Below are 57,671 nucleotides of genomic sequence, written 5' to 3'. Positions count from 1 at the left end.
TGGGCTTGCGTTCCGGCTTTTTGTCCTGGAGTTTTGCTTCTACCAAACCCTTCCAACAACTGGGGATCATATTAAGGACAATCATCTCACCCGCGATCGCCGAAGAATTAGTCTTCCGTGTCTTACTGTTACCCCATCCCATAGAAGTAATTAACTTGTATCGATGGGCATTGTGGGCAGGATTTATCTTACTCCTGTTTATCCTCTATCATCCCCTCAATGCCAAAACCTTCTACAGAGTTGGATTCCCAACATTTTTTCATCCCATGTTTCTTACCTTAACCGGACTTTTAGGATTATGTTGTACAATCGCCTATGCCATCACAGGTTCTCTATGGGCGATCGTCTTCATCCATTGGATTGTAGTATTAGTCTGGCTGCTGGGATTAGGAGGTAGAAAAAAGTTGTCAATTAGTCATTAGTCGTTCTCCACCCGCACCGTACTTTTTTAAGACATATTTTGTAGGTTTTACTTTTTAAGTTTTTTCGTGTCTCTTTGATATTTTTTTGCTAAAAAAGGGCATTTTCTGGTAAGAGAGTATGCTAGTTTTTTGGGTTTTGATCAAGCATTGACATAAGTATATTAGTTTGTGCTTATCACTGGATAACTGGGAACTTATTAAATAATATTCATGTCAGCTTATGTGGCCTATGTGACATTTTATTTGATACCTCATACTCTAAAATCAGTTGTCCGTATAGTGTAACCCTTGGGAAATATGGCTATAGCATCAGCAAACTGAACTTTTTTTAGTAAAAGTGCATCTTAGGGTACTGTGTAGTTTCAGAACTGGAGATTTAAATTTGATATATGGGATTGCTATCTGCAATATCAGCAATTAATAAGTTAAAGAAATCCCATTTTTATATTTTCTTTGTTATTTTGTATTTAACGGGACATTTCTTACTCTTCTCGTAAGTTTAAATAATAATTAGTCCCCCTATTTACCTACAAAATTCCTGAAAATTAACCATTTTGTGCCTGTATTATCAATTTTCACAAATTCCCCATAAATTCAGGTTATAAATTGTATGGTAAGTTGCAAAATGCTCAATACTTAATTTTCTCAAAGGAGATTAAATATGATGACTGTGCTAAAGGCTAAAACCCAACATATTGTCTTGTCTGCTGTTATTAATCCTATTGGTAATCAGCAAAAAAATACTCAATCTAAAATTGATCTACTGCAACCTTTACGTCAGTGGATTGATGCTATCGAAATTCATAATCCTAAACTAGCTCACCTTATAGCAAAATCGATTCCCGCCCAGTGTCCTTTCGAGCGTGACATCGTGGTATTTGGTCGCATAATTGCCCACATCCCCCCTATGTGTAAGCTCAATCCCCTGTATGATCAATTTATTGGTTTGCGTTTTCGCGCTTTGTGTTATTTAGTAGATAAATGTGGAGAAGACATCCAGTCTTACTGCTAAAAGCAAAGCGAGAACAAACTACATGGAAATCACAATTGAGCATCAACCTAGCCAAGAAACACTCCAAAAGTTGGATGTTTTTAAATGGGGGATTTGGCAAAAAGAAGTCTCCAAATTTCCTTGGACTTATGATACTCAAGAAACTTGTTACTTTTTAGAAGGTGATGTCATTGTTACGCCTGATGGCGGACAACCAGTAAAAATGGGTAAAGGAGATTTAGTGACCTTCCCGGCTGGAATGTCTTGTACATGGGAAATCAAAAGCGACGTGAAAAAACATTTCTCATTTGAGTAGCCAAGAGTCAAGCATCAAAAATGAGTAATGAGTAATGAGTAATGAGTAATAACTCATTAGTTATCGCTAGAATTGGAAGACGTAAATTCTAGTTTTGAGTCTTCTGGAAAAATGTTATTACAGGAATCGCTTAAATCAAAAACTAACTCTGATAAATACTCTTTAATTCGAGCAATACATACGGCTGTTAAGGGTAGAGCAAGATTTAAGGTGAATGGGCTTCATCGTTCAGAAGCCCTCAAAAGATATATTGAATTACGCCTATCAAAGTCAGAAATTGTTACCCAAGCGATCGCTAATCATTTAACGGGTAATGTATTGGTGATCTTTGACCCATATTTCAGCTTAGACGCGATGGTCTACGACCGACCGGAGGTCATCGCCTCTCTCCTACAAGAGATTATCTTAGATTATAGAAAAGTCTCCCTGAATCTCAGCCCAATTGCAGATTCATCCCCAAAGCCTGTAATAACGCCACAATTAAAGCATTTCAACAGCCAAGTTATCCTGGGAGCAGCAGCAGCTACTACCTTTGCCTTTAGCGCCGGACTGCTGTTTAAATATGGTCTAGACGAAAGTATTTTACTAGGACTGCAAAACCTGCACAATCCCCTCTTTGATCAGATTATGCAGTCCATCACATTCTTAGGTGAACCATTACCCTTGTTGTTAATTTCTTCAGGCTTAAGTGTCTATTTTTGGCGTGGCGATCGCCGTCGGGAAGCAACGGGCTTAAGCATAGCTACAATAGGTGCAGTAGGCTTAAATTACTTGTTGAAAGAACTGTTTGCTAGAGCGCGTCCAGCATTATGGGATCACATTGTGAATGTGGTTCACTACAGTTTTCCCAGTGGTCATGCAATGGTTTCTACCGCAGTTTATGGTTACATTGGCTATGTTTTAGCCAAAGAATTTCCCCAATGGCGCAGACCGATTTTAGCCTCGACAGTGGCTTTAATTTTGGCAATAGGTTTTAGTCGCCTTTATCTAGGTGTACATTGGCCTACCGATGTGTTAGCTGGCTACACCGCAGGTTTATTGTGGTTAATTGTCAGCATTCTTTATTTAGAATCTACAACTCCCAACTTAACACCTAACCTGTTCAGCCAAAGTTGGGAGGGTGCGTCAGGATGAATAATTTCTTGGTACAGCTAAGTTTCCTCGCACTGACGCACCCTACTACTTAACTTAAACCCTAGCGCGTCCAGATAAGGAAGCAACTAAAGCTACTAACTGTGTGGGTTCGATGGGTTTAGAGATGTGGGTTTGAAAACCTGCTGCTAGGGCCTCTGTGTACTCTGTATAGCCAGCATAAGCGGTCAGGGCGGCGGCGGGAATTTGTCCACCCTCCTCAGCACTCAGCGCTCTCACCTGACGAATTAATACATAACCATCTTCCTCTGGTAGACCGATGTCAGATAGGAGTACGTCGTAACTGCCAGGATTTTCTCTGAGTTTTGATAACGCCTCCCTTGTAGAAGCTGCTTCTGTCACTTTAACCCCGTATTCCTCAAGTACTAATTTGAATAGTAGGCGGATGTCTGGTTCATCATCTACTATCAGCACCCACACACCTTCTAGGGAGGGGATATTATCTGTAAGTAATTTTGGCTCGTTTGTGGAAATAACTGGCTCTTGAGTAGTGGCTTCAAGACGTTCTTCTAGTTTGGCTTGCAGAGGTAGCTTGACTGTAAAGGTTGACCCTTGACCCTCACCTTGGCTTTCTACCTCCACTGTACCGCCGTGGAGTTCTACTAAGTGGCGCACAATCGAAAGTCCTAATCCCAAGCCCTGATTTGAGCGGGTTCTGCTACCATCAGCTTGGCGGAAGCGTTCAAAAACGTAGGGGAGAAAGTCAGCTTTGATACCAGCACCCGTGTCTTTAACTTGAATTTGCGCTTGGAAATCAGTGTACTCTAGTGTGACATCAATTCTTCCTCTGGCTGGAGTGAACTTAATGGCATTAGATAGTAAATTCCAGATGACCTGCTGTAAGCGAATGGGATCGCCTAACATTGGTATGTGTGTGGGATCTAACCTAGTTTCAATTTGAATATTTTTGGCTTCGGCTGCTAGACGGACGACAGCGATCGCTGCTTCAATTACAGGAATCATCTCTATTTGTTGGGCATCCATCTGGAGCCTGCCTGAGCTAATGCGGGAAATGTCTAACAAATCACTGATGAGATGGTTTTGAGCCTGGGCGCTGCGCTCGATAGACTCTAAACCCTGGTTAACTGTATCTTCTTCTAGTTTGCGCGTTCGCAGCAAATTTGCCCAACCGAGCATGGAATTGAGTGGGTTCCGCAGTTCGTGGGAGAGAATTGATAAAAACTCATCTTTGGCATGGTTGGCTGCTTCAGCCGCATTGCGAGCTGATTGTTCTTGAGCCAAAAGATGAGTGCGTTCGGCCTCTAGCTGCTTCTGCTGAGTAATATCTTCAATTACCAGGAGAATCATTGGCCTATTGTCTAATAGCGTCATTTTCCGGGCATTGAGCCGCATGATCTTCTGCCCAATTCGCTCGAAGTTATGCTCAACTTCTAGGTTTTGAAATTGGGTTTGTTGGGGGAGAATGTTTTCTAAGAGCGATCGCAACTGAGGAATATTCCACTGTCCATCCCCAATTTCATAGATGAGGTGGTGTTCTGTTTCTTCTGGTGTCACCTGGAATTTTTCGTAGAAAAACTGATTGGCGGTAATCACCTGTAAATCTATATCTAGCACCACTAAAGATTCCCGGATGGTTGCCACAATCGCTTCCGCGTAATCTTTAGATGCTCTGAGTTCTTCGGTGCTGCGTTTAAGGGCATCAATATCAACTAACACAACTACAGCACCGTCAATTTTATGGTCTATTGTCCGATAAGGTCTGATTCGCAGGTCATACCAATGCCCATCATTGTCTTGGACTTCCTGGGTTTTCAGGTTGAGTGTACCTACTACCTCGAGAATTTGTGTCTCTAAGTCAGGAATATTCAACTTGTGGTTAATATCACTCAGTGGTCTGCCTATATCCGTAACAATCAGGTTAAAGATTCTCCCTGCTGTGGGAGTGAAGCGCCGAATCCGCATATCTCCTCCCAGCATGAGGATGGGAATATTGATACTACTAAGTAAATTCTGTAAATCGTTGCTGACCTGATTTGATTCGACATTTCGCCGTTGCAGTTCTTCGTTAATTGTGTTTAATTCTTCGTTAGTTGCCTGAATTTCTTCTTTAGCAGTTTCCAGTTCCTCATTGGTACTTTGCAGCTCTTCGTTGCTGGAAAGAATCTCTTCGTTGGCTGCTCTCAGGTCTTGATTGGTGGCTTGCTGTTCTTCAATAATTGATTGCAGATACTCTTTTGTAGTTGCTAGTTCCTGTTCAAGTCGGTTCATTTCCTGCTCATCATTCGTTTTTTGACGCTTGGTAGAAGTAGTATGTTTACTGCTTACTTCTAGCGCAGGTGTCACCGATGACGGCATATCCTCAAACAGAACTAAAAAGTAGCGTTCTTGCCCAGCAGTTAGTTGGAAGGGAATAGCATCAATCCTCACCTGCCTAATTTGCTCACCATCACTGAGTTGTATGCCTTCTTTCCTCACCGAAATTTCCTGCTTTTTCGCTTGGTGAATGGCGGTACGTAGTTCTAGCCGCAATTCTTCCTTTGCCATCTTCAGCAAATTAAAGCTTGGTCTACCAGGTGCAGGTTGCAGATATGAACTAGTTTGTCCCCGAAACTGCAAAATCTCCAGATCGTCGTTAACAATAACACCGACGGGAGCATATCGGTTCAATATAATCCGGTCAGCTTCTTTTTGCATTTCCTGATTATTCAAAACATCCTCGTTGATTTTTGGCTGGGGGTTCAAAGTTTCTAAAGGATAGTTTTGTGAGATAAAATCTATACCCAACCGCGCCGGAGCCATTTTCCGGGAATAAATTTTGTTCTTTCTATCTACCAAGTTAAACAAGTCTGAAAATTCACCCACTGTTTCCGATGTGCCTAACATCAGAAAGCCAGTTGACTTGATGCCATAGTGGAATATTGGCAGGAGCTTCTTCTGCACAGTAGCTCCCAAATAAATTAAGACATTGCGACAGGTAATTAAATCCAGCCGAGAAAATGGGGGATCACTGATCAGGTTTTGTCTGGCAAAAATACACAGTTCCCGCACTGGCTTACTAATTTGGTAGCCACCTTCTACCTGCACAAAGAAGCGCTGTAGACGCTCTGGAGAGACATCTGCTATCTCGCTGGGTTTGTAAACGCCGATTCTAGCTTTTTCAATCGCCACTTCATTGACATCAGTGGCAAAAATATTAATTGGTGTATTGCCGACTTTATCTGTCAAAAATTCTAGTAAGCATATAGCAATAGAGTAGGCTTCTTCACCTGTGGAACATCCTGCTACCCAGATACGGATGGGTGAATCTGGCCTTCGCTCCTTGGTAATAATGGGAAAGATATTAGTCTTTAAAGCTTCAAAGGCTTCGGGGTCTCGGAAAAACCCTGTCACCTTGATTAATACATCTTGATATAATGCCAGCACTTCCGCCTGGTTAGTTTGCAGATACTGGGCGTAATCTTCCAGCTTTTCCAGTTTGTACAACATCATCCGCCGCAGGATGCGCCGCTTGAGGGTAGTCTGCTTGTAATGGGTAAAGTCAACCCCAGTAGCAGCCCGTAGCAGACTAAAGATTATGGAGAGTGAATCAGTACCTTCCGGCATGATCTCAACCTGTTTGCTGGGTATTGGATGATTAATATAGGGATGAGAACTGATATTTGCCAGTTCCTCGGCAATTTTTTGGGGAGTAAGAATGAAGTCTACATGACCAGAAGCTATGGCTGTATTTGGCATACTACTGACTCTGGCCGATTCCTCACACTGGGCAAAGGTAATACCACCCGCCGCCTTGATTGTTTCTAGTCCCCGTGCGCCATCGGAATCGCCCCCCGATAAAATCACACCAATGGCTTTGTTTCCCCGATCCTCCGCTAAGGAAATCAAGAAACTATCGACTGTCATTGATACACCCCGGATCTTTTCCAGAGGTATCAGTTTCAGCAACCCTTGAGCAATGGTCATTCTGGTATTGGGAGGAATGACGTAAACATGATTCGGTTCCACCGCCATCCCCTCCTGTACTTCCGCTACAGGCATTTGGGTTGTTCGGGAAAGAATCTCCGTCAATAAGCTTTTTTGATGGGGGCTTAGGTGTTGAACTAAGACAAATCCCATACCAGTATCAGTTGGCAAATGTCTCAGTAATTCTGTGAAAGCCTCTAATCCCCCCGCCGAGGCTCCTATACCAACAATGGGAAACAATTCGTTCTGGTTGCCCTTTTGCTCTTCGGAGGCTTTAGCGGTTGAGTTATTGGGTTGAGATTTCTTGGAAGACCGCCTAGAGTTCATTAGTTTAGCCGAAATAATTCGACGTGTTTAGTGATGAGTGGGGAAATTTGCTGTGTCTATGTTTACTGTATGGAAATGTTAACGCGATACAGTGAATTTGGCTATTCGATTTTGTAATGAATAACCAAATTTTTACTTTAGAGGATGTTTGAAAAGTATTATTGCTAACATCAAAATCTTAAAAACCTAACCCCCTAGCCCCCTTCCCTACAAGGGAATGGGGGTTTCAAAGCCTCTCTCCGTTTGCCTAACGGCAGGCTAACGCCAACGGGGAGAGATTTGGAAAGGGGTTCTTAGTATAATTTTCGACTTTTAAAACATCCTCTTAGGAAGAGGAAAAATTTTAATTTAGTTTATTTGGTTGATGTAAATCCAATATCTACAGTTAAATGCTTAAAATATCGTTAGTCTTCTAAAATTTCTAAAAACTGTGTTTCAGTTAACTGGGCAATCCCCAATGCCTGTGCTTTTTCTAATTTGGAGCCTGCATCTTCACCTACAACCAAATAATCGGTTTTTTTACTGACGGAATCAGTTACTTTCCCCCCAGCTTTTTCAATTAAAGCTTTAGCTTCATCACGTTTTAAGGTTGGCAAAGTACCTGTAACTACAAAGATTTTTCCCTTTAACTTTAGGATACCATTATCCATGACTGGTATTTCTTCTGTTTTTGCAAATTGTAACCCTGCCGCTTGTAAGCGTTCAATTAAAGTTTGATTAGCATCAATCCGAAACCATTGGTAAACAGATTGGGCAATTTCTGCACCTATTCCATAAATCCCGGCAATATCTGACTGTTTAGCTGATGCTAACTCTACTACTGCGCGATATTTTTCACTCAATAATTGGGCATTGACGCTACCTACATGACGGATGCCTAAACCATATAATACTCGTGACCAAGGCTGATTTTTTGATTGAGCGATCGCCTCAATTAATTTCTGGGCTGATTTTTCCCCCATTCTTTCTAATACAAATAATCGCTCTGCTGTCAAGTCATATAAATCGGCGACGGAATGCACCAAGCCTTTATCTACGAGTTGATGCACCAATTTTTCTCCCACACCTTTAATATCTAAAGCATCACGACTCACCCAATGTTCAATTGAGCCTTTGAGAATTGCTTGACAGGAAGCATTTACACAGCGAGTCACAGCTTCCCCTGTCTCTCTCACTACAGGCTGTCCACAAACAGGACAATCTGTAGGCATAATAAAGGCTTGGGTATCAGCCGGACGCAGTTCTTTGAGTACCCTGACGACTTCGGGGATAATTTCCCCAGCCTTGCGGACAATCACAGTATCACCGATGCGAATGTCTAATTGCGCGATGCGATCGCTATTATGTAAGGTAGCTCTAGAAACAGTAGTTCCCGCCAACTGTACCGGACGCATTTGAGCCAACGGAGTTAACGCTCCCGTCCTCCCCACATTCACCGCAATATTTTCGACACGGGTTGGTGCTTCTTCGGCGGGATACTTCAACGCCACCGCCCACCGGGGGAATTTTTGGGTAAATCCTAACTGTTCTTGGAGTTTAAAAGAATTGAGTTTTAATACTACCCCATCAGTCATGTAGGGTAAATTTAATCTTTCCGTATCCCAATATTTATAATAATCGGTAACTTCTGCTAAAGATTGACAAAGCTGATGCTGGGAATTTACCCGAAAACCCATTTTTTGCAATAATTCCAAAGCTTCCCATTGAGTATTAGCAATACTCGCATCATCCATCCCGGAAATGTGCAGTGTGTAGGCGAAGAAATCTAACCGTCGTCGCGCCACAATCCTTGAATCTAGTTGTCTGAGTGTACCAGCCGCCGCATTGCGCGGATTAGCAAACAACTGTTCCCCGGCTTTATGTCTTTCTTCGTTGATTTGTTTAAACACTTCCAGAGGTAAGAAAGCCTCCCCCCTAACTTCCACCTTGGCAATATTTTCCATACCGTCAAAATTCAACCGCAGGGGAATTGAGCGAATTGTCCGCACATTTTGGGTGATATCCTCACCAGTCACCCCATCACCCCTAGTTGCACCCCTGACTAAAATACCATCTTCATAAGTGAGAGCGATCGCTGAACCATCAATTTTCAGTTCCGCCACATATTCCGCCTCTGTTGGCGCTACTTGTCTACGCCAACGTTGATCCCAAGCTTGCAACTCATCTATATTGAAAGCATTCTCTAAACTATATAAGGGAATATTGTGGCGCACAGAGAGAAACTGTGTTGCTGGTCTTTCCCCGATACGCTGTGTCGGACTATCTGGTGTAACTAATTCTGGATGCTGAATTTCCAGTTGTTGCAGTTCCCGATACAGTTGGTCATACACTGCATCCTCCATGATGGGTGCATCCAAGACATAATAGGCATAGCTGGCTTGTTGCAACAACTGGCGCAGTTCTTCTACGCGCTTGACTTCAGAATGAGTTTGTACCATTAGACTTTTGCAAAATACCTAGCGGATAGAACTTTCAAGATAACCTGCTGCTGACAGGCTTTTGCTCCTAAACCCTAGATTAAAAGTTGACGGGTTGAGCGTTTAAATAAAAAACACCTACATTTCTAGGTTACTTAGTTTAATACAAAAAATTCCACGTACATTTGTTAATTGGGTTAAGAAGAGTCATGATTGCAGATATATTAATCCGATTTGATTCCTGACTTCACTTCGGTTATATGTCGAAAGTTGAAGCTCTATCACCAATGATTCCCACCAATGGGACATGAAGGTAACTAAATTAGTTGGCTAAATTGAGAACAAATCATATAAAGATTTTCACTGGCTGAAAAGTCAACAAATCTGCTTAGTTACAAGGAGCAAGATGATGGCAGATACAAGTAAACGCGGCTTTGCTTCTATGGATGAAGACAAGCAACGGGAAATCGCCAGCAAAGGTGGACAGGCTGCTCATGAAAAAGGCACTGCTCACGAATTCACCTCAGAAGAAGCTCGTGAAGCTGGACGCAAAGGGGGCGAAACCGTCAGCCAAGACAGAGAACACATGGCTGAAATCGGTCGTGAAGGTGGTAAACATTCTCACGGCGGTGGACGCAAAAAACAAGAAAGCGAAGACACTGAAGACACTGAAGAAATTGAAGATAGCGGTGAAGAAAAACAGACTCGTGGTGGTACAAGAGAACAACACTCTGAAGCCGGAAAGCAGAGTCATAAGAATTCAAACAAGAAAAAATAGTTCTTGTTTGATTTGTGAACCTTGAAAGGCTCAGATACCCGACTTCTTTAAGAAGTCGGGTATCTTTTAGTTGGATTTGTGATTTAAAGATTTTTAATTGCGAATTACATTCCCTGTTTTCTAATCAAATAAATCAGGTTCTTCGCGCACAATTCTATCGTAAAGAGGTTGAAAACTAAACCAACCTGCCTTAGGTTCACCGACTTGACTATGAGTTAAGCGGGCGGTTTCATGGCTAATTATTTTGGGTTTACCCGCAGCTTCTGCTAATAATTGTGCTTGGCAAGTACGCTCTAGAGTTATATACCAAAAGGCGGCTTCATCTACTGTGTGTCCTACAGTGAGAATGCCATGATTACGTAAAATAATTGCTTTATTCTTACCTAAGGTTTCAGCCAATCGCTGACCTTCAGAAGCTTCTAAGACGACACCTGTATAATCATCCAATAAACTATGGTCTTCGTAAAAAATACAGGCATCTTGTGTTAGGGGGTCAAGCAGACGACCCAAGCTAGACCAAGCTTTACCATAAATTGAATGAGCGTGAGCAGCCGCAACTACATCAGGTCGAGCTTCATGGATTTGGGAATGGATGGCGAAAGCGGCTTGATTGATTGACCCATCGCCTTTGACTACATCCCCATCTTTATTGACTAATACCAAGTCGGAAACTCGAATATGTCCAAAGTATTTTCCTAGAGGATTTACCCAAAAGTGGTCTGTAAATTCGGGGTCACGCGCTGTAATATGACCTGCAATTCCTTCGCTAAAGCCAAACCTACCAAAGAGGCGGAAGGCGGCTGTTAGTCTTTGTTTGCGGTGCAGGCGTTCTTCTTCGATGCTGTTGAATGTTGGGGCTTGGGGTCTACTAAATATATTCATTGTTTTCCTCCTGTCGCAGGGAGTCTGGCAATATCCAGAACTAACTAGATATCGCCCTCTGGAGGTAACAGACGGTAGATATCACTTAGTTGTAGCGATCGCTGCCTCACTACTTCTAATTTTGCATATCTTTACTAAACTAACACCATCTACTCAATTGTGAACTTTCAAATAACTTTTTCACGTCATTTATGAAGTTTTACCCGTAATTCATCTTTGATGCGATTGAGAATAGAATTTTCATCAAGGGTTGCCAAAATTCTGTTAATGACTGCTTTCGGCCCGTCCGGCCCCCACGTCGCTCCATTGGCTAAATAAGCTTTGGTAACTTGTCCAATTCCGTAGGAAGACACACCAGCTACCCCAGCTTGGGTTAGCGCCACCGAAATATAAGGCCCAAGGGTGACACCAGATGTAGCCGTTGCAGAGATACCAAGTAAAGTTTTTAACCCACTTAATCCCAAGTTCGCCAACAATTCACTCACACCAATACCACCCATACTTATGGCAATTTTTTGTAATAACTGCACGGCACCGGCTTCAGTCATGGGGATACCATAGAGTTTAGATAAACCTAAAATCAGAGATATATCTATAACAATGCTACTCAATACATCTACCACAGTAATGGGATTGAGAGCGATCGCCACAGCTTTAGTCATCACCGCTTTCCAAATTAACTCATTGGCGTTCTGTTCCCGAATCATCAATTTACGCTGCACCAATTGCTCATTCACATTATCGGCAAATAGCATAGTGTTTAAGGCGACTAAAGCCTTACCCTCTCGTTGCAAAATCTCCAAAATCTTCAACTTCAGTTCTGCAACTTGAGCATCACCCGGACGTACTTGCACCCCCCTACTCCCATCAGGACGGCGTACAGCAGTTTTTACCAGTGGTGATGCAGCCGCCATGACAATTTCTAGGGGTGTAACTAACTCCCTTACTCTTTCATCCCGAATCTTCTGGTAAATTGCCATCCTGTCTGCTTCAGGATACTGGTCTACCTTGTTAAATACCAGAATTATCGGTTTACCTGCTTCCCGCAATTGAGAAAGGGCTTCATGTTCAATCTTTGTCATATCCCCGGAAATCACAAACAGAATCAAATCTGCCTGCTTTGCTATCTGTTGTGCCAAGACAGCGCGGGTGTCTCCATCAATTTCATCCAACCCAGGAGTATCGATTAATTCTACCTGCGATCGCCCGACAGATGGTAAAGTCACCCGCAAGGCCCGTTCTGTTTCCCCAATCGCCTCTTCACTAATACTCCAATTAACCCGTTGAGCCGCACGGGTGACACCATGCAAAGGCCCTGTTTCAAATACAGATTCCCCAACCACAGCATTTAGTAAGGAGGACTTACCCCGTCCCACCATCCCAAAAGCTGCAATCTGGATCACCATGCTGTCTAACTTGCCTAACATGGTTGCCAAATCAGCAATTTCTGACTCTAATCCGGCTTTTTCCTGAGGACTGAGGTCAATATTGTCTACTAAGTTCCGTAGTGCCGATTGTGCTTGTTTATAGTTGAGTTCTGCTTGAATATCTTCAAAGCTAAAAATGGCACTATCAAGTTCTTCCTCCCAGTTGAGAGAATTTGCATCAGTATTGGTAGAATCACTTGGTTGAGGATCAGGCAAGGGTAATATCGAAGTCATATTAGTTTTATATTTTAATTTTTAAATTCACTCTATATTGTGATCCTAGTAATTTTTCCCAAGATATTTAACCAATACCCAAGGGAAAACAAGCTAAAAACAGAAGACAGTAGACTGTTGACTATGGACTATGGACTAATGACCAATGACTAATGACTAAATGACTAACAAAAAGTCATAAACTGAGAAGTGCATCTAGTAGCGTTAGGAACTTGACTAAATCACCTGTGCGGAAAATAGTTATTGCCGGTAACTGGAAAATGTTCAAAACCCAGGCAGAGTCTCAAGAGTTCTTAAAAGAATTTCTGCCTGCATTAGAGGAAACACCTCAAGAACGGGAAGTGCTGCTTTGCGTTCCTTTCACTGATCTTAGCGTTTTGTCTATGAGTTTACATGGAAGCCTTGTACAACTAGGAGCGCAAAACGTCCACTGGGCAGAAAATGGAGCCTATACGGGTGAAATCTCTGCCCCAATGTTGACAGAAATTGGTGTACGTTACGTCATTGTCGGTCATAGCGAACGACGACAATTTTTTGGGGAAACAGACCAAACAGTTAATTTGCGTCTGAAAGCTGCCCAAAATTACGGTTTAACGCCGATTCTGTGTGTAGGCGAAACTAAACAACAGCGAGATGCTGGAGAAACTGAATCACTGATTATCAGCCAACTAGACAAAGACCTGATTGATGTCGATCAGACAAATTTGGTAATTGCTTACGAACCAATTTGGGCAATTGGCACTGGTGACACCTGTGAAACAACAGAGGCTAATCGAGTTATTGGCTTAATTCGTAGCCAGTTGAAAAATCCTGATGTCCCAATTCAATATGGTGGCTCAGTCAAGCCAAACAATATTGATGAGATTATGGCTCAACCAGAAATTGACGGTGTTCTCGTGGGCGGAGCAAGTCTAGAGCCTGCAAGTTTTGCCCGAATTGTGAATTATCAGTAAGGAGTCCAGAGTCAATAGTCAATAGTCAATAGTTTTGGACTGTGGACTATTGACTATTGACCAAAAGAGGCAGGGGAGCAGGGAGCAGGGGGCAAGGGGGAAGTACGATTCTTTGACCAATGACTAATGACTAAATACAGTAAATTGATCATAGGCGATCGCTGTTTCCACTGGGGACAGCGTACTTATTTAATGGGTGTTCTCAATGTCACGCCAGATAGTTTTAGTGATGGTGGTAAATTTAATACTATCTCTGCCGCTTTAGCTCAAGCAAAAGCCCTAGTAGATGCTGGTGCTGACATTATCGATATCGGTGGTCAATCCACCAGACCAGGGGCAGAGCAGATAAGTCTCGCGGAAGAACTAGACCGGGTATTGCCAATCTTGCAGGCATTACGACCAGAAATTCCTGTACCTATTTCAGTGGATACTACTAGAGCTAGTGTAGCTAAAGAAGCTATAAAAGCTGGGGCAGATATAATTAATGATATTTCTGGCGGCACTTATGACTCCCAAATGTTGCCCACAGTAGCCAGTTTAGGCGTGCCGATAGTGTTGATGCACATTCGTGGCACACCACAGACAATGCAACAATTCACTGATTATCAAGATTTAATGGGAGAGATTGCTAGTTTTTTAGCTAACCAAATTACCACAGCCACAGCTTTGGGTATCAAACCCGAAAACATTATTATTGATCCTGGTATTGGCTTTGCTAAAAACTACGAACAAAATTTAGAAATATTACGCCGCTTACGTTCATTACGGATGCTAAATTGTCCTATTTTAGTAGGCGTATCCCGTAAAAGTTTTATCGGTCGAATTTTAAATCAACCAGATCCCAAAGCGCGAGTTTGGGGAACGGCGGCGGCTTGCTGTGCTGCGATTTCCAACGGGGCTGATATCCTACGAGTGCATGATGTTCACCAGATGCGCGATGTCTCTTTAGTTGCTGATGCACTGTTTCGAGGTGAGTCATGAGTTCTGAGTCAGAATTTCTTCCTCATCTCCCCCTACTCCCTACCTCCTACCCATGCTCGCCACTCGTACCGTTACCTTCAGTATTTACAGATTCAGCAATTACTTCTTTCATCAATTCACCTGTTTTGCCTGGGTCTACAAACACAACTTTGGCATTGGAACTTTCTCCTAGTCTATAGCTGGCATTGATATAATCTTGCGCTACTAAATAACGTAAAATCTCTTTGCTTTCAGGACTGGTACGTAATGCTTCAGCAATTATCTGCATAGATGTCATCGTTCCTTCTGCTTTTTTAATAGCAGCTTGGCGTTCACCTTCAGCTTCAGAAATGAGCGCCCGTTTTTTGAATTCAGCCGCTCGTTCCTCTTCCATTGTTTTTCGCACACTTTCCGGGGGTGTAATTCTTTGAATATCTAACCGGATAATTTCAACTCCCCAATCTGCGGTTGTGCTATTCAACTCACTTAAGATGGTTCGGTTCATTTCATCTCTGGTGACATTGGTTTCCTCTACAGTGTTTTGAGCAATAACTTCCCGAAGTGTGGTTGTCGCCAGTTGATTTAGCGCTCCTTGTAGGTCTTCAATTGCATAAAAGCTTCTCTCAATATCTCTGATACGCCAGAAAAGAATAGCGTCTACTTCTAGGTAAATATTATCCCTAGTGATCACATTTTGAGGTTTGATATCTATATACTGCTCGCGCGTAGTATCTTCCATTACCACCTGATCAACCAAAGGCACAATAAAATTTAAACCCGGCGTTAGCGTGCGATGTCTCCGTCCCAAGCGTTCAACAAGGGCTGCATTCCCTTCATGAATAATTTTTGCAGATCCTAAGGCATAGCCGATAAGCGCTAAGACTATAGCAATAATTGGCTCCATATATGATGCTCCTATTACCTTTTAGGGCAATTTTAGTTTAAAGAACATAGTACTACCATGCCCTACATTTAAGTCTAATGTGTCAAGTGGTGAACTACCCGATACTGATGTTTTTACATACATCTTGGGCTGGCTAGTTCACTGAAACTGCTGACTCAACTCTATATTTTTCTGGGAGCAAACGTGAGTTTAAATATAATTAGATAATTTCAATAATTAATATTTATTTAATATTGAATAATAAATAGCGATCGCACTATCGCCTAATTGCTCTGCTAAATTCAAAAAATCTGGGGACGAAACAAATTACTAGCGCCCCCAGCAAAGAATTAAAGCCCGAAAAACCTTAAGAAGTTAAAGATGATACCTAAAGGCCCTGCAACTATATTCAGGGTATCACCAGTCCTAGCTATATTAGAGCGACCAACTACCACAACATCATTATTGCGAAGTATGGGATTGGTTTCTTCGTTAATTCCTTGATTGAAATCAACTTTTACCTCACGCTTAGTCACTGAACCATTGGGGTTAAGACGAATCAACTCTACACTGGCGCTACGCGCTCTAGCATCATTGAATCCACCAGCCGCCAGTAGTGCTTGGTTTAAGGAGCTATTTGGTCTAATGTCTACGGCTCCTGGGCGTTTAACTTCACCCACCACACCAACTTGAATTGTATTAGCAGACAAAGTAGTCATTGCTAATTCCGTAGCTAGTGCTGGGTTAACCTCAGTAGCAGTGGGAATAACAATTGTGTCTCCATCTTGGACAATTACGTCTTGATTGACATCACCAGTCCGTAATAGTTCTAAAAGATTGAGGTCTATACTTTGTTCGCCATTAGTTCTTGTAGGTCGGCGGAGCTTGATATTGGTAATATCTGCTTGTGAAGTAATACCACCAGCTAATTGAATGGCTCGTGTCACCGTTGGTAAACCACTGCCGCTAGCCCCAGCCCCGCCAGCCTGAGCTTCTGTCGAACCTGCACTCACAAGATATGAACCAGGGCGATTGACTTGACCAATTATGGCGACAGTGCGCGGTGCGCTTTGGCTGGCTGCAAAGTTAGCCGCGAATAAATTACGTGCTTCTGCTACGTTGAAAGTGGTCGCAGTAGGCACAATGATAACGTCTCCGTCCCTTAAAGTAATATCTTGTGTAGAACTACCAGTTTGGATTAGTTCCTTTAAATCCAGACTAACAACTTGCTCAGTAGAACCGCTAGTTTTACGTCTGAGCTTGACTTGGGTGACATCTGCTGCTAAGGTTACGCCCTGGGCTGTTGTGAGTGCAGCTAATACAGTAGGATATTGTACCCCTGGATTGTTACCTGCGCCTCCTTGCAAGCTTAAAGTATAAGCTCCTGGGCGTGTTACTTCTCCAGCAACTAAAATATTAATGGGACGGGGAGATAAAAGATTTACAGAAATCTGGGGACGTTTCAAATACCTGCGATATCTGTCAGCAATTACATCAGCAGCTTGTTCGGTTGTGAATCCTTGAACAGAAACACTGCCAATTAAAGGTAAATTGATAGATCCACCTGGAGGAATTTGGTATTCACCACCATATTCGGGTACTTCAAATACATTTACACGAATTAAATCGCCTCCTCCCAATAAGTATTTTGTATCTACTGGTATTGGTGCTGATACTTGTTGGTTAGTTGGAGGTACTGTTTGGGAATTAGGAAATACTTGTTGTCCCTGAGCTACACTGGCAAACGGCATAAACAGATGAGCAGCCGTCAACAAAGCTGCACCCACAGCTGGCTGTGATATAAATTTCAGCGAACCCGTGTTAAGCATATTTTTTAAACTCTGAGACTACAATCGGTAAAGTATTGTCTAAACATTTTAATCTTGACTATACTTAAGTATTTAGGTTTCCCGACAATTCTCATTTTCTTATCAAAATAATCTTAATCCGGGCAAATATTTTTTCTCCAGTTTAAATTTTTAGTAAAGTTATAGTAAAGTCTACCTGATTTCACTCACGAATATCTGTCATTAGTATTTTTGCTGAGATACTTCGGATTCTTCAACCTTTGTATTCAAAAATTGGTCTTGTTTTTGAATCTGATGGATAAAAAACGCTTCTAGAGACTGACGAGATAAGTTCATGGAAATAATTCGCCCACCCATCAAGCGAATACTACCTAGAAAATCGTAATAATCTTCTTGTAGTGTACCTTGCCAAGAACCATCAGGCTCAAATGCTAAATTAGCTAGCCATTTTTTGAGAATTTCCCAATCACCACCTTGACCTTTAACATGGTATGTGCTTTCACTACCTAGTAGTTCGCCCAGAGAACCAGAGCAAATTAATTCACCTTGAGCAAGGATGGCGATGCGATCGCATATTTGCTCTACCTCACTCAGAATATGGCTATTAAAGAAAATCGTCTTACCTGCGGCTTTTAGAGACAAGATAATTTCCCGCATCCGGTAGCGTCCCAAAGGGTCTAAACCAGACATGGGTTCGTCCAAAAATATCAACTCTGGGTCGTTAATTAGTGCCTGAGCCATACCCAGACGCTGTAGCATACCCTTGGAATAGCGGCGCATCTGTTTTTTGCGGGCATCAGCGACAGATAAACCCACCAAATCTAATAATTCGGGAATGCGTTGACGTTGCACACTAGCGGGAATTTGGAACAAGCCAGCAGCTAACTCTAAAAATTCCCAACCGGTAAGATATTCATACAAGTAGGGATTTTCGCTGAGGTAGCCAACGTATTGCTTGATGTGGCGATCGCCTAATGGCTGACCTAACAATAACCCTTTTCCAGAGGTAGGACGGATAATCCCCAACAGAAGTTTTAACAGGGTCGTTTTACCTGCACCATTTGGCCCTAATAAACCAAAAGTTTCCCCCTGATAAACCGTCAAGGAACAGCCTTTGAGGGAAACAACTTTTTGGTTCATCCAAAAGCCAGTGCGATAAACTTTTCGCAAATCAGAAGTCATGACTACTGGTGGGGTATCGATAGTAGCCAGTTGAGAATCAGGGGTGTCTGTTACAGACTTCATCTCAGTTCAATTAACACAGCATTGGTTATAAGTTACCCAACAAGATAACGGCGATCGCTACAAGTTTGTTAATTGTTGCAAATTATGAGGAGTAAGGAGTAATGAGTAAGGAGTAAGGAGTAATGAGTAATGAGTAAGGAGTAATGAGTAATGAGTAAGGAGTAAGGAGTAATGAGTAAATACTCTCTGCCCCTCTGCCTCCCCTGCCCCCCTGCCTCCCTTGCCCCCTGCCCCCTGCCTCTTACAAAACTCCCTTAGAACTGGGAATCGTAAGAGCGCGGCGAGGATCGATTTCTACAGCCATTCTGACGGCTCTAGCAAAGGCTTTAAATGTCGCTTCAATGATGTGATGGGAATTAATGCCATCTAATTGGCGAATGTGCAGCGTCATTTGGCTATGGTTGATTAATGCCACAAAAAACTCTCGCACCAATTGGGTGTCATAGGTTCCTACACGTTCAGTAGGAATTTGCAAGCCATAGCTGAGGTGAGGACGACCGGAAAAATCCAGTGCTACTTGTACTAAAGCTTCATCTAAAGGTGCTAAAAAATTACCAAAGCGGACAATACCTTTTCTGTCGCCTAATGCTTTACTAAAAGCTTGTCCTAAAGTAATACCTACGTCTTCATTTGTGTGGTGGTCATCAATTTCCCAATCTCCCTTAGCTTTGACATCCAAATCAATTAAGCCGTGGGAGGAAATCTGATGCAACATATGATCCAAAAAGGGAATACCAGTGGCTGCTGTGCAGATTCCTGTACCATCCAGATTGATCGTAACCTGCACATCAGTTTCTCCAGTCGTGCGATGCACTGAAGCAATCCGAGGAACAGAGGATAAATTAAGTTGGGGATAATCGCTGATTTGCATAACAAATAGGGAGTAGGGAGTGGGCAGAGGGGCAAGGTGCAGGGGGAAAGGGGAATCCTTTGTTATGTTTCTCCTCCTTACACCCGGTTCCCTGCTCCCCAAATCTTATTACATTCCCATAATTTCATATCCTGCATCCACATACAGGACTTGACCAGTAATACCACTAGCTAAATCACTAGCCAAGAAAGCGGCAGTATTGCCTACTTCCAATTGAGTCACAGTCCGGCGCAAGGGCGCTACTTGTTCTACATGGTGAATCATATCTAAAATGCCACCAACGGCACTAGATGCCAAGGTGCGGATGGGGCCGGCAGAAATGGCATTAACGCGAATATTTTGAGAACCGAGTTCAGATGCTAGATAACGTACACTCGCTTCTAATCCCGCTTTGGCAACTCCCATAACGTTGTAGTTAGGAACTGCTCTAACACCACCTAAATATGACAAAGTGATAATACTACCGCCTTCAGTCATCAGAGGTTTAGCTGCACCGCTTAACTGCACCAGTGAATAGGTGCTGATATCTAAAGCTGTGGCAAAGCCTGCACGAGAAGTTTGGCTAAAATCTCCAGTCAAATCATCTCTGTTAGCAAAAGCCAGACAATGAATCAGAATATCTAGCCTGCCCCATGTATCGCGGATGGAATCAAATGTAGATTGAATTTGTTCATCGTTTTGAACATTACAAGGAAGAAATAAGCTGGGGTTGAGGGGTTCTACGAGTTCGGCAACTTTCTTCTCAAATTTACCCCGTTCATCTGGCAGGTAAGTAATGCCAAGGTTCGCTCCGGCTGCGTGCAGTTGTTGGGCAATTCCCCAAGCGATGGAACGATTATTGGCGATACCTGTAACCAGGGCATTTTTTCCAGTCAGATTCAGCATAGAAACTTTCAATGTGATTCATGTGATCGATTCATTAGGAGCATACCTGAATCTGAGGTAACTTTATCGCACTGCGTGTGTGAGTTGTCAGTTGTTTTGCCACTTGACAAAAACTCTATCTCGCAAGTGGCGTAGAGTTCTTTATCTTTGTTTTATACAAGGTTAGTAAAAATGATGATTATTACGAGCGTTTTTTAGAATAAAATATTTGTTATTTCTTAAGATATTTTCAAGATTACTTAATTTTTTCTGCAAAAAACCTGATGCTTAGAGAAAGTAGAAGTATCTATCAAGAACTGCTGGCTAAAAATAGCAGAAATCGGGTATCATTATGAACAAATAACCATAATTTTGTACGTTTGAGTATAGGAAAGTACAGAATGGTTAACGGTGCTTTATTGATTTTTCAGGTGTATTCTTAGGTAATCAGTTTTTAGTTTTTGTTATTCCGGCATTGGGTAGGGGAAGGGAGATGATCGTGACACAAGATAAGGCCCTAGCAAATGTTTTTCGTCAGATGGCAACGGGAGCTTTTCCTCCGGTTGTTGAAACGTTTGAACGCAATAAAACGATCTTTTTTCCTGGCGATCCTGCCGAGCGAGTTTACTTTCTTTTGAAAGGCGCTGTCAAACTTTCCAGGGTGTACGAGGCAGGAGAAGAAATTACAGTAGCACTACTACGGGAAAATAGCGTTTTTGGAGTCCTGTCTTTGCTGACAGGAAACAAGTCTGATCGGTTTTACCATGCAGTGGCATTTACTCCAGTAGAATTGTTGTCTGCACCAATTGAACAAGTTGAGCAAGCACTCAAGGAAAATCCTGAATTATCGATGTTGATGCTGCGGGGTCTATCTTCGCGGATTCTGCAAACAGAGATGATGATTGAAACTTTAGCTCACCGAGACATGGGTTCGAGGTTGGTGAGTTTTCTGTTAATTCTCTGTCGTGATTTTGGTGTGCCTTGTGCGGATGGCATCACAATTGATCTGAAGCTATCTCATCAAGCGATCGCCGAAGCAATTGGCTCTACTCGCGTTACTGTTACTCGGTTACTAGGGGATTTGCGTGAGAAAAAGATGATTTCCATCCACAAAAAGAAGATTACTGTGCATAAACCTGTGACTCTCAGCAGACAGTTCACATAAAACAATTGGAGTCAGGGCTGGTGGCACGTGTTATATTTCTGTAAATAACACCCATAGTTGGAAGTAAATCGAAAATCTTGAGTAATTTCAGCTATTGCCACCCTCCCACTCTCCACAAATAATGATTGAAAGTAGTAGGCTGTATCTGGACTCAATTCGGTAGCTGAAGATGACCACCGGGTACATCCTCATAGCAGCAATTTTAATTTTGGGAGGTGTAATTGCCACTGTTGGCGATCGCATCGGTACAAGAGTTGGCAAAGCACGCCTCTCTCTATTTAATCTACGCCCCAAAAATACGGCTGTACTGGTAACAATTTTAACAGGTAGTTTGGTTTCAGCAACTACCCTAGCAATTTTATTTATTGCTGATGAAGGACTGCGACAAGGGGTTTTTGAGTTAGAGGATATTCAAAAAGACCTCAGGCAAAAAAGAGAACAGTTAAAAGTCGCAGAAGAGCAAAGAACTCAGGTAGAAATTGAGCGCAACAAAGTTAATCAAGAGCTAGAAACTACCAGAAGTGAAAAAAGACAGGTAGAAACTCAGCGAGAACAAGCCAAAAAAGAAAAATTAAAAGCACAACAAGAGCTAGCGCAAACCCAAGCACAATTCCAGCGCACGCAAAGCCGACTTAGACAAGTAGTCACACAATATCAAAAAGCGATCGCTGAACTGCAAAGCGTTTACAATCAAAGACAAGAACTCCAAGGAGCTGTTGAACAACTAAAGGCAGAACGCCAAAGGCTATATGCTGAAGCTAAAAAAGCCATAGAACAGCGCGATCGCGAAATAGCTAATCGCCAACAAGCCATAGAACAGCGTGACCGCGAACTAGCCAACCGTCAACAAGCAGTCGAACAGCGCGATCAAAAAATTTCGCAACTGGATAAACTAATTCAAAATCGCAACCGGGAAATTACCGCACGAGAAGACGTAATCGCCAAGCGTGAAGTAAGACTAAAAGAGTTAGAAAAACAACAGGATTATTTAGAGCAGGAAGTATCTAGACTGGAAAAATATTACCAGTCATACCGTGACTTGCGTTTGGGTAAACTTGCCTTAGTTCGCGGTCAAGTTTTGGCTTCAGGTGTAGTTCGCATCAACCAAGTTGCGGCTGCGCGTCAGATAATCCTGCAACTGCTGCAAGAAGCTAACCGCAACGCCAATCTAGAATTAAGTGAACCAGGCGCAAATTCAGCAAGTACAGAACTGCTACGCATCACTCCCGATAGGATTGAGCAGCTAATTCAGCAAATTAATGATGGTCGAGAATATGTAGTGAGAATATTCTCTGCTGGTAATTATGTCAGAGGAGAAAAGGAAATAGAATTTTTTGCTGATACAGCTAGAAATGTCCTGGTATTTTCTGGAAGTGAAATTTTGGCTACAACTACAGCCGATCCTCGTAGTATGACCTCTTATCAACTCAGACAACGGATAGACTTATTAATTTCCGCCTCTCAATTTCGTGCTAGGAATGCCGGAATCGTGGAAAGTGTGCAAATAGATGGTACTTTTCTGCGCTTTGTTTCCTTGTTGCGTCAGTTAGATCAACCAATAGAAATAAAAGCGATCGCCGCCGAAGACACTTATACATCTGGGCCATTGAGAGTAAGATTAGTAGCAATCCAAAATGGCAAAGTTATTTTGAGTACTTAAAAAAATTGGGAGAAATCAATTAAAAATTAAACATATTAAATAACTCCCAGAAAGTAGGGAGCAGGGAGAATGAAAAAGTGGTCTATTAAAGCATGAGAAAAACTTATAAAACCTTTATTAACTAAATATAATTATCAAATTTATTTGTATTCTGAATAATTAATTTTGCATTTATTATGACTTTTAGTGAATTTTCTCCAACACAACCAGTTATTTTAGGCTTTGACCCTGGTAAAGATAAGTGTGGTTTAGCCGTGATGGGATTGGATCGGCAATTATACTATCATCAAGTCGTCTCTTCCCTAGAAGCGATCGCTGTGATTAACACACTCAGGGAACAGTTTCCCATTTCCATGCTAGTCATGGGGAACCAAACCACAGCCAAACGTTGGAAACAGCAACTACAGCAAGAATTAGTCGAACCATTCAATATTGTATTAATAGACGAGCGTTATAGTACCTTAGAGGCACGCGATCGCTATTGGCAGATGTATCCCCCCAAAGGACTAACAAAGCTACTACCGCAGGGAATGCGCCAGCCTCCACGCCCAATAGATGATATTGTCGCCATCCTCTTAATCGAACGATATTTAAATCGCCTCACCGAGTCAATTAATGGTTAATAGTCATTAGTCCATAGTCAGTAGTCATTCGTTTTCTCCCCCTGCTCCCAATACGGTTCGGATAAGCAGGGGGTGCAGGGGAGGCAGGGGAGGGAAGAGAGTTATGATTAAGCAATTTCTCTTCCCCTGCTTCTATTCTCCCCCTGCACCCCCTGCTCGCCTCAACAGATAACTCTGTTAACCGAACCGTATTGCCCCTGCTCCCCATTCTCCATTCTTCACAATTGTGCGCGAATCTTAAAAGCATAGTCGCCTCCTGGTTCTAGCTGATAATCTTGCTGTTCCAAGAAGCGACCGAGAGGTTCTTTAATTAAAGCTCGACCTTGAGAAGGCTTCACCAAAAGTTCTCCTCGGCGGAAATGCCACTGGAAATGCCACTCAAAGTCACCAGCACACACGTCACCTTCTAGGAAGCCGTGTTGCCAGGATTGGCGGGTAATTTTGACATGGGCAGTAGTTTCTGGCAGACGTTTAGCACTCACAATGCTTGGTATTAAGTATGGAACAAAAGCTAACTATGTAAGCTATCTTTTATTTACCAAACTTCTCTCAAATCGACAAACTGACAAATGAGTATTTGTAGTTGAGCTAGGTATAAGTATATGGGACTGGGGAAATATGAACAGTTCAAAATAAACCAGTTTTCGAGGTTAAGGGAAAGGGGTATTACCTAAGCTTGGGTGTTTCTTCGGTTTTTACTTACTGAGATAATGAATTATACCTGTGTCTTAACTAGTTCTAAAAATCACCAAGTACTTGCTAAAATATGACAAAGCCCACAAAAGAAATATTTTATTTTTGAGATTTTGGCATTTTGGCAACTGATCCAAAATTGCCTGTGATAAGTTAATGGGAATTGTAAGTATTGATATGGTTAACATCCTCGACACGGCATAGATCACCGTTCTTGTTGTTATCATAAGTCTTCCTTACAATCTATATAAATTTTATTTTTCCTATTTTTCGGAGTCCAAGGTGTATTGCCACTTTCAAGCTATTTAGACGGGGTAAAACCCGTCTTTTTTTGGGGATACATTTGGAAAAGATAGATTAAATTGTCGTAAATGTAATTATTAATACTATGATTGAGTAATATCAGCTTTTTTGACATTTAGATACATCCTATAGGAAGATGCGATCGCCTCAAAATAACAGGTAAATTATTTCGGGATGTTGTTATGCACTGGATTTATAAAGAGGTTTGGTGGTGAGCCAAACCTTTTTTTTGTTGGTTGAAATATAATTACTCACCTGGCTAGCCACAAAGCAGCATTCCGCACAAAAGCTTGTATATCTTCTAAAGCGCGAGGCTCTTTTGTCATACCGTCTCCTGGAGCTTCATCAACAAACGTAGGACAACCTTTTTCAATATCCCAGTTGTAATCAACAAAGTGATGGAAACTGGAAGTAGCTATTGCCCTTCCCAGGCGATTTTTTTGTACATCTGTATGATGTTCAATTGCTACAATCAAATTGAAATTACGACTGGTGACAAGACTTTTTCCTAATGCAATTACTTGCGAATTCAGATTATTTGGTTGTACTCCAATACCACCTTCATGGGGATGAGCCGGAAAAAATTCAATCAACCCAGAAGGTGAATTAGGGTTATATAAAAGTTCATGAACAGGGTCTACAGGGATAATTTTTTGATAGTCACCATTGGCTCCAGAATGGTAATTAGGCCATGAAATATGTGTTGTATGTGGATCGTCACGATTCCAGCGAGAATCATCAGGATCGGGATTTTTGGTATTAAAATAATGGACTGCACCAATGTCAATCAAGCCGCACATGGAACAACCCATATCTTGATGATCTCTTGTTGTCAGGATTCCACCACCTCTTTTTCTAAAGGCGTTAATCCCAGACACATCTTTGTCTGTTAAACCATCACCAGTATCTAGAGCAAATAGCCAGAGTTCGTCAAAATCTGATTGATCTAGTGTACCTAAAATAGGGTCATCACCTCTGGCATCTGATGTGCGATCGCGTGCTACAACTGTAAATAACGGTTTTCCTGATTCATCTTGAATAGATTTTAAATAATCTTGCAATAGAGAAAAACGAAAGATACTCCAGTCATCTTCAGTTGTAGCGATAGTAGTCTGTAAGAGAATGCGAATTGGTTCTGCCATAAATTTTCCAAGTTATTGTTTAACCAATTGACTCATGGCTTTAAATGCCTGCATTACTTTACAACAAATTTACTATCAAATACTAGAAGATGACTGGATAGAAAAATCCTAACGCTTATGGAAGTACTTCAAAATTCTCAATTGTCAGAAATAATTCTTCATCAGCTATTTGACTGTTATAATCAATACTAATTTCAGTAGGATAACCAAATTTATGATCGTAACTGATATTTAAGCTAAATGCTTGACGTTTAATAGCATCCTGAATCACATTAAAAAGTTTAGGAACTGTACTGTATTGTTGGAAAAATTGTGGATTAATTACTTGATCAGGATTCACAGAAGTAATAGAAATAGTCTGACCATTACGCACTTCAATGACTACTGGGCCTCTCGCTTCAGGTAAACAAAAACAACTGTTGCTCAATCTATAGCGGTAGTTAGAAATATTTTTGCTATCCCATAATTGGCGATTAAAGATTAATCGTCTTAAATTTAAATTCTGACGCAAGTTTGATTCTTCTATCTGCATAGTCGATTGAGACATAACTGGAATAGTGATGCTCAAAGACAAGAGAAATCCCAAGCTAATAGCAATAGGTAAACGCATATAGGTTGTTGATGAATTCAAGGTAAATATTGAAGATATATCCAATGAATTATGAATATACAAATATATTTTTGAATTAACTGTTTAAATTTAATTTATTCTTTGATTAAAAATGGGTAGTTAATTATAGAGTTACTAAAAGTTATTTTTTTCAGAATCCCGAATTTATAAATTCGGGATTATTTTTGCTCATGAATCAAAAATTAAGATGCCAAATTTTCTTTTTTAGCTGTCTTGCTAAAAATTCGGTAATAAAACCAAGTACTAATTTCTTTCAATGGAAAAAATAAATAAGTAAGAGGATTGACCGTGACGATAATATTGCGGAAGTCTCGACGTGCTAAAAACAAAATAGCACGAGCTACTTGTGGTGCTGACATCACTCCATAAGGATTTAGTTGACTTTTAAAAGGGCCAAGAATTAATTTGCGAATTACACAGTCTCCATCTAAGCGCTTGAGAGTCACAAGATTTCCTAATGTGCGTTTGCTGAGTTCATAAAGCGGACTCAGCGCCGGAGATACTTCCGCTTCAGATGTGTTTACCCAAATCTCTTTAGTGGCTTTTGCTTGTGGCCCTGTCACCGTTGTTAAGAATATATCCATTAGTCGCAATGCGGAAAAAGTATTCACTTCATAGGAAGAGTCAATTGCTTGTGGTGTGCGACTGGTATAAACATTAATTCCGTGGTTGATGATCAAAATATCTACTTTTTCTAAACTTGCTTTAAGTTCGGCTTCATTACCTAACTCCCAAGCAATTACTTTTAGCCTACCATCACTTATTAGTTTATCTGGGTTAGTAGTTAAAGCTACAACCTTCGCATTATGCTGGAGCAATTGCGCTGTCAAAGCTTGTCCCAACGCACCTGACGCACCAGTGAGAGCAACGGTTTTACCTTTTAGAGAAAGTCCTGTTCCCAATATCTTGTCTACCAAGGAAAATACACCACTATAATAAGCGTCAACATCGTCAAAATGGTGCCGCCAATGATAAGTCCTATTTACCCACCACACAGAAGGAACTGTGTCTAAAGGCCCTGGTAGGTGATTGTAGTCTGTTTCAATTGAGCATTGGAAATACCGCAGGGATGCGCCAAACAAGAATGTACAAGCATAAACTACTCCCAGCCATAGCCCAGTTTGTTGGACAATTAAGGCAATTATGATCAATACGGCTAGCAATAGGCTCGACTCTAAAATGTCGTGATAGAGTTGGGATTCTTGATAAGCTTTGAGGGAGACTATCGACAAATCCCGACGATATGCTGCATGATGCTTGTTGTGCCATTTACTGAGCCAATTGACTTGGTGACACAATGCGTGGTAACTGTCTCTCAATATCTCCGCTAGCAGTAGGGAGAAGAATCCCCAAATTGCAAACTGCCAGCAGGCATTTACTAGCGTTCCATCAATTTGTAACCTACTCCCAATCTCAGTTAAGCTTTCAGCCAATATATTTATCATGTCCTTCTGGGCGTTACTTGTCTTAATCTTTGTTTATATTCACTCTAGTAAATAACGGTTAGCCTTGAAAGTCTGGAAATTCCCTTATGTCTTGATAATCAAGGTCACAGTAATCAGGACTGGTCAACCAATCAATACATTCATAAGCAACGTTAAAAGCATCTTCCATAGTGTTCCAGCCAGATTCACTGAGCGGGTTATCTCTGTCTGAGTAATAAATCTGATAACTCCAAGTATCTGTTAAAGGTTTGTAATCAACCTGGATTTTGTAACCTTTGTAAATTTCATTAGTCATTAGTCAACAGTTAAAACCTTCACCAGTTCCCGAAACAACAGCCGACACCCAATAGCAGCAATTTTCATTCTTACCAACTTGACGGGCCGGCCGGCTGCTTTTTCAGCGTCCAGCTTTTCACCCAAACTTTTACCAATTTCATTCTTGAGACGCGATCGCTTTGGTTCAATGCGAGTAAATATCCATTGCCACAGAGAAAGCCTACACAAATCAGAACCGCCAACGACTTTGGTTTTACGCTTGTCTCCCGATGCTTCTAGTGTTGGTGCAACGCCTAGTGCTTTCTGAAATCGCCGCAATGACAAATGGCGCTTGGTGGGCTTTTTAGAATTTCGCCCCTGGCGTATCTTCACTTCGGGTTTACCGTCCTCACCTAAAAATCCTGATATTGGGTAAATTTGGGAAATTAAAACAGCCATTAGTCGTTGACCAAAACCGAAACTGTGGAAAACTTCACGATATGGGTCAAACCTGGCATCAGCAAGCAACTCTTTTAATTCTTGCTCAATGGCAATTTCTTCACGTTGCAGGTTACACAGCCGCCCGGCATGATAGCGCACTTTATCATCAATACCAAGTCCGGCGGTGTTTTGATAAAGTCGCTCGTAACGGGTGCTTTTGCGTTCTTCAGCCAGCCATCCCCACAGCAAAGGGACATCATCACCATCCAGGCGACGTTTTGATTTAACCAACGCAACTTCAGGAAACTGCCACGATAAGTCCTGGCGCAATCTGTTAATAATTGGGGATTGCACGCGGTTAAGGTGTGCCAGTCGCAAAACTAACTCACGAATTTTTACGATCGTAAAATCTCGAATTTGGACAAAGCGACGTTTATCGTCGTGGTAGTCAAAGTAGTAGCACGCCAGAGCTAAGGAATCCGCATCATCATCTTTATCTGGTAATCCTAAATGTGAGTCACGGTAATTCTTTAATTCTTTATGCCCAACTAACCGCACCTCAACCCCGGCGCGGGCTAAATGTGTACCCCACAATTTAGAATAATTTGAGCCGGTCGGCTCCATGAGTGCAATGTCAGCGTTCAGTTCCAAAAGTTTTTTAATTCCCGCACTATTGGCACTGAACTTGTAAAACTGACATTCGTAATAAAATTGACGTGGTAAATTAGGTTTTTCTGTTAGCAGACAAACCGAAACCGAGGCCTTGCTGACATCAAGGCCTAAAACTTTGATCATTTAGTTGTCCTCCTGGGTGGTTCGTTGAGTATCCCAATGTCACAGCCTATGAATCACCCGTAAGCCATAACAGCTTTATTCACTCTCAAGGCAATGCCGCAGCGCGAACTGCGGCGTAACAGGGATAAGGACAGTACACAACCAGAAACCGAGCTTACGAATATAAGAAAGCCTTAAGCTTGATTCTGATCAAAAGCCCTAAGTTACTGGCTGTTGTGCTGTGCGGTTGATTTGGACTCAGACCGCGACGTGACACGGGTCACGTTTCGCCGGCGAGTTATTCCGGCTCTTCAGGCGTTTCTAGTTCTATATATTCATCTCCATCAGTTGAATAACTACAAATTGGGCATATATAAACCACCTCCATTTCATCAATAAATTCTTCAAGTAGACACTCACATACAGGACAATAAATTTCCATAATCGGCTCATCAGGCGTTAATAAATTTCTTCATCGGCATACGCTGATAAATTGTGGTCGATGACTTGCTCTAGTTCTTCTACAACGGCTTCTAGTATTTCTTTGAGTTTTTGATCAGTGTCATGGTTTGCTTGTTCTTGACCGAGAATGACTTTTACTCCGGATTTAATTTTGGATTGAGCAAGGTGTAATGCTTGCCAGACTTCGTAATAATCCCAACTTGGATCGGGTTGGGGAATATTGTTAAATATTTCTGTTTCAGTCATATCTATGAATGTGTTATTTTTTACAAGTTAAACCAAACTGATAATTATGAGCGATCGCACTTCACAACAGCGCGATCGCTTTTTGATTAACTCCCGAATTGCCTCCTTAATCGCTCTAAAATGTCCTTACCTTCACCGTACCGAGCGCCGGTGTAGCCTAGAATCTCGGTCACGATTGTTGAGTCACTTTTTCCCTTCCCCAGCCGGAGAATCATCCGCCAGAGTAGCTGGTCATTTTCTGAAAAGGAATCGCTAGAACCCTTGTCAGATGGGCTTTTGAAGCCATTTTCAACCGTTTTTTCATGGTGATTTTCATTGTCATAGTATGGTTGGGGTATGGTCTGACCAGCGCGCAGCGCTGCGGCTTTCATCTCCCGGTATGGTGGGAGTTTACAGGGCATATCGTCGAGTAAACAGTGGGACTGGTCGAGTTTTAACCATTCCACAAGGGCATTATTTTTAAGGCTTTTGGCGTGGGCTTGAGCCTTTTTACCCAACCGTATGCGGTAGAAAGCATCAGCTAAGTCGCTTTTACCCTCAAGCCCCCAGGCGGACACGCGGTCATACTGCGAAAGCAGTACAGTGAAACGCTTTGCTTTTCTACCGCGTCTGGCGTGACGGTCTAGCCATTCCCCAGATGAAGTGACCTTTGTCACAAGTTCTGGGTATTCTTCAACGATGATCACGCGCTCAGTACCAACCAAAGCAGCATCACCGCGTTCTGTTCTCAGCTTGAGTTGATTACTTAAATCTTCCAAATCCTCAGCCATTCCCAACTCAATGGCCGTCCAGTTCTCACCTTTACCGATGACTTCCAAGCCTTGCCAGTCGGTTGGTGTTCCCTCTGGCTCATAGACGCGGACGCGTCCACCAATGGTATAGGCGAGGTATTGGGCGAGTGTGGATTTACCTGTTCCCATTTCCCCGATAATCATCACCTGTTTACCTTCAATAGCTGTGATGATATCGGTGATGATTTCTAATGGCTCATCGATGGCGACGGCGGAAGCTTCAATAACTTGAGTCATTGGTACGCCAGAGTATGGTAGAGCGTCGTAGACTTTGAGTAGTTTTTTAGCTCCAGCTTCTATTCCGTCACAAAGCCAAATACCCATCTTGAGGGCTGACCGGGTGGCGTTAACTGAGAATAATGATGCTGAAAAAATGACTCTCCCAACTCCCCAGGCGCAGTAACGCAGTAGGGTATTGCCATCTGGTAATTTAAGTTCAACCCATACCCCAGTGGCAGATTTAGCCGGGGTGGGTGCGGTGACTGGCTTAACTTCTATTAATTCACTTGCCATACTGCACCTCAATTTTTAGGTGGATAGGTTTATCGGTATCCTTTGAGAGTGCGATTAGTGCAAATGTCAGGGAAAGCAGGAACATGAATAAAACTAACAGTTGATTCATACCCCTACCTCATCCAGAATTTTGGTGAAGTTGTGGATTGAATTTTCAGTTTCTTGGGGTTGGGGGTCAGCTTCTGGGGGAGGGTCAAAGCTGGACGTGATAGCGTCTAGTATTTCTGCTTCGCAGTTGGTGAGGTTATCCATTGCCCCTCCTGTACCAGTCCATTGCTTCATTTACTGCTTGCTGGTCTTGGGTTGTGCGGCCTAAATTTTCCTTGCAGGGGTCATCTTTAGCTACAACTTCCGAGGCTTTAGCGGCGACATCTTGGGGTACTCCCGCCTCAGTTAAGGCTTTGAGTGAAGCTTGGTAAAGGTTATTATTCATCAGCCCAACCTCTTGTACATAAAGGAATTGGACGATGAACCCTCACAAGCTTTCAGTTCATCCTCTGGGGTATCTGCAATGATTTCAGCCCAGCCGGTTTGGTCGTTGTTGCGGATGCTGTTTTCAGCGATCGCACCAAGTCCAGGTCTGGCCGCTTCAAATCCGTCTACTACTTTCTGTTCTTTGGGTGTTAATTCTCTGTGTTCTGTCATGGTAAAGTTTTGTTAGATGTTGAATCATTCAAAACAAGCCCTGGCCGCTAACTAGGGCTTGTTTTGTTTGGGTGGTTAGACAAGGAAACTCGAAAGCATCGACCGCCGCCGACCATCATCACCTCGCGGTCGGCAAGGCGAACGGCTTTAGAGCGTGAGACTTTCATCATGGGAAATGAACCATCTGGGCTGAGGCTGAACATCTCGTAGTTTTTTAGATATGTCCATTCGACAGCTGTACGGTCAGCTAGTCCCGAATATTCCACAGCGTTCATGTCTGCGGCCGAAACCGCACTTGGTAGGGATGGTAAATGGCGTTTTGGTTTTTGTTTGTCGTTCTCCTTTTGGTTATTTGTGGGTTTAGGTGTGGCTTTAGCGCCGTTACTAGTGGCTTCTAGTGCTTCCATAGTGGGTGCATAAGGGTTGTATACACGGCTTATAGTCCGTGCATAGTGGGGTCATAGTGCCACTATGCACCGTGTTTAGTGGGGTTTAAGTGCTACTGTCGATTAGCGTTAAAAGAAAGAAATCCTTTTACATCAAGGCTTTGAGCGTTTTAACTCCACAGCAGGTCTTTGTTTTTAAGCACAACGGGCTACAGGCTGCTATCTCTGTCTGTTTTTGGAGTTGTTAGGCATCAGGCTGTGGAAAATCTTCACAGCGCTGGGTAGTCTGCATCACGACAGCTTTACATCTGGGTGAGAAACTAGCAAAAGGCAGGCTTTTTCCCAAGCCAGCTATTTTGGCCAGGCTTTTTGAGCCTGCCATTTTGTTTACCCTTTAACTAGCACTTTAGTGCAAGTCACTTAGAGTGTCAAGCATTAAAGTGCTAGCACGATAGTGCTAACATGAATCCAGACTCAAGAAATGAAGTTCCAACCTTGAAGACACTTCGAGAAAGCGCTGACCTCACGCAGCCACAACTAAGCCAGCGTATGGGCGTAGGCATTCGCATTATTGGCGACTGGGAGAGTGGAAAAAAAATTCCCCGGTTTGACAATGCTGTTGCTCTTGCTCGCGAGCTGGGCGTGTCTCTAAAAACTCTCGCTAAATCTTTCCGAGTTGATGTAGAGGGAATACCAGATGATGAATAGATGAAAAAATAGTTATTAATCCGAAAAAAAAACACTCACTAGCATTGTCGGCAGTGAGTGCTGAATCATAAAAAGCAAAAATAATACCGATGAATAATACCAAGAAAAACAGGAAGAATCTAGTATTTCAAATAATTTTCGTCGCCCTCGATGAACTAAATCATAACATTTATTGTGCAAAAGGGGGAAATTAAAAATGACACAAGGTATCTATACATTCCCCCAATCTCAACTACAATTTAACTCTCAGCAAGATAAATTACCTCCGCATAATATAGAAGCTGAAGAAGCAATAATTGGGGGTATATTATTAGACCCAAATGCAATCTTTGTTATCAAAGATAGGCTTAAGCCAGAACACTTTTACGTCAGTGTTCATCGTGATATTTATCAAGCCTGTCTTAAATTATGCAAGAATGACAAGCCAACTGATTTACTAGCTGTTACTAGCTGGCTGAGTGACCACAGGATTTTAAACAGAGTAGGAAAAAATAATCTAGCGTCCATTGTCGATAGAACAGTGAGTTCTGTAAATATTGACGCATTAGCCGCAGATGTGATTGATAAAGCTGTTAGAAGACAGTTAATTAAAACTCTCAATGAATCAATTTTGACAGCCTACGATTTAGAAACAGAGTTACCGCAAGTTTTAGAACTTACTCAAAATAAGGTTAAATCAATTGTAGAAATACCTGCACCTACAAAAGATGAGTATCAAAAATGGAAGCATGACAGGTTATTAAACGACTTAACGGAGATTTATACAACCTGTGCGGAACCTTCACTGAGATTTTTAAAACTGCATGAACTAGCCAAAGAATACTCAGTTTCACCAGGATTTTTAGAGCTATTCTACTTAAAATCTTTAACCGCACAGTGTACAAAATTACTCACTTATGAGGAATTAAAGGAACTTGCAGGTTCTACAGTTCGTGAATGGCTGGTTAATGGCTTAATTCCCAAAAGCACGACAATTCTATTGGCTGCCGATGGTGGCATTGGTAAAACCAAACTAGTTTATGGACTAGGTAAGGTGTTAATCCAGGGTGAGAAATTTGGACAATTTCACTCAACAGGGGACAAGCGAAAAATTCTCTATTACCAGGGGGACGAGTCGCCGGGGGATATGCTGCAAGCCTTGGAGTCACTTGGCTATGGTGAAGCCGATATCAATAAATTTGTAAAAGTTCGATTTGGTTGGTCGGCTGAAAATATGCCAGCACTCATCCAAGACTTGAACGAGTTCAAACCTGATTTCGTTGTGGTCGATTCGTTGTCAACGGCTAACAAATTCTCGACTTACCAGGAATCACAAATGGAATATGCCCGGCCCATTCTGGAAATGACCGGGCTGGCCGCACAGCACAACACAACATTTGTGATTATTCACCACACCAACCGCGACGGCGGGGTAAGGGGAACGACAGCAATTAGAAATGCTGTATCGGAAGTTTGGACATTGACCAAGGACAAGAGCGAAACCTCCACCCCTCATGACCGCATCCTAGAAATTAATAAATCGCGATCGCGCTCCTCTGGCAAAAAGTACCGGATGATTTTCAGCCCGGATGATTTATCCTTCACCTTCCTGGGTGAAGAATACGAGCAAGGATATGACGCTGCTGAACAATCTGCCAAAAACGCACTGCTAGAATTTTTCGCCGCCAACCGTAATATCAAATTCACCACAGAAGAAATAGCCCATCGTACTCAGTACAGCAAAGGACACTTAAGAAACTGCTTGTCTGCACTGACTGCTGACGGCTTAATTAGTGTCGAACGTAAGCCGGGGAAAGCCAACCTCTATTTTTTGGCAATGAATGAGGGTGATCGGGGGTCAGACTCCACGATCACCCCCGATCACCCCTGATTTTCTACGTAATACGGCTGCAACTATTACCAACAATGAATTACAGCCATCAATTGAATATGGTATAAAAAAACGGGACGATCACCCCCGATCACCCCACGATCACCCCACGATCACCCCCCACGATCACCCCAAAAACGTGATAACCACAGTCGATACAGCCGAAGGTGATCGGGCTAAGTACACTTTTGAGCTTGAAAAAAAATCTGAAATTGAAGAAAACAATAGTGATTTTTCACGATCACCCGATCACCTTCGGCTGGAAGCCTTACCAAATATAGATTCTGATGGTGATCGTGGAGGTGATCGCGAGGTGATCGCCGATCAACCCGCGATCACCCCTCCTAACACTCAAATTATTGAGGGTAATGTTTATTGGTCGCGCTCATTAGCTAAACAGGTGAGGGTAAACAAGATTTACCCTTCAGTCAAAAAAGCTGATGTCTCGGTTGCCGGTGATCCATTTAAAAAGCCCCGGCTGGCGTTTTCCGATTTATTAATGTCTGAGCCACTACTCGCCCCAGGTGATCGCGTTGAAGTGTTAATTGGTAAGCATAAGGGAGAAATACTATCAATCAGTTCCATTCATGAAGGACAGTACTGGCTTAAAAAGGAGGTTAGAGGATTTGGCAAACCTGTAGGGCCTTTTATCCGTGACCAACTCAAAAGAGCCGCATTATAACTCCACACTCTACTCGTCGCAACTATAGTTTTTTGGAGCATGAAAAATGCGATCGCCTCATGAACGCAGAGGGCGATCGCATAATGTACCAAAACTTATACAGTCTAATTAGACGTGTTACCAATATACTCACGGATCAATTCTGAGTGAGGGTGGTACTAACTTCTCGCATTCTTCCCAGGCGCGGTCTGTGATGCCTTGGAGAGTCTTGGATAATGTTTGCGGGTCGTCCATATCCCCGTTAAGGATTTGGCCAATGAGATAGGCCAGGGATAAAACCAAGTCGGTTTTATTCATAGTGAATAGATAGCTCCCTTAATGCGATCGGCGGAAATTTCAACATAACGTCCTAAACACTTCAAATCACGATGACCAGTAATTCTCTGTATCGTGTAAAGGTCAACCCCCGCGCCGTGTAACTTGGTGATGAAGCTCCGGCGGGTGCTGTGAGTGCTGATTCCCTTAGCATCCATTCCAGCCCGCGCCACAGCAGCGCGTAAGATTTTATCAGCCCATCGAATAGAAATGGGCTTATCACCTTCACGACTGGGAAATAGCCAAACTGAATCCTCAGTAGTGTAATTAAGCAGCGATTCAGCCAAAACAGGATGAATCGGCACTTGGCGAGTTTGACGCTTGCCATCTGGTCCAGCTTTGCGAGTGGTAGCCTTAAAAGTAATTTCACTCCTGGGGGTTCCATCCGGGTTATAACAATCAGCAATTGTCAATTGCACCAAAGCCCCCCACCTTTCACCCGTGTACCAAGCAAGGTCTAAAAGTAATTTGTACTTTCTACTTTTAATTTGCTTGCGAATTTTAGAATAATCAGAATCTGTGATAACAGATGACTGTCCATTCCTATTATTTTTCATTTAGCTATTCCTTCTCTTTGTTCCGGTTTAGCCTACTGCAAAGGTATAACCGGAATATTTTTATTTTTAGCTATTAGCAAAAGCCTGCTTAATCCTAGATGTATCAATAGTTTCACGCCATCGGTGTAAGTTCTGGTTTTACATAAAACTGGAAGATTTACTGATTCTTAATTAACGCTTACAACGGATTTATTCACCTCAATTAAAAATCCGAAAAATGGCGGAACCAACTTTAGAACAGGTATTTGGTGCAGGCACAACTCAAGATGCAACCACCATCACGATACTGAAATCTAATCTTCCAGGATTAACAGTTAGTGCAAGCAATACAGCAGAAGCTTTATTAACTGGTATTTTGAAACGCGCTGCTGTTAATTTGACCGATGCTAACAGAGAAACCAATCTAGACCAATCGGTATTCGTTGACCTTTCTCTTACTCCTAGCTTCACTACTAGAATTAATGGCGCAAACACCGAAACTTTTATCAGAAATACCATCAGTGTAGAACTTGATAAAGCTTACGGAACAGTCGAAATTGACCCAGACGACTATTAAACATGGAATTAACCCTAGCTCAACTATTCGGGGTTAATGTTTTTCAAGATGGTCAGGTTTTAATCATTGCTAAATCTGACCTTCCGGGTTTAACTCCATCAGCCAGTAACACGTCCGAATCTTTATTAGTAGCAATTCTGTTAAAAGCTTTTGAGAATTTCCAAGGGGAACTTACAGACCCCCAAGAAAACAAAGTAACAGACCCGCAATGGAGAACAATAACTTATAACAATTCAAGCTTATACCTAACTTTATTAATGGAACCTTGGAGGGGATATATAGAGCAAAGATTAGGCTTGTATGTTGTGCGAGATAGTTTAATAATTCATCAATTTACAGAATATGCAGATACAGAGTTTTCCTGATGGGTCGCCAACTGAAACTGACCTGCTTTTGTTTCAGTCCATTACAGACAATACCTATCGCAAAGCTAGGTTTAATCAACTAGCTGGCAAGAATGAATGGAAAGCAATAATCTCTAATTACTCGGCCAGTAATTACGATAAATTAATCGATACGGCATCTGGCGATATCACGATAACTTTACCATTAGTGAGTATTGGAGAGATTGAGGTTTTTAATATCTCAGGTAGAGCGTTCATTGATACTCAAGGTAAGCCATATAACGGCATAGTTTACCAAAGTAGTAACTTGGCGCTACAAGGAACAAACAAATACTTTAGATTGATTTATATAAATGATTCTATTGGGTGGTATCCGATAGAAAGTGAATTGAATCCCATCGGCATCTTTGCGGGTGGTTCTTCTCTGTTGCTTGAAGGTTCCCTAACGGATACGTCAGGAAATAATCGAGTAGTAACACCAGTAACTAACACTCCAGCAATTGTGACTGGTTTAGACGATAAGCCTACTATTAGATTTTCAGGCGCAAGTGTTGAAGAATTAAGTTTATCTCCGTTTCTTGGTGGTACAACCGGCGCAACACTTTACATTGTTTTTACTCCAAACAATGACGACCAGTACAACTTAATCAAAACTACAAGTAGTGATGATTACTGGCGATTTAGTGGGAATGGAGCAGGATATTTTGGTACTTTCAGAAGTTCCAGATTTGAAGCTTACCCACCTGGTATGCCCACCACTGGCAGCCATTTAATTAGCATCCACGCCACCAATGGCAACTATGAAGTAATTCAGAACAACACCAGCAAGGGAGTAAGAACAGACAATACTTACACACCTGGGGATAGATTCAGGATTGCTGATGACGGCAAGAGGTATGCGGGTGATATTTCCTTGTTACTCGTTTATCCGTTCTATATAGCACCATCAGCTAACAACCATTCTACAAATATACAAACCATCAAATCTAAATTTCCTTCACTACCATTTACACCATGAGTTTATATTGTGAAATTGGCGACAAGCCAAAGGTTATTTATAGGGCTAATGGTGATAAGGAAGATAGCATTTTTTATGCTGAAGTATCACCAATTGATGTAAGTGTAGTACCCGTAGAGAACCCAAATCTAAAAGATGAAATTTACGCTTGGAACTTCAGCACAAATTTGAACCCCCGAACAACTTTACAAGATATGCCATTTAGGGCTGTAGGTAAACTGACCGCTTTTAGAGTAACTGGTACAGGGAGTATCAATACCGTCAATGGACAACAAATAGCTGAATATTCGGCAGAATTTAGAGATGGCAATGGAGCGCTGATTACTGGTAGTGCAGTGGGTAATTATCCTGGCGATACTCCAAAACTAGTGAAAATTCTTATACCGAATGAAGATAAGCCACCAGAGGATATTTGTAGATTAGAGGTAAGAAATACTAACGGTGACTTAATCTTTTCTGCTAGTGGAAAATGCCCTATCCCTTTTAAGGTAGCTTGCGGTAACTGTCCCCCTGGCCAAATTGAATGTAAATCTAATAAATACCCAGGTTACTGTTGTATACCTTGTCAGGGTACAGCCGCAAAAATAAACAATTTAGCTGCAAAGGTGCGTGGTAAATAATGGCAGAATGCAAAGATATTGATAGAGCATTAGCCAATCTTGCCAAGAAAATAGATGCTCAAAATAAATGCTGTGAAGAAAATAAAAAAGCGATTGACGACCTTAAAAAAAGGATGGGCAATCTAGAACGCGCTCAGAGACAACAGCAACCTAATAATAGAACAGACCTCACCAGCATTAATAGAAGATTGGCGGCGATAGAGCGATACATAAATGTATTAGATGGAACAGGGAACGCTTTAAAAGCTGGGTTGGAACAAATAAGACAACTATTTCTAGGATAAAGAATATGTCAGTGCCGACGAAACCTAGCTTTTTAGAAGTGGCTAGGATGATGAATCAGTTAGTACCTGAATTATCAAAAAACGTAAAACCTTTAAAACCTATATTTACTGCTGCTAAGGGAAGCAAGGAATTTGCTAACGGACTAACAGACATAGGTAAGCGTAGTAAATATTTTATTGAGGATTTTAAATTTAATAATGGACAAGCTGGACGAATTACTAAAACAGTACAAAAGCAAGTAGTAGAACAAACCAAGAAAGTATCAGGTATTCAAAAAATCACTGATGCTCTCAAAAAAGGTGCATTGAAAGAAGTTAATCCGCGTTGGGGAAGTGTGGTAAACATTTTATCGACGTTGGCTTTTGCGGGTATTCAAATATTAGCTGTAAAGACATCAGAGCAAGTACAAGAAATTGACCTTAGAAATGGTCAACGAAATGAAGCTGATTTACAGAGTACTTTCACGCGTGGCATCAATAACAGCATCCAAATTAGAGGGTTACAAAAACAGGTAACAAACAACAAACAGCAAATAGATAAAGAACTTAGTAGCCAAGCAAAACAAATATTCCAAAATACCACAGTTGTCAGGGAAGCAAAGAAACAGGCTAACGATGCACTGTATGAGGTGAGGCAAGGTAGGAGAATAATCGAAAATCAGATTGTCGCTACCAATAAGAGAACGAATGATGTACTGGCTGAAAGTAGGGGAACAGCGACAAAAATTAGGCAGGAAATAACATCTGTGCAGCAGTCGATAAGAACACAAATTACCGATGCTTTAAGAGGTATTTCCAATACTTCTAATGCCGTGAGTAGCACTGTACAAAGTGCTATTAATAGCGCAGTTAGCAGGGTGCAGAGTGATATTAATTCTGTGAGGCAACAGGTGAATAGTATTAGACCACCTGCACCAGTTGACACAAGAGCAATTGAAAACAGCGTTACAACAAATATACGAAGTGACAACAACTTACTGAAGCAACAACTTGATAGGCTAGGCAGTATTTTATCTGGTGTATTGAGGCAACAAGAAAACCTTCAGACGACTGACATCACGCTGGGGAATAGTATCAAAGCTGTTGCGGGTACTGCTGCTAGTGCCGAACGTAAGGCAGATCAAGCAATCCAAGACGTTAATAAAAGAAATGTTTTTCCTGACCTAGTTAGCAAGAATGACTTGGACAGAAAGTTTAATGAAATTGTTGCACAGAACGCTAAGGATTTAGGAATACGTGACCTTAGCTTAAGCAACCTTAGTAAAAAGTTTGATGCCGACTTAAAAGAGTTTGACAGGCTATCAAAGCTCAACAACGAACAACGATTTAGTGAATTTATCAGGAGCAACGAACAGGCATTAAATACAAAAACACAACAGATTACAACCACAGTAAACAGCAGAATAACACCGCTAGAAACAAAGATAAGGGAACGTGAAACGGTGGATACCAGAGTAGAGAGAAAAATAGACAGTTTAGTACCCAAAATTGATTCAATTATCCCCACAATTGCCGGGATACCGTTAATAGCTGGTAGGGCTGCTGATTTAATCAGACCCAGCATTCCAACGATAGATCAAATAGGAACTGCCACAGGTGCGGCTATGTGTCGTAATTTGCAAACTGGATGCGGTAAAAAAGCAATAGATGATGCTGTAGGCGCTGTATCTGGAAACAATAATCAAAATACAAATGCGGTGCTTAATGCTTTGAATACTGCTAGTAACGCAGCAGATTTAGCTTTATTGCCTATCATAAATAACAAACTGGGCGACCAAGTACCCGGCGGTATTAGTGGGAACTTAGGACGAATTTCTAAATGGTTACAACTCGATAAATTACTTAACATTCTTACATTTGCAGCAACAGTACATAATTCTTTCCAACTTTCAAATGATATCGGTTTAACGCTTGGTAGTGCATTAGGTAATGTATTGCAACTAATAGGAATTAAAGACGAAAATGGTAGCGCTATTGATGTAAGTCAGTTAATAAATAGCACTGTAGAGAATTTAGTTAAAGGAATTGTAGGTGCAGAGAATTATCAACAAATGTCAGAGGCTTTTGCTAAAGCAAATCGAATTTACCAAGCTACAACTAATGTACTAAATAGTTTTTTAAATCTCTCGCAAACTATTCTACAAGCAAATGAATTGATAGCAGCCTACACGGGAAGAATTGGAAACGCTCTAAAAAAAGGTGGAATTATCCTTGAGAATGCTTATGGCTGGATGAACCCCCAACCAAAATTTAATCGGGTGACTAAATTCTTAGAAGGATTGCAGAATGGAGCATCAACGATTCAAATGGTGACACAAGTTCCACTAGATATATTAAATGCCACCACTGAATTTACAACAGCATCTACAGATTTTGTTAAAGCCATTAAAGAAGATAACAAGCCCGAGAATAAGCCTCAAGAAACACCAGAACCAGATGAGCTAAAAGCCCAAGAAACTACAAATAAAACTGTATCTCAACCATTAAGCTTTGATTTTTCAGATTTATTTGATGGAGAGGATTGATGACAGATTTACCAGAAGGCTTTGACAATATTGAGCATCTACAAAAAACATGGAATCAAGAACACAATCGCCGGGTTGATAGATATTTTAGAGATGTTCAAGGCAATGGAGATTTATCAGGGGTTAGACCATCTCTAAAATTAGCTTGTCGTGCGTTAGATAATGATAATGTGTACGCATCTTGGATGCGGTCAGACCTTTTTTACAATGTTATCGGCTATGGACGTAAAAATTTAGCTGTTTTTTATGGGAGTAAGTTTGATAATGCTCCTGGCGTTGCGGGTCATCCACAATTATTCTTTGTATTTACTCAGGATGAATCAGCCTCACCCCCTGAAGAATCACCAATACAGCATGAGAAATCAGTTAGGTTAATGAAATTCTCTTGCATAGCTGGAGACGATGACGGTAGCTCCAAGCCAGCCATTAGCAAGGCAAACATGACAGAACTGGCTAATGAGGTTAAAAGTCAGTTTTTATCAGCCAGTAGGGGCATAACCTACACTACGGGGAATAAATCAGCATCCTACACAGATCCGGAAAATGGATTTGCTAAAGGTAATTACTTGTTAGTCAATAGTCGTGCCGAGGGTGTGGAAATTTATCAAAAAATTTGCAACGTCATTGATGTACCCTTCAAAACAGACAAACTGATCGTCAACGACCCAGACAAACCCAGCACAACAACGGTTACAGCAGGTAAAGTCACGGTTTTGGGTAAACAGGTGCAAAATCGGCGTTATCGACCTGTGGCAATCCTGCGATTTAGAAGCGCTTACATTTCTTTGGGAAATCTTGTACCACCTATATTTTTGATAGATACAACCCTCAGGAATCAGTCATTAGTCAAATATCCCTGACGTTAGATAAATAACTCCTGTAGAAAATAAAGCTAAAAACCTATAAGGTTTCGGTGGAAAATTCTAAGGATTTTAACGGGCTAGAGTTGGTGAAAACTGTAACCATCACCAATAAAAATCATGGGTTTTAGAGACCTCCAGCGCTACGAGTCCAGAAAAGCACGATTTGATAAATATAAGGCTTGGCTGGCAATGACTCCAGACCAAAGACAAGCTGCATACGCTCTGATCACCGATGAAACCAAGCGGGTGAAGACAGAAAGAGAAAAAGGTTACGTCTCACCATTTGGCACAGCTGGCAACACGAAAGTTTATGTACCGGCTCGACTGATTAAAGACGGACAGACCGGTCAAGGTTCTGGTACAGCATCGGTTCTCAGGGGATTGCTTTCCAACTACACCACCACTGCAACAGAATTTGCAGCATTAACCACGCCAATTCTGATTGAGACGACTAAATTTAATTTTGCCAAGCTAACTTTAACGGCTGTTATACCCGGTGGCAAGAAAAATAGTCGGATTACTGGCGCTTCATACTCTAAACCAGATGTAGATTCTGTCACCTGTGCATTTGGTCAAAATGCAGGTGGGCAAGCTTACGACGCTGCCGTCCTGGCTATCAAAGGTGAATCAGCTTATGCCACCTTTATCGAAGGAAACAGTGGTAAGAATCGGGCCAGATTCACACCTGAGGGCTAATGAGCAAGATAGCAGAACGCACTGGTATTATTTGGATTCCAGATGACACACTTGACCTGCTATCTGTTGACGTTGATGGCAACTGCTCTGAGGCTGAGTTTCAGGGTATGCTTGCCGTCAATCAAGCGGGTAGAGATTGGTTAACCGGGAAAATTGACACGGTTGAATACTTGGACAAGATGGAGTATTACGACATTCCCGATCCGTTTGGAATTTTAGATGAATTTGCTGATCACGTTGATTTTGTAATTTCTCACGGATAATCAGACGGTGAGAGTAGTTGAATTAAATAATAGTAATAATTGGGAAAGCATTTATTCAACTAATATTAATGCTGTCTCTGTCCCAATGCAGAATGGTACTTCTTTAATTAATCCGATTCCTGAGATAGTAGTACCTTTTGTTTTAGATAAATTTATTCTGGCTGTTAGTGTTGATACTGAGGTCCCGAATGATTCGGTGTGGAGATTTGCGGGATACATCAATCAAAAAATTAGCACAGGTATTGTCATCGGGGGTGGTCAGGACGCGACTAGTGTTAGTGGTCGTCCTTTGTTTTTAGACCGAGTTAATTTAATACTTTTTCAGAAGATATCTACGTCTTACGCTGTTAGTATCAGGGTTCCTAAATGGTTCCCTCGTGCTGGGGTAACTGTTTGGCAGTACATCGGAGTGGATGACACATCAGAGGAAATATTGCTAACTCAAGAATTTGGAAATATCAACTTTAAGTTAGATCAATTGCTAAATAATTAATTTAATGAATACTTCAAAGTCCATAGTGGCTATTAATCCCCCAACATCACCAGGGATAACATTAACGCTTGAAAGTACAGGTATATTTTTAGGGATACTTGTTAGTGTTTCTGTTCTTGGTACGCTGGCGGTAAGCGTTATCAGCAAAATGAATAGAATTTCTATCTCAATAACGCAAATTGAGGAGACGCTGAAAACTCACGCTAGTAATGCTCAAAAAATCAGCGATTTAGAAAGACGGTTTGAACTCCATGAGCAAGAATATGTTAACCGCAAAGACGTACTACAAATGATTCTGGGACAGATAAACGAGAAGATTGATCACAAATTTAAGAGAAGCTTATTCTACACGCGGGACATTCAACGCTTTTTGCAGCGAAGCACTGACTACCAGATTAGGGAATATGAGGAGCATACTAGCAGCCCAGAGGAGTAACTATTTACCCCATCGAAACCCACACTTAAAACATTCAAACTGATTTTCTCGGCAACCATACTCAACCTCTGGTGAATGGCAACGAGGGCAACCCTTAGCGATGATTGCGAGTATTTCTGATAAATTCTGATTTTTATTGCTGTCCATACTAGATTTTTTTTGGTACAGCTTAACTCACTGGGGATTCTGATCAGAATAGATTAAGGCAGAGTTACAAAGCAAACTGAATTGGCTGTGTCAGTATTTTAAGTTGGAGCGATCGCTCATAGCTCAAATTTTCACTGTATTCACACATAATAGTAGTTACAGTGAAGCAACAGCCATAAATATTTGTATAAAAAGACACGTAGATATTTGTGAAAACTGATCAAGCTACAGTAACTCACACAAGGTTCAGTTTAAACTCATACTAAAAAATGTTACCTAAACCTTAATTTACAACTCGTGTATCTATGTTTGAGAGACAATAGAGATATAGAGGCGCTGAGGCTCGATGCAAAATTCACCTATTACCTCATCAGACTCTACAACAGATATAAATGGAGGTGTACAATGACTCACGATTTTCCTATATCTGACCCTAATACTTACCTGATTTTAAAAATCAGTATTCTAGTTTTGACGCTGCTGGTATTGTTGGTAATTTCCGCAGCCCCAGCTATTTAGAAATTAGTTCATTCCATTATTCCCATTGCGCCAATCTCTTTGAGATTTGGGATGAGATTATGCTGAGTAGAAGCAATCTCGCACAGACCCTTGTAATTTTTGCAGCGTTGTTAACCAGTGGGCTAGTTTTTGATCAACAAATTGAAGAACCCCAAAGACTATTCGATTTAAATTCCTACTCATTAATATCAGAAAAAAAAATCAACATTGCAAATTTAGCAAATGGTAACTACCAGTTTTGTAGTCAACCTGACCCTAAAGATTGGCAGGATGGTGCAGGAGTTTGTGCCAATTTTCACAAAACTGGAAACCGCTTTGATGGTTACTATGGTTATCCCCACTCGGATAACTTTATTTGTATTCGGGGAAATCTCAAAGGTAATTTGATTGCAGGTGAAGCTTTATCTATATTGTGGGCTAATCAGCAGCAAAATAATATACCTACATCTGCATTTAAATGGGATTTAGAGGAGCGATTGACACTAAGCCAAGGTAATTTGATCAATGCTGCTAACCATCATCAGGATGCTGTGCAGTGGATTATATATCGCCAAGCTTTACTAAATCTTGAGGGATTTTATCAATACAATCGCCCTCGGATGACACCTGTTGCTCAACTATGTCAGTGGAAGTGAAATAATCAATTAACTAGCATGGTTCCAGTCACTCAACAACTCATATTCTTGGTTGATTTTTTTTGCTTTACGTAATGGTACTCTAGGAGTGCCAATATCCATGCTAAGAAAAGACTGTTGTCTTTTTTTGGCAGATTTTTTGTCTTGTTTGGGGCAAATAGTCTGTGTAGTTGTCATTTTTTCATAAATCCTTGATGAAAACTGAGAATTCAGTTTATATCAACAATTTCCAAACGGCAAATATCCTATAGACATAGTTTTTCATCACATTTATTAACTTGCGAGTATATTTTTTTATATGTTGCGTGATGAGTGTTGAGTCAAAAATACTAGCCTCTCTCTGCAAAAACTACCTACTTACGTCTTGGTGTAAATCCGCATTGCCAAAAATATCTGGAGGCGATCGCTCCTAGCGCTTCCTATGAATGATAATTTTAAGGATTGGGAACCCTTAAAAATCGCAGTTTATGAACGTAGCCGACGATAAAACCATTGTTCGTGAGTATTTCAATTCCACGGGGTTTGACCGATGGAAACGCATTTATGGCGATGGCGAAGTCAACAAAGTCCAACTCGACATCCGCAACGGCCACCAGCAAACTGTGGATAGTGTTATCGGCTGGCTCAAAGATGATGGTAATTTAGCAGAGTTATCCATCTGTGACGCTGGGTGTGGTGTGGGCAGTCTCAGTATTCCCCTGGCGACAGAAGGCGCTAAACTCTATGCCAGCGACATTTCCGAAAAAATGGTAGAAGAAGGCAAACAAAGAGCCTTAGAAACCTTAGGAAATACCGAAAATCCTACCTTTGCTGTGCAGGATTTGGAATCTTTGAGTGGTAGTTATCACACTGTTATTTGCTTGGATGTGCTGATTCACTACCCCCAAGAAAAAGCTGATGAAATGATTTCTCATCTCTGTTCTTTAGCACAGTCTAGAATTATTCTCAGTTTTGCACCAAAAACCTGCGCTTTAGCCTTACTCAAAAAAATTGGTAGTTTCTTCCCTGGCCCCAGTAAAACCACCCGCGCCTATCTGCACCGTGAAGCCGATGTCATCAAAATTTTAGAAAGCAACGGCTTTGCTATCCAAAGAAAGGCGTTTACTAAAACTCGCTTCTACTTTTCCCGCATATTAGAAGCGACACGGACTTGAATTAGGTATTGGGGACTGGGGACTAAATCAATTCAAAATTCAATAATTTCTCATTCCCCACTCCCCATTCCCTACCCCATTTTTAAATGCGTAAATTCATTATCGACACAGATACCGCCTCAGATGACGCTGTAGCGCTTATTATGGCGCACTACTGGCAAGATGTTGAAGTTGTAGCGGTGACAATTGTTAATGGTAACGTCCCCGTTGAACAAGGGGTAAAGAATGCTTTATACACCCTTGATGTGTGCAACGCTTCCACACCTGTATATGTTGGCTGCGCCAAGCCAATGCTACGGGAATCTAGTTATGCTGATTGGTTTCATGGTAAAGATGGTATGGGAAATATGTACTATCCTGAGCCGAAAAGCAAGCCCCAATCAGCACACGCTACCGATGCAATTATTGACACTATCAAAAAATATCCTGGTGAAATTACGCTAGTGACGCTGGGGCCATTGACGAATATTGCTACTGCACTGTTAAAAGCGCCAGAAATTGCCTCATTAGTCCAGCGTTGCGTGATTATGGGCGGTGCAGCGAATACGGTGGGTAATGTCACACCTGCGGCTGAATATAACATTTGGGTAGACCCAGAAGCCGCTAAGATTGTCTTTCATAGTGGGATGGCGATGGAAATGGTTGGTTGGGAGTTGAGCCGTCATGATGCGGCGTTGACTCCTGCGGAGGTAGAAAACGTGATGAATTTTGGCACAGCAAGGGCGCGTTTGGCGATGGAGTGCAATAAGACAGCCTTGGATGTTTCCATGAAAATGCAAGGTGCTGTTGGTTTAACCTTAGCTGATCCTGTAGCGATCGCAGTTGCTCTTGATCCGAATATGATCACACGTCAAGGTAAATACTATGTAGATGTGGAAATTACTAGTGAATTAACTAGGGGTGCTACAGTCGTTGATGAGTTAGGAGTTCTACACAGACAGCCTAATATCAATGTAGTTTGGACGATCAACGTCCATCGATGGAAAGAAGTTTTGTATCTTTGTTTACAGTGAAACCATCAATTTTCACTGTCCTGAATTTTTAATTTTCAATTGTTACTGGAACCTCCGGCGAAGTGGAGTTAAAATCACAAGCAAAGTTCAAATCTGGAGTGAACGAATGAAAACTGCTGAAAAGTTAGCTACAGGTTGGCTGTTAACACTCGGATTCATGTTTTTGACAATATCTGTCTCTGCGGTAATTCAAAGAAATACTATGCTCAAGCCAATCGCCACAGGTGAGAATGAGGAGGTGGTGCAGGAATATCTCAATAAAGATGCCCTTCATGTACTAGATAATACGGCTACCCAAGGCGTAATTTTTGGCGTACCGACAATAATTTTGGGAACATGGCTTGGTGTAGGGATGTACCTACAAAACAGAAATTCTAAAAAAGCCCTCCAGCAGCAATTGAGCGATCGCCTACAATCTGTTTTTTATGAGATGATTGCAGAAAATCAAGGACGTGTGACAGTATTAGGCTTTGCGATGCAGTCACAGTTGCCTGCAACAGTTGCTAGAGAATATTTAGACGACAAAGCTAAAGAATTCAACGCTAATTTTAAAGTCAATGAGGAAGGTTCGGTATCATATCATTTTGATGTCTGATTCCCTATCTATTGACAATTAAGTCTAATGACGCAGATTTTTTTGAGCGTAGCTGCCATTTTAGGCGGTTTGTCAGTTGCCGCCGGGGCTTTCGCTTCCCATGCCCTGCGGGAAAGAATAAGTGAGCGATCGCTGGAAATTTTTGATACTGGCGCTCGTTACCAAATGTATCATGCTTTGGCGCTCTTGCTCGTGGCTATCCTCATTAGTCGCACTCCAGCGCCACCAACTACCTTATTAGCTAGTGGGTGGTTGTTTATCATCGGAATTGCGATTTTTTCCGGCAGTTTGTATGCCCTCAGCCTAACCGGAATTAAAATCTTAGGCGCAATCACTCCCCTCGGTGGAGTCGCCTTTTTACTTGGCTGGGGTGCGTTAGCCCTTGCCGCTTTTACTATGAAGTTTTAAGAAAGATTTTACGGCGATGCCTACGTAAAGAGGCATCGCGGATTTTAGATATTATCTAAAATCCCAAATCGATGTTAACGATTCACCGCCGCCGCTTCTCGCGCCGCAGTTGCTTGATCTGGGTGTATCCCCAAGCGTGTGAGATTAATTCGTCCCTTATTGTCAATTTCGCGCACTTTGACAATAACTTCATCTCCAACAGCTACTTCATCCTCAACTTTGCCAACACGGTAATCGGCTAATTGGGAGATGTGGATCATTCCTTCCTTTCCAGGTAAAAATTCCACAAAAGCACCAATGGGAATAATCCGAGTTACACGTCCCGCATAGACATCGCCTTCATTAAGTTTACGAGTCATGCCTTGGACAATGTTACGTGCTTTTTTCGCCTTGTTTTCATCAACCGCAGAAATTGTGACTGTGCCATCATCTTCAATATCGATTTTGGCACCGGTTTCTTCGGTGATGCCCTTAATTGTTTTACCACCAGGCCCAATCACCAAACCAATCATGTCTGGATCAATCTTGATAGTCAACAGGCGAGGAGCATAGGGTGAAGTTTCCGTGCGTGGTTGGTCAATAGTTTGGAGCATTTTATCCAAAATATGCAACCTAGCATCTTTTGCTTGGTGGATGGCTTGGGCAATAACTTCTAAAGACAAACCAGATATTTTCATATCCATTTGCAAGGCGGTAATCCCTGCATCCGTCCCTGCAACCTTAAAGTCCATATCTCCTAAAAAGTCTTCGATACCCTGAATATCTGTCAGGACTCGGACTTCATCACCTTCCTTAATCAAACCCATTGCAGCACCGCTAACAGGTTTGAGAATGGGTACACCAGCATCCATTAATGCCAAGGTGGAACCGCACACCGAACCCATAGAAGTGGAACCGTTAGAGGAAAGCACTTCTGATACTACGCGAATTACGTAGGGAAATTGCTCTTTTGGTGGTAGTACAGGTAGAATGGCTCTCTCGGCTAATGCACCGTGACCAATTTCCCGTCTACCAGGGGAGCGTAAAGGCTTCGTTTCGCCGACGGAGAAAGGCGGGAAGTTGTAATGATGTAAGTAGCGTTTGGACTGGTCTGTTTGCAGGTCATCATTGAGGTTTTGAGCATCGCCAGGAGTACCCAAAGTACAAGCAGATAAAACCTGAGTCAGTCCTCGGTTAAATAATCCGCTACCGTGGACACGCTTTGGTAAAACACCAACTTGAGAAGAAACCGGACGCACTTGATCGAGTTTACGACCATCAACACGCACGTTATCTTCGACGATTTGCCGGCGCATGAAGTATTTAGTCGTATCTTTAAAAGTGTTACCCAGGGCTTTGCTGTTTGCAGTTGCAGCTACCCGAATCGGGTCGTCTTCTGGGAGTTCCGCGATCGCTGTGGCAATATTATCTTTAACAACATCCAACGCGGCATCACGTTCGGGTTTAGTTAATTCAAATTGAGCCAGAATTTTCTTAATTTCGTCGCTGGCGCGATCGCGGATATAATTTTCCAGAGTTTGATCTACTTCTGGTGGTGCTTCTTTGACAATTTCCAGACCGAGTTCGGCTACTAGGTCTAGCTGGGCTTTAATTAAATCGCGCACAGCCTCATAACCAAAGTCAATCGCCTCAATAATATCTCGTTCTGGTAGTTGATTAGCGCCTGCCTCCACCATAATCACGCCATCAGGTGAACCTGCTACAACCAGATCCAAATCTCCGGCTTCGATTTCTGCATAGGTGGGGTTAATAATGAAATCATCACCTACCAAGCCCACCCGCACGGCTGCCATTGGCCCGTTAAAGGGAATCTGAGCAATCAGAGTAGCAATGGACGCGCCTGTTACCGCTAGTACGTCGGGTGGTACTTGCTCATCCATCGACAGTGTTAAGGCGATAACTTGCAAGTCATCCCGCAACCATGAAGGGAACAAAGGACGCAGGGGACGGTCTATCAGACGGCTAGTGAGAATTGTTTTTTCTGGCGGACGACCTTCACGGCGCATAATCCCACCAGGGATTCTCCCTGCCGCATATAATCTTTCTTCATAATCTACTGTCAGGGGAAGGAAATCAATGCCTTCTCTGCCTTGCGATCGCGTCGCTGTCACTAAAACAGCTGTATCCCCCGATTCTATCAATACCGACCCACCAGCTTGGGGTGCTAGTAGGCCTACCTTCAGTCGAATATCCCTTCCATCGAAGGATATTGACTTATCAAATTCTGCCATTCAGCTTTTTTTCCTTCTATGCACGCTATTCTCTCTTTGTGGCAATCCTAACATTTATGCCTTATGGCTGGCTTCTGTTACATACAAACAGCAACATCGGGACTTACACAATGAGACTATCACTTTGGGAGGGGTTGAGGGTGTAAGGGAAAAAATCCATACCCCCATACTCTTATAACCCTAAAGCGCGATACATGATCAGCGCTTTTACCACCTTTTTGTCAGCTAGTTTTACTGCATCAGGAATGTTGCCGATGATATCAAAACCTAAGGACTGCCATAGAGTAATTGACGGTATATTAGTTTCAAAGACTAAATTAAACATCACTGCCTTGTAGCCTAACTGGGCTGCTACCAAGAGCATGGATTCTCCCATAAACCTACCTATACCCTGACCCCGCCATCCTGGTTGTACAATAAAACCAGCGTTGCAGATATGACTACATCGCCCTGGAAAGTTTGGCTTGATATAAAATGACCCTAATATTGTTGGTGGCTTTTGTGTGCCATTCTCACCAGATAACCTAATAACAAAGGCATCTTGACATAACCAGTAAGCTGCAAATTCCGGTTGAGATAATGGTTGATTTTGTGGATAGGTTTTACCCTCATCAATTACAAAATTGAGTATTGTTCTTACATCTTCATATTCTTGAGGTTTTATATAATCTAGTTCTATATTTTTCCCATTTTTTAGCACTTTATATATAGGTAAATTCATGTTTTATTTTGTTTGATATGTAGTAATCGAATTTGATTTTTGAAAAACCTTAATTATTTGTAGGCATTTGCCTAAATTTGGATAAATTTTAGTAATCACTTATGAACCTTAATATTTATTATAGAGAATATTTGACTCACTATATTTAGTGGAAAGATAAAAATAAACATTTATTAATTTGAGAAAAGTCTGAGTAGTTAAAAATGGCAATTTTACACGGCAGTTGGATATTAAAAGAGCAAGATAGTTGTTTATTTATCTGGGGAGAAACTTGGCGATCGCCACAGGTGAATTTTGATTTTGAGGCGATCGCCTTCAATCCCTTGGCACTTTCGGCATCTGAATTAAACGAATGGCTGTATTCTCAACATCAGGCTATTGCTAGTTTATTACCACAACACGTAGAGAAGCGAACGGCTAAATCAGCGAGTTCTCCAAAAATCCATTTACCAATTCATTCCCCAATAATTGCTCTCCCAACTGAGATTTTCTCACCTAGTAAGAAAGAAACAGTTTTAATTTCTCCTGTACATTCCGCCGCATTAGAATCTGAGACAGACTCTCAACCATATCTACAACCTTGGCGTGTGGAAGGTTTTTGTCTTCATCCCAGTGCAGCTATCAAATTTCTGACTTCTTTACCTTTAAATATTACTAGTGGAGAAAATGCTTTTTTAGGTGGAGATTTACGTTTTTGGTCACAAATTGCCCGTTGGAGTTTAGATTTAATTTCCAGGTCTAAGTTTTTACCAATTATTCAGCGACAAGCTAATAATTCTGTTAGTGCTAGATGGCAAGTACTTTTAGACAGTGCTGTAGATGGAACTCGCTTAGAAAAGTTTGCAGCCAAAATGCCATTGGTGTGTCGGACTTATCAGGGATTAGGGAGTGGGGAATTTTGCCAATCTCCTCTATATATAGATTTTCCTAGTCAGCCGCAGGAATTAATATTGGGGTTTCTCAACAGTGTGATAGATACTCAGTTGCGGGAGATGGTGGGAACTCAGCCTCTGATGGAGACTAGGTTGATGGCATCTTTACCATCGGCGGTGCGACAGTGGTTGCAAGCCTTAACTGGTGCATCTAATGCAGTGAATGCAGATGCGGTTGGTTTGGAACGACTAGAAGCGGCACTCAAGGCTTGGACGATGCCGCTACAATATCAATTGGCTAGCAAAAATCAATTTCGTACTTGTTTTCAGTTGCGCTCTCCAGAACAGGGGGAAACCGCATGGAAATTGGCATATTTCTTGCAAGCAGCAGATAATCCAGAATTTTTAGTAGATGCAGCGACTATTTGGCAAAATCCTGTCGAACAATTAGTTTACCGCGATCGCTCCATTCAACAACCCCAGGAAACATTTTTGCGGGGTTTGGGGTTAGCCTCCCGATTATATCCCCTGATTGCCCCTACCTTAGACACAGAATCACCTGAATTTTGTCATCTCAACCCCATCCAAGCTTATGAATTTATCAAGTCTGTGGCTTGGCGATTTGAAGATAGCGGTTTAGGGGTGATTTTACCTCCCAGTTTGGCTAACCGCGAAGGTTGGGCAAATCGCCTGGGTTTGAAAATTTCCGCCGAGACACCAACGAAAAAGCAAGGACGCTTGGGATTACAGAGTTTGTTAAACTTCCAATGGCAGTTAGCAATTGGCGGACAGACTATTTCTAAAGCTGAATTTGACAAATTGGTAGCTTTAAAAAGCCCACTGGTAGAAATTAACGGCGAGTGGGTAGAGTTGCGTCCCCAAGATATCAAGACAGCCGAAGCCTTTTTCGCTTCTCGTAAAGAGCAGATGGCTTTATCTTTAGAAGATGCCTTACGCCTCAGCACTGGAGATACTCAAGTAATTGAGAAATTACCAGTAGTCAGTTTTGAAGCCTCTGGCGCGTTACAAGAATTAATTGGGGCGCTGACAAATAATCAAGCTGTTGCACCATTACCTACACCGAAAGACTTTCAAGGACAGTTACGACCATATCAAGAAAGGGGTGCTGCTTGGTTAGCATTCCTCGAACGTTGGGGTTTAGGCGCTTGTCTCGCCGACGATATGGGACTGGGGAAAACGGTTCAGTTCATAGCTTTCCTTTTACACCTCAAAGAACAGGGTGTACTAGAAAATCCAACGCTTTTAGTTTGTCCCACTTCTGTTTTAGGTAATTGGGAACGAGAAGTGAAAAGATTTGCACCTACACTTAAAATTTTACAATATCATGGTGATAAACGTCCCAAAGGTAAGGCATTTCAAGAAGCAATAAAAAATCATGATTTAGTAATTACCAGTTACTCCCTCATTCACAGAGATATCAAATCATTACATACTATTTCTTGGCAGATAATTGTTTTAGATGAAGCCCAGAATGTAAAAAATTCTGAAGCCAAGCAATCACAAGCAGTCAGACAATTAGAAACAACATTTCGCATTGCTTTGACAGGTACACCAGTAGAAAATAGACTACAGGAACTTTGGTCAATTTTGGACTTCCTCAATCCTGGTTACTTAGGTAATAAGCAATTCTTCCAGAGACGCTTTGCTATGCCAATTGAAAAGTATGGTGATGCAGCATCTTTGAATCAATTGCGTGCCTTAGTTCAACCATTTATTCTGCGTCGTCTCAAAACAGACCGTGATATTATTCAAGACTTGCCAGATAAGCAAGAAATGACGGTATTTTGTGGTTTAACCGCAGAACAAGCCGCACTTTATCAGCAAGTTGTGGAAACATCCCTAGCAGAAATTGAATCAGCCGAAGGATTGCAACGGCGGGGGATGATTTTAGGGTTATTAATTAAACTCAAACAAATCTGCAATCACCCAGCGCAATATTTGAAAGTATCTACCTTAGAACAATACAGTTCAGGAAAACTGCAACGGTTAGAAGAAATGTTAGAAGAGATAATTGCAGAAGGGGATACCTACGGTGCTGCTGGTGCGGGACGTGCTTTAATCTTCACCCAATTTGCTGAATGGGGCAAATTACTTAAACCCCATTTAGAAAAACAACTAGGACGAGAAATATTCTTTTTGTATGGCAGCACCAGTAAAAAGCAACGTGAGGAAATGATTGACCGTTTCCAACACGACCCCCAAGGCCCACCAATTATGATTCTTTCTCTTAAAGCTGGTGGTGTGGGACTGAATTTAACAAGGGCAAATCATGTGTTTCACTTTGATAGATGGTGGAATCCAGCCGTAGAAAATCAAGCCACAGACCGAGTATTCCGTATTGGTCAAACCCGAAATGTGCAGGTGCATAAATTTGTTTGCAATGGCACTTTAGAAGAAAAAATTCACGACATGATTGAAAGTAAAAAACAACTAGCTGAACAAGTTGTTGGCGCGGGTGAAGAGTGGTTAACTGAATTAGATACAGACCAACTTCGTAACTTACTCATACTTGACCGCAGTACAGTAATTGATGAAGAAGCAGATTAAATAGGGCATAAAATCCAATTTCTAGACATAAAATTTTGCTTTTCTCTCTGTATCTTCGTGACTCTGTGGTTGGATAAAATTATTTGTTTACCACAGAGTCACAGAATTAAGAGATTAAAAAGGAATTTTTGAACTAGAATGTTGCTAACGGCGCTTATATAAGCCAAATAAGGGAGCAAGAACTACTCCAAAGACGAAACCGCCCGCGTGGGCCCAATAGGCAACTCCGCCACTTTCCATACCGATATTACTGCGAGCTTGTAAACTGGCAATACCATAAAAAGCTTGCTGGAAAAACCAAAATCCTAGAAAGAATAATGCCGGAAGTCTGATTGTAGTCCAGAAAAATCCCAAGGGGATTAAGGTGAGAATTTGCGATTTTGGGAAACGAAAAATATATGCACCTAAAACTCCTGCTATCGCGCCACTAGCACCCAAAGCTGGAATTGTGGAATTTTGTGAAAAAAACCACTGAGAAAGTGCTGCTAGGACACCACAAAGCAAATAAAAAATTAAGTATTTGATATGACCTAATTTGTCTTCTATATTATTTCCAAATACCCAAAGAAAGAGCATATTCCCGGCTAAATGCAGAAAACCACCGTGCAGAAATTGAGATGTAACTAAGGTCAACCATTCTGGTATGAGTGGATTGGATAACCCAGAAGGACAGGTGTCAGAAATTTGACATGGTACTAAGGCGGCAATTTGAAATAATCCTTGCAATTCTTGTGGTGAGAGACTAAGTTGATACAGAAAAACTAAAATATTTGCAGCAATGAGTCCATAAGTCACATAGGGAGTAATGGTAGTTGGGTTATTATCTCGTAATGGAACCACAGTTATTTTTCCTATAAAAGAATGACAATAAATTTTATAGGATTCATACTTGATTTTTGAAATCTATGTGTGGTGTGCATTACCCACCGTACCGTTACTTAAATTTTTTCAATAATCAAATTGGATGCCTATATTGATATTCAGTATTGCCAATAAATGTGACCAGAAAGTGACAATTATGTATAAGAGACTATTTATAAAGTAAATCTTAAGTAGGGTGTGTTAAGGCGTTAGCCTAACGCACCCCTAAATAATGGGGTGCGTTAGGCGCTTAATTTATTCTTGGAGTGAGACATCATCTCCGAATGTGCGCCTAACACACCCTACAGTAATTTTATTTTTACTTTATAAATAACCTCTAAAAGCTTGGTTTTATACAATAAAGTTTATAAAAGGAAAGAAGATAAAGACTAGAGTAATGTACTTTATTCAGCAGTGCTGTAACTTTATTTCAGAGGTAGAAAGACTTGAAACGTTGTCCCTTTCTTGACTATACTATGAACGTAAATCTTACCGCCGTGAGATTGGATGATTTGTTGAGCAATAGCTAAGCCTAAACCAAATCCACCTGTTTTACGAGAACGCTTTTTATCTACCCGATAAAATCGCTCAAAAATATATGGTAAATCCTCTTGAGGAATGCCAATACCATTGTCCATAACTTGAATTACAGCCCAATGTAATTGGGTAAATAACTGTAACTGAACTTGACCACCATCAAGAGTATATTTACAAGCATTACTAAGTAGATTGATGACTGCTTGACGGAGCAAGTTACTATCACCGAAAATTGTGACATTGTGATTTTGTAGCGTAAAAATTAAAGTTAGATGTTGTGCTTCTGAATGGGTGAGATAATCATCTTTTATTTGCAAAAGCAAAATTTTTAGGTCAACGGCTTGCAATGATTCGATGGGTATGCGACCTTGATAACGTGCTAAAAACAGCAGATCATTTACCAGGGTACTCATTGACTGGGCAATATCAAAAATCTTTTGTAAACGCTGACGCTTCGCCTCTGGGTCGGTAGATTTAGATATTAAGCCATACTGAGCATTACTGACAATAGCAGACAGAGGCGATCGCAACTCATGGGAAGCATCAGCAGT

59 protein-coding genes (2 of these 59 cut by a window edge) are annotated in these 57,671 nt (G+C 41.6%); 31 read left to right on the top strand and 28 right to left on the bottom strand.

The window, feature by feature from the left end; translation table 11 throughout:
* The 4 genes from H6G18_RS08555 to H6G18_RS08540 form a co-directional block, all read left to right on the top strand.
* On the top strand, positions 1-422 hold the end of the coding sequence (locus tag H6G18_RS08555; RefSeq protein ID WP_190406665.1) for a CPBP family glutamic-type intramembrane protease. Its footprint begins 2,095 nt before the window's first position; 422 of the gene's 2,517 nt are visible here — the last part of the coding sequence; its start codon lies beyond the left edge, outside the window; it ends in the stop codon at positions 420-422.
* Between the two features lie 664 nt (positions 423-1,086).
* The gene (locus H6G18_RS08550; RefSeq protein WP_190406690.1) at positions 1,087-1,434 is read left to right on the top strand and encodes a Mo-dependent nitrogenase C-terminal domain-containing protein; all 348 of its coding nucleotides are present in this window, start codon (positions 1,087-1,089) and stop codon (positions 1,432-1,434) included.
* A 22-nt stretch (positions 1,435-1,456) separates the two neighbouring features.
* Entirely contained in the window at positions 1,457-1,729 is a 273-nt protein-coding gene (locus H6G18_RS08545) for a cupin domain-containing protein (protein ID WP_190406664.1), read from the top strand.
* Positions 1,730-1,840: 111 nt separating this feature from the next.
* Positions 1,841-2,863: a phosphatase PAP2 family protein gene (locus tag H6G18_RS08540; protein ID WP_190406663.1), complete on the top strand. Its 1,023-nt coding sequence runs from the start codon at positions 1,841-1,843 to the stop codon at positions 2,861-2,863.
* Positions 2,864-2,917: 54 nt separating this feature from the next.
* Here the strand turns inward: H6G18_RS08540 and H6G18_RS08535 are convergent, their stop codons facing one another.
* Both H6G18_RS08535 and ligA read right to left on the bottom strand, forming a co-directional pair.
* The gene (locus tag H6G18_RS08535) at positions 2,918-7,132 is read right to left on the bottom strand and encodes a chemotaxis protein CheB (protein WP_190406662.1); all 4,215 of its coding nucleotides are present in this window, start codon (positions 7,130-7,132) and stop codon (positions 2,918-2,920) included.
* A 404-nt stretch (positions 7,133-7,536) separates the two neighbouring features.
* Entirely contained in the window at positions 7,537-9,570 is a 2,034-nt protein-coding gene (gene ligA / locus H6G18_RS08530; RefSeq protein WP_190406661.1) for an NAD-dependent DNA ligase LigA, read from the bottom strand.
* 388 nt (positions 9,571-9,958) lie between these two features.
* On the opposite strand from ligA, the gene H6G18_RS08525 reads away from it, so the two are divergent.
* Positions 9,959-10,327, top strand: coding sequence for a KGG domain-containing protein (locus tag H6G18_RS08525; protein WP_190406689.1), 369 nt, complete (start codon positions 9,959-9,961; stop codon positions 10,325-10,327).
* 120 nt (positions 10,328-10,447) lie between these two features.
* On the opposite strand, the gene H6G18_RS08520 is transcribed toward H6G18_RS08525, so the two are convergent.
* Both H6G18_RS08520 and H6G18_RS08515 read right to left on the bottom strand, forming a co-directional pair.
* Complete coding sequence (locus H6G18_RS08520; protein ID WP_190406660.1) at positions 10,448-11,209, bottom strand: class II aldolase/adducin family protein; 762 nt, start codon at positions 11,207-11,209, stop codon at positions 10,448-10,450.
* Positions 11,210-11,394: 185 nt separating this feature from the next.
* On the bottom strand, positions 11,395-12,870 hold the full coding sequence (locus tag H6G18_RS08515) for a GTP-binding protein (protein WP_190406659.1): 1,476 nt from the start codon (positions 12,868-12,870) through the stop codon (positions 11,395-11,397).
* A 227-nt stretch (positions 12,871-13,097) separates the two neighbouring features.
* Here H6G18_RS08515 and tpiA point away from each other — a divergent pair, with 227 nt between their 5' ends.
* Both tpiA and folP read left to right on the top strand, forming a co-directional pair.
* On the top strand, positions 13,098-13,823 hold the full coding sequence (tpiA, locus tag H6G18_RS08510) for a triose-phosphate isomerase (RefSeq protein ID WP_190406688.1): 726 nt from the start codon (positions 13,098-13,100) through the stop codon (positions 13,821-13,823).
* 126 nt (positions 13,824-13,949) lie between these two features.
* Positions 13,950-14,804: a dihydropteroate synthase gene (folP, locus tag H6G18_RS08505; protein WP_190406658.1), complete on the top strand. Its 855-nt coding sequence runs from the start codon at positions 13,950-13,952 to the stop codon at positions 14,802-14,804.
* A gap of 46 nt (positions 14,805-14,850) precedes the next feature.
* On the opposite strand, the gene H6G18_RS08500 is transcribed toward folP, so the two are convergent.
* The 5 genes from H6G18_RS08500 to fabI form a co-directional block, all read right to left on the bottom strand.
* Positions 14,851-15,687 (bottom strand): SPFH domain-containing protein, encoded by an 837-nt coding sequence (locus H6G18_RS08500; RefSeq protein ID WP_190406657.1) that lies wholly within the window; start codon positions 15,685-15,687, stop codon positions 14,851-14,853.
* A gap of 329 nt (positions 15,688-16,016) precedes the next feature.
* The gene (locus H6G18_RS08495) at positions 16,017-17,495 is read right to left on the bottom strand and encodes an SLBB domain-containing protein (RefSeq protein WP_190406656.1); all 1,479 of its coding nucleotides are present in this window, start codon (positions 17,493-17,495) and stop codon (positions 16,017-16,019) included.
* 201 nt (positions 17,496-17,696) lie between these two features.
* Complete coding sequence (locus tag H6G18_RS08490) at positions 17,697-18,719, bottom strand: ABC transporter ATP-binding protein (protein ID WP_190406655.1); 1,023 nt, start codon at positions 18,717-18,719, stop codon at positions 17,697-17,699.
* Between the two features lie 241 nt (positions 18,720-18,960).
* A complete protein-coding gene (hisB, locus tag H6G18_RS08485) occupies positions 18,961-19,590 on the bottom strand; it encodes an imidazoleglycerol-phosphate dehydratase HisB (RefSeq protein ID WP_190406654.1) in 630 nt (209 codons plus the stop codon).
* A 108-nt stretch (positions 19,591-19,698) separates the two neighbouring features.
* Positions 19,699-20,475, bottom strand: a complete 777-nt coding sequence (gene fabI, locus H6G18_RS08480) for an enoyl-ACP reductase FabI (RefSeq protein ID WP_190406653.1) — start codon at positions 20,473-20,475, stop codon at positions 19,699-19,701.
* A gap of 472 nt (positions 20,476-20,947) precedes the next feature.
* Between fabI and ntcA the strand changes: the two genes are divergently transcribed.
* The 3 genes from ntcA (at position 20,948) to H6G18_RS08465 (ending at position 23,902) form a co-directional block, all read left to right on the top strand.
* Positions 20,948-21,619, top strand: a complete 672-nt coding sequence (gene ntcA / locus H6G18_RS08475; protein WP_010998529.1) for a global nitrogen regulator NtcA — start codon at positions 20,948-20,950, stop codon at positions 21,617-21,619.
* 169 nt (positions 21,620-21,788) lie between these two features.
* Positions 21,789-23,279: a DUF3084 domain-containing protein gene (locus H6G18_RS08470; RefSeq protein ID WP_190406652.1), complete on the top strand. Its 1,491-nt coding sequence runs from the start codon at positions 21,789-21,791 to the stop codon at positions 23,277-23,279.
* Positions 23,280-23,455: 176 nt separating this feature from the next.
* A complete protein-coding gene (locus tag H6G18_RS08465; protein WP_190406651.1) occupies positions 23,456-23,902 on the top strand; it encodes a pre-16S rRNA-processing nuclease YqgF in 447 nt (148 codons plus the stop codon).
* A 218-nt stretch (positions 23,903-24,120) separates the two neighbouring features.
* Here the strand turns inward: H6G18_RS08465 and H6G18_RS08460 are convergent, their stop codons facing one another.
* The 11 genes from H6G18_RS08460 to H6G18_RS08410 all read right to left on the bottom strand — a co-directional run bounded on the left by H6G18_RS08460 (position 24,121) and on the right by H6G18_RS08410 (position 32,243).
* Positions 24,121-24,384: a DUF3146 family protein gene (locus H6G18_RS08460; RefSeq protein WP_190406650.1), complete on the bottom strand. Its 264-nt coding sequence runs from the start codon at positions 24,382-24,384 to the stop codon at positions 24,121-24,123.
* Positions 24,385-25,149: 765 nt separating this feature from the next.
* Positions 25,150-26,040, bottom strand: coding sequence for a hypothetical protein (locus H6G18_RS08455; protein ID WP_190406649.1), 891 nt, complete (start codon positions 26,038-26,040; stop codon positions 25,150-25,152).
* A gap of 115 nt (positions 26,041-26,155) precedes the next feature.
* Complete coding sequence (locus H6G18_RS08450) at positions 26,156-26,650, bottom strand: DUF6174 domain-containing protein (protein ID WP_190406648.1); 495 nt, start codon at positions 26,648-26,650, stop codon at positions 26,156-26,158.
* A gap of 203 nt (positions 26,651-26,853) precedes the next feature.
* Positions 26,854-28,116 (bottom strand): bifunctional sterol desaturase/short chain dehydrogenase, encoded by a 1,263-nt coding sequence (locus tag H6G18_RS08445; RefSeq protein ID WP_190406647.1) that lies wholly within the window; start codon positions 28,114-28,116, stop codon positions 26,854-26,856.
* Positions 28,117-28,174: 58 nt separating this feature from the next.
* Positions 28,175-28,411, bottom strand: a complete 237-nt coding sequence (locus tag H6G18_RS08440) for a hypothetical protein (RefSeq protein WP_190406646.1) — start codon at positions 28,409-28,411, stop codon at positions 28,175-28,177.
* Positions 28,411-29,607 carry an IS110 family transposase gene (locus H6G18_RS08435; RefSeq protein ID WP_190406645.1) on the bottom strand — a complete coding sequence of 399 codons (1,197 nt, stop codon included), beginning with the start codon at positions 29,605-29,607 and terminating at the stop codon, positions 28,411-28,413. Before H6G18_RS08435 ends, H6G18_RS08440 begins: the two co-directional genes overlap by 1 nt.
* A 438-nt stretch (positions 29,608-30,045) precedes the next feature.
* Positions 30,046-30,294 (bottom strand): hypothetical protein, encoded by a 249-nt coding sequence (locus H6G18_RS08430; RefSeq protein ID WP_190406644.1) that lies wholly within the window; start codon positions 30,292-30,294, stop codon positions 30,046-30,048.
* 86 nt (positions 30,295-30,380) lie between these two features.
* Positions 30,381-31,598 (bottom strand): hypothetical protein, encoded by a 1,218-nt coding sequence (locus H6G18_RS08425; RefSeq protein WP_190406643.1) that lies wholly within the window; start codon positions 31,596-31,598, stop codon positions 30,381-30,383.
* Positions 31,599-31,703: 105 nt separating this feature from the next.
* Positions 31,704-31,850, bottom strand: a complete 147-nt coding sequence (locus H6G18_RS08420) for a hypothetical protein (RefSeq protein WP_190406642.1) — start codon at positions 31,848-31,850, stop codon at positions 31,704-31,706.
* The gene (locus H6G18_RS08415; RefSeq protein ID WP_190406641.1) at positions 31,843-32,031 is read right to left on the bottom strand and encodes a hypothetical protein; all 189 of its coding nucleotides are present in this window, start codon (positions 32,029-32,031) and stop codon (positions 31,843-31,845) included. Before H6G18_RS08415 ends, H6G18_RS08420 begins: the two co-directional genes overlap by 8 nt.
* Positions 32,031-32,243 carry a hypothetical protein gene (locus H6G18_RS08410; protein WP_190406640.1) on the bottom strand — a complete coding sequence of 71 codons (213 nt, stop codon included), beginning with the start codon at positions 32,241-32,243 and terminating at the stop codon, positions 32,031-32,033. The genes H6G18_RS08415 and H6G18_RS08410 overlap by 1 nt, the downstream gene beginning before the upstream one ends.
* A 273-nt stretch (positions 32,244-32,516) precedes the next feature.
* Between H6G18_RS08410 and H6G18_RS08405 the strand changes: the two genes are divergently transcribed.
* Positions 32,517-32,663, top strand: a complete 147-nt coding sequence (locus H6G18_RS08405; protein ID WP_190406639.1) for a hypothetical protein — start codon at positions 32,517-32,519, stop codon at positions 32,661-32,663.
* Positions 32,664-32,873: 210 nt separating this feature from the next.
* On the opposite strand, the gene H6G18_RS08400 is transcribed toward H6G18_RS08405, so the two are convergent.
* Positions 32,874-33,011 (bottom strand): hypothetical protein, encoded by a 138-nt coding sequence (locus tag H6G18_RS08400; protein ID WP_190406638.1) that lies wholly within the window; start codon positions 33,009-33,011, stop codon positions 32,874-32,876.
* Positions 33,012-33,091: 80 nt separating this feature from the next.
* On the opposite strand from H6G18_RS08400, the gene H6G18_RS08395 reads away from it, so the two are divergent.
* From H6G18_RS08395 to H6G18_RS08385, 3 genes are all read left to right on the top strand, one after another.
* Complete coding sequence (locus tag H6G18_RS08395; RefSeq protein WP_190406637.1) at positions 33,092-33,337, top strand: helix-turn-helix domain-containing protein; 246 nt, start codon at positions 33,092-33,094, stop codon at positions 33,335-33,337.
* A 196-nt stretch (positions 33,338-33,533) separates the two neighbouring features.
* Complete coding sequence (locus H6G18_RS08390) at positions 33,534-35,207, top strand: DnaB-like helicase N-terminal domain-containing protein (protein ID WP_190406636.1); 1,674 nt, start codon at positions 33,534-33,536, stop codon at positions 35,205-35,207.
* Positions 35,158-35,889 carry a hypothetical protein gene (locus H6G18_RS08385; protein ID WP_206757209.1) on the top strand — a complete coding sequence of 244 codons (732 nt, stop codon included), beginning with the start codon at positions 35,158-35,160 and terminating at the stop codon, positions 35,887-35,889. The genes H6G18_RS08390 and H6G18_RS08385 overlap by 50 nt, the downstream gene beginning before the upstream one ends.
* Before the next feature lie 129 nt (positions 35,890-36,018).
* Here the strand turns inward: H6G18_RS08385 and H6G18_RS08380 are convergent, their stop codons facing one another.
* Both H6G18_RS08380 and H6G18_RS08375 read right to left on the bottom strand, forming a co-directional pair.
* Complete coding sequence (locus H6G18_RS08380) at positions 36,019-36,186, bottom strand: hypothetical protein (protein ID WP_190406634.1); 168 nt, start codon at positions 36,184-36,186, stop codon at positions 36,019-36,021.
* Positions 36,183-36,761 carry a tyrosine-type recombinase/integrase gene (locus H6G18_RS08375; protein ID WP_190406633.1) on the bottom strand — a complete coding sequence of 193 codons (579 nt, stop codon included), beginning with the start codon at positions 36,759-36,761 and terminating at the stop codon, positions 36,183-36,185. Before H6G18_RS08375 ends, H6G18_RS08380 begins: the two co-directional genes overlap by 4 nt.
* Before the next feature lie 217 nt (positions 36,762-36,978).
* Here H6G18_RS08375 and H6G18_RS08370 point away from each other — a divergent pair, with 217 nt between their 5' ends.
* The 12 genes from H6G18_RS08370 (at position 36,979) to H6G18_RS08315 (ending at position 46,160) form a co-directional block, all read left to right on the top strand.
* Positions 36,979-37,317 (top strand): hypothetical protein, encoded by a 339-nt coding sequence (locus H6G18_RS08370; RefSeq protein WP_190406632.1) that lies wholly within the window; start codon positions 36,979-36,981, stop codon positions 37,315-37,317.
* 2 nt (positions 37,318-37,319) lie between these two features.
* Positions 37,320-37,682, top strand: a complete 363-nt coding sequence (locus tag H6G18_RS08365; protein WP_190406631.1) for a hypothetical protein — start codon at positions 37,320-37,322, stop codon at positions 37,680-37,682.
* Positions 37,660-38,679 (top strand): hypothetical protein, encoded by a 1,020-nt coding sequence (locus tag H6G18_RS08360; protein WP_190406630.1) that lies wholly within the window; start codon positions 37,660-37,662, stop codon positions 38,677-38,679. Before H6G18_RS08365 ends, H6G18_RS08360 begins: the two co-directional genes overlap by 23 nt.
* Positions 38,676-39,299, top strand: coding sequence for a hypothetical protein (locus H6G18_RS08355; protein ID WP_190406629.1), 624 nt, complete (start codon positions 38,676-38,678; stop codon positions 39,297-39,299). The genes H6G18_RS08360 and H6G18_RS08355 overlap by 4 nt, the downstream gene beginning before the upstream one ends.
* Positions 39,299-39,583, top strand: a complete 285-nt coding sequence (locus tag H6G18_RS08350) for a hypothetical protein (RefSeq protein ID WP_190406628.1) — start codon at positions 39,299-39,301, stop codon at positions 39,581-39,583. The genes H6G18_RS08355 and H6G18_RS08350 overlap by 1 nt, the downstream gene beginning before the upstream one ends.
* A 5-nt stretch (positions 39,584-39,588) precedes the next feature.
* Entirely contained in the window at positions 39,589-42,108 is a 2,520-nt protein-coding gene (locus H6G18_RS08345) for a hypothetical protein (RefSeq protein ID WP_190406627.1), read from the top strand.
* A complete protein-coding gene (locus H6G18_RS08340; RefSeq protein WP_190406626.1) occupies positions 42,108-42,968 on the top strand; it encodes a hypothetical protein in 861 nt (286 codons plus the stop codon). Before H6G18_RS08345 ends, H6G18_RS08340 begins: the two co-directional genes overlap by 1 nt.
* A 120-nt stretch (positions 42,969-43,088) precedes the next feature.
* Positions 43,089-43,667: a hypothetical protein gene (locus H6G18_RS08335; protein WP_190406625.1), complete on the top strand. Its 579-nt coding sequence runs from the start codon at positions 43,089-43,091 to the stop codon at positions 43,665-43,667.
* On the top strand, positions 43,667-43,930 hold the full coding sequence (locus tag H6G18_RS08330; protein WP_190406624.1) for a hypothetical protein: 264 nt from the start codon (positions 43,667-43,669) through the stop codon (positions 43,928-43,930). Before H6G18_RS08335 ends, H6G18_RS08330 begins: the two co-directional genes overlap by 1 nt.
* 7 nt (positions 43,931-43,937) lie before the next feature.
* The gene (locus H6G18_RS08325) at positions 43,938-44,423 is read left to right on the top strand and encodes a hypothetical protein (protein ID WP_190406623.1); all 486 of its coding nucleotides are present in this window, start codon (positions 43,938-43,940) and stop codon (positions 44,421-44,423) included.
* Between the two features lie 4 nt (positions 44,424-44,427).
* Complete coding sequence (locus H6G18_RS08320) at positions 44,428-44,859, top strand: hypothetical protein (RefSeq protein WP_190406622.1); 432 nt, start codon at positions 44,428-44,430, stop codon at positions 44,857-44,859.
* 725 nt (positions 44,860-45,584) lie between these two features.
* Positions 45,585-46,160, top strand: coding sequence for a hypothetical protein (locus H6G18_RS08315; protein ID WP_190406621.1), 576 nt, complete (start codon positions 45,585-45,587; stop codon positions 46,158-46,160).
* A 9-nt stretch (positions 46,161-46,169) separates the two neighbouring features.
* Here the strand turns inward: H6G18_RS08315 and H6G18_RS08310 are convergent, their stop codons facing one another.
* A complete protein-coding gene (locus tag H6G18_RS08310) occupies positions 46,170-46,337 on the bottom strand; it encodes a hypothetical protein (protein WP_190406620.1) in 168 nt (55 codons plus the stop codon).
* Between the two features lie 290 nt (positions 46,338-46,627).
* Between H6G18_RS08310 and bchM the strand changes: the two genes are divergently transcribed.
* From bchM to H6G18_RS08290, 4 genes are all read left to right on the top strand, one after another.
* Positions 46,628-47,314, top strand: a complete 687-nt coding sequence (gene bchM, locus H6G18_RS08305) for a magnesium protoporphyrin IX methyltransferase (protein ID WP_190406619.1) — start codon at positions 46,628-46,630, stop codon at positions 47,312-47,314.
* An 86-nt stretch (positions 47,315-47,400) separates the two neighbouring features.
* Positions 47,401-48,327: a nucleoside hydrolase gene (locus H6G18_RS08300; RefSeq protein WP_190406618.1), complete on the top strand. Its 927-nt coding sequence runs from the start codon at positions 47,401-47,403 to the stop codon at positions 48,325-48,327.
* Positions 48,328-48,433: 106 nt separating this feature from the next.
* Entirely contained in the window at positions 48,434-48,922 is a 489-nt protein-coding gene (locus H6G18_RS08295) for a hypothetical protein (protein ID WP_190406617.1), read from the top strand.
* A 27-nt stretch (positions 48,923-48,949) separates the two neighbouring features.
* Positions 48,950-49,330: a DUF423 domain-containing protein gene (locus H6G18_RS08290; RefSeq protein WP_190406616.1), complete on the top strand. Its 381-nt coding sequence runs from the start codon at positions 48,950-48,952 to the stop codon at positions 49,328-49,330.
* A gap of 74 nt (positions 49,331-49,404) precedes the next feature.
* On the opposite strand, the gene H6G18_RS08285 is transcribed toward H6G18_RS08290, so the two are convergent.
* Complete coding sequence (locus tag H6G18_RS08285; protein WP_190406615.1) at positions 49,405-51,561, bottom strand: polyribonucleotide nucleotidyltransferase; 2,157 nt, start codon at positions 51,559-51,561, stop codon at positions 49,405-49,407.
* A gap of 172 nt (positions 51,562-51,733) precedes the next feature.
* Positions 51,734-52,282 (bottom strand): GNAT family N-acetyltransferase, encoded by a 549-nt coding sequence (locus tag H6G18_RS08280; RefSeq protein WP_190406614.1) that lies wholly within the window; start codon positions 52,280-52,282, stop codon positions 51,734-51,736.
* Positions 52,283-52,485: 203 nt separating this feature from the next.
* On the opposite strand from H6G18_RS08280, the gene H6G18_RS08275 reads away from it, so the two are divergent.
* Positions 52,486-55,722 (top strand): DEAD/DEAH box helicase, encoded by a 3,237-nt coding sequence (locus tag H6G18_RS08275; RefSeq protein ID WP_190406613.1) that lies wholly within the window; start codon positions 52,486-52,488, stop codon positions 55,720-55,722.
* A gap of 144 nt (positions 55,723-55,866) precedes the next feature.
* Here H6G18_RS08275 and H6G18_RS08270 read toward each other — a convergent pair whose 3' ends face one another.
* Both H6G18_RS08270 and H6G18_RS08265 read right to left on the bottom strand, forming a co-directional pair.
* Entirely contained in the window at positions 55,867-56,562 is a 696-nt protein-coding gene (locus H6G18_RS08270; protein WP_190406612.1) for a rhomboid family intramembrane serine protease, read from the bottom strand.
* 446 nt (positions 56,563-57,008) lie between these two features.
* Positions 57,009-57,671: the 3' portion of a sensor histidine kinase gene (locus H6G18_RS08265; RefSeq protein WP_190406611.1), read on the bottom strand. The gene runs 600 nt beyond the window's last position; the window shows 663 of its 1,263 coding nt (coding positions 601-1,263); its start codon lies beyond the right edge, outside the window — the gene reads right to left on this strand; it ends in the stop codon at positions 57,009-57,011.

The sequence above is a fragment of the Anabaena subtropica FACHB-260 genome, from assembly GCF_014697105.1.
GTDB classification, from domain to species: Bacteria; Cyanobacteriota; Cyanobacteriia; order Cyanobacteriales; family Nostocaceae; genus Trichormus; species Trichormus subtropicus.
The sequence above is the reverse complement of the archived record's forward strand: the minus strand, read 5'-3'. Positions and strand labels throughout refer to the sequence as shown.

Bases quoted from the DNA above. Each gene is read 5' to 3' on its own strand.
- H6G18_RS08550 (WP_190406690.1), top strand. From the start codon at position 1,087: ATGACTGTGCTAAAGGCTAAAACCCAACATATTGTCTTGTCTGCTGTT.
- H6G18_RS08545 (WP_190406664.1), top strand. From the start codon at position 1,457: ATGGAAATCACAATTGAGCATCAACCTAGCCAAGAAACACTCCAAAAG.
- H6G18_RS08540 (WP_190406663.1), top strand. From the start codon at position 1,841: ATGTTATTACAGGAATCGCTTAAATCAAAAACTAACTCTGATAAATAC.
- H6G18_RS08535 (WP_190406662.1), bottom strand. From the start codon at position 7,132: ATGAACTCTAGGCGGTCTTCCAAGAAATCTCAACCCAATAACTCAACC.
- ligA (WP_190406661.1), bottom strand. From the start codon at position 9,570: ATGGTACAAACTCATTCTGAAGTCAAGCGCGTAGAAGAACTGCGCCAG.
- H6G18_RS08525 (WP_190406689.1), top strand. From the start codon at position 9,959: ATGGCAGATACAAGTAAACGCGGCTTTGCTTCTATGGATGAAGACAAG.
- H6G18_RS08520 (WP_190406660.1), bottom strand. From the start codon at position 11,209: ATGAATATATTTAGTAGACCCCAAGCCCCAACATTCAACAGCATCGAA.
- H6G18_RS08515 (WP_190406659.1), bottom strand. From the start codon at position 12,870: ATGACTTCGATATTACCCTTGCCTGATCCTCAACCAAGTGATTCTACC.
- folP (WP_190406658.1), top strand. From the start codon at position 13,950: ATGACTAAATACAGTAAATTGATCATAGGCGATCGCTGTTTCCACTGG.
- H6G18_RS08500 (WP_190406657.1), bottom strand. From the start codon at position 15,687: ATGGAGCCAATTATTGCTATAGTCTTAGCGCTTATCGGCTATGCCTTA.
- H6G18_RS08495 (WP_190406656.1), bottom strand. From the start codon at position 17,495: ATGCTTAACACGGGTTCGCTGAAATTTATATCACAGCCAGCTGTGGGT.
- H6G18_RS08490 (WP_190406655.1), bottom strand. From the start codon at position 18,719: ATGAAGTCTGTAACAGACACCCCTGATTCTCAACTGGCTACTATCGAT.
- hisB (WP_190406654.1), bottom strand. From the start codon at position 19,590: ATGCAAATCAGCGATTATCCCCAACTTAATTTATCCTCTGTTCCTCGG.
- fabI (WP_190406653.1), bottom strand. From the start codon at position 20,475: ATGCTGAATCTGACTGGAAAAAATGCCCTGGTTACAGGTATCGCCAAT.
- ntcA (WP_010998529.1), top strand. From the start codon at position 20,948: ATGATCGTGACACAAGATAAGGCCCTAGCAAATGTTTTTCGTCAGATG.
- H6G18_RS08470 (WP_190406652.1), top strand. From the start codon at position 21,789: ATGACCACCGGGTACATCCTCATAGCAGCAATTTTAATTTTGGGAGGT.
- H6G18_RS08465 (WP_190406651.1), top strand. From the start codon at position 23,456: ATGACTTTTAGTGAATTTTCTCCAACACAACCAGTTATTTTAGGCTTT.
- H6G18_RS08455 (WP_190406649.1), bottom strand. From the start codon at position 26,040: ATGGCAGAACCAATTCGCATTCTCTTACAGACTACTATCGCTACAACT.
- H6G18_RS08450 (WP_190406648.1), bottom strand. From the start codon at position 26,650: ATGCGTTTACCTATTGCTATTAGCTTGGGATTTCTCTTGTCTTTGAGC.
- H6G18_RS08445 (WP_190406647.1), bottom strand. From the start codon at position 28,116: ATGATAAATATATTGGCTGAAAGCTTAACTGAGATTGGGAGTAGGTTA.
- H6G18_RS08440 (WP_190406646.1), bottom strand. From the start codon at position 28,411: ATGACTAATGAAATTTACAAAGGTTACAAAATCCAGGTTGATTACAAA.
- H6G18_RS08435 (WP_190406645.1), bottom strand. From the start codon at position 29,607: ATGATCAAAGTTTTAGGCCTTGATGTCAGCAAGGCCTCGGTTTCGGTT.
- H6G18_RS08430 (WP_190406644.1), bottom strand. From the start codon at position 30,294: ATGACTGAAACAGAAATATTTAACAATATTCCCCAACCCGATCCAAGT.
- H6G18_RS08425 (WP_190406643.1), bottom strand. From the start codon at position 31,598: ATGGCAAGTGAATTAATAGAAGTTAAGCCAGTCACCGCACCCACCCCG.
- H6G18_RS08420 (WP_190406642.1), bottom strand. From the start codon at position 31,850: ATGGATAACCTCACCAACTGCGAAGCAGAAATACTAGACGCTATCACG.
- H6G18_RS08415 (WP_190406641.1), bottom strand. From the start codon at position 32,031: ATGAATAATAACCTTTACCAAGCTTCACTCAAAGCCTTAACTGAGGCG.
- H6G18_RS08410 (WP_190406640.1), bottom strand. From the start codon at position 32,243: ATGACAGAACACAGAGAATTAACACCCAAAGAACAGAAAGTAGTAGAC.
- H6G18_RS08405 (WP_190406639.1), top strand. From the start codon at position 32,517: ATGTCTGCGGCCGAAACCGCACTTGGTAGGGATGGTAAATGGCGTTTT.
- H6G18_RS08400 (WP_190406638.1), bottom strand. From the start codon at position 33,011: ATGGCAGGCTCAAAAAGCCTGGCCAAAATAGCTGGCTTGGGAAAAAGC.
- H6G18_RS08395 (WP_190406637.1), top strand. From the start codon at position 33,092: ATGAATCCAGACTCAAGAAATGAAGTTCCAACCTTGAAGACACTTCGA.
- H6G18_RS08390 (WP_190406636.1), top strand. From the start codon at position 33,534: ATGACACAAGGTATCTATACATTCCCCCAATCTCAACTACAATTTAAC.
- H6G18_RS08385 (WP_206757209.1), top strand. From the start codon at position 35,158: ATGAGGGTGATCGGGGGTCAGACTCCACGATCACCCCCGATCACCCCT.
- H6G18_RS08380 (WP_190406634.1), bottom strand. From the start codon at position 36,186: ATGAATAAAACCGACTTGGTTTTATCCCTGGCCTATCTCATTGGCCAA.
- H6G18_RS08375 (WP_190406633.1), bottom strand. From the start codon at position 36,761: ATGAAAAATAATAGGAATGGACAGTCATCTGTTATCACAGATTCTGAT.
- H6G18_RS08370 (WP_190406632.1), top strand. From the start codon at position 36,979: ATGGCGGAACCAACTTTAGAACAGGTATTTGGTGCAGGCACAACTCAA.
- H6G18_RS08365 (WP_190406631.1), top strand. From the start codon at position 37,320: ATGGAATTAACCCTAGCTCAACTATTCGGGGTTAATGTTTTTCAAGAT.
- H6G18_RS08360 (WP_190406630.1), top strand. From the start codon at position 37,660: ATGCAGATACAGAGTTTTCCTGATGGGTCGCCAACTGAAACTGACCTG.
- H6G18_RS08355 (WP_190406629.1), top strand. From the start codon at position 38,676: ATGAGTTTATATTGTGAAATTGGCGACAAGCCAAAGGTTATTTATAGG.
- H6G18_RS08350 (WP_190406628.1), top strand. From the start codon at position 39,299: ATGGCAGAATGCAAAGATATTGATAGAGCATTAGCCAATCTTGCCAAG.
- H6G18_RS08345 (WP_190406627.1), top strand. From the start codon at position 39,589: ATGTCAGTGCCGACGAAACCTAGCTTTTTAGAAGTGGCTAGGATGATG.
- H6G18_RS08340 (WP_190406626.1), top strand. From the start codon at position 42,108: ATGACAGATTTACCAGAAGGCTTTGACAATATTGAGCATCTACAAAAA.
- H6G18_RS08335 (WP_190406625.1), top strand. From the start codon at position 43,089: ATGGGTTTTAGAGACCTCCAGCGCTACGAGTCCAGAAAAGCACGATTT.
- H6G18_RS08330 (WP_190406624.1), top strand. From the start codon at position 43,667: ATGAGCAAGATAGCAGAACGCACTGGTATTATTTGGATTCCAGATGAC.
- H6G18_RS08320 (WP_190406622.1), top strand. From the start codon at position 44,428: ATGAATACTTCAAAGTCCATAGTGGCTATTAATCCCCCAACATCACCA.
- H6G18_RS08315 (WP_190406621.1), top strand. From the start codon at position 45,585: ATGCTGAGTAGAAGCAATCTCGCACAGACCCTTGTAATTTTTGCAGCG.
- H6G18_RS08310 (WP_190406620.1), bottom strand. From the start codon at position 46,337: ATGACAACTACACAGACTATTTGCCCCAAACAAGACAAAAAATCTGCC.
- bchM (WP_190406619.1), top strand. From the start codon at position 46,628: ATGAACGTAGCCGACGATAAAACCATTGTTCGTGAGTATTTCAATTCC.
- H6G18_RS08300 (WP_190406618.1), top strand. From the start codon at position 47,401: ATGCGTAAATTCATTATCGACACAGATACCGCCTCAGATGACGCTGTA.
- H6G18_RS08295 (WP_190406617.1), top strand. From the start codon at position 48,434: ATGAAAACTGCTGAAAAGTTAGCTACAGGTTGGCTGTTAACACTCGGA.
- H6G18_RS08290 (WP_190406616.1), top strand. From the start codon at position 48,950: ATGACGCAGATTTTTTTGAGCGTAGCTGCCATTTTAGGCGGTTTGTCA.
- H6G18_RS08285 (WP_190406615.1), bottom strand. From the start codon at position 51,561: ATGGCAGAATTTGATAAGTCAATATCCTTCGATGGAAGGGATATTCGA.
- H6G18_RS08280 (WP_190406614.1), bottom strand. From the start codon at position 52,282: ATGAATTTACCTATATATAAAGTGCTAAAAAATGGGAAAAATATAGAA.
- H6G18_RS08275 (WP_190406613.1), top strand. From the start codon at position 52,486: ATGGCAATTTTACACGGCAGTTGGATATTAAAAGAGCAAGATAGTTGT.